The 57,671-nt window shown below is 58.7% G+C and carries 40 protein-coding genes, 8 pseudogenes and 1 riboswitch (1 of these 49 running past the window's edge); of the genes and pseudogenes, 28 read left to right on the top strand and 20 right to left on the bottom strand.

Translation table 11 applies throughout. The features are described from left to right. The 5 genes from NKH83_RS24880 to NKH83_RS24860 all read left to right on the top strand — a co-directional run. On the top strand, window positions 1–130 hold the end of the coding sequence (locus NKH83_RS24880; RefSeq protein WP_352509343.1) for a DUF4238 domain-containing protein. 314 nt of this gene lie to the left of the window's left edge; the window shows 130 of its 444 coding nt (coding positions 315–444); the start codon falls outside the window, past its left edge; its stop codon occupies window positions 128–130. After that, window positions 127–483, top strand: a complete 357-nt coding sequence (locus NKH83_RS24875) for a DUF4238 domain-containing protein (protein WP_352458538.1) — start codon at window positions 127–129, stop codon at window positions 481–483. Before NKH83_RS24880 ends, NKH83_RS24875 begins: the two co-directional genes overlap by 4 nt. A 59-nt stretch (window positions 484–542) precedes the next feature. Further along, window positions 543–1,049 (top strand): hypothetical protein, encoded by a 507-nt coding sequence (locus tag NKH83_RS24870; protein WP_352807968.1) that lies wholly within the window; start codon window positions 543–545, stop codon window positions 1,047–1,049. Between the two features lie 19 nt (window positions 1,050–1,068). Beyond that, a complete protein-coding gene (locus tag NKH83_RS24865; protein ID WP_352458536.1) occupies window positions 1,069–1,362 on the top strand; it encodes a hypothetical protein in 294 nt (97 codons plus the stop codon). A 222-nt stretch (window positions 1,363–1,584) separates the two neighbouring features. Then, complete coding sequence (locus NKH83_RS24860; protein ID WP_352509345.1) at window positions 1,585–2,580, top strand: hypothetical protein; 996 nt, start codon at window positions 1,585–1,587, stop codon at window positions 2,578–2,580. 58 nt (window positions 2,581–2,638) lie between these two features. Here NKH83_RS24860 and NKH83_RS24855 read toward each other — a convergent pair whose 3' ends face one another. Both NKH83_RS24855 and NKH83_RS24850 read right to left on the bottom strand, forming a co-directional pair. Next, a complete protein-coding gene (locus tag NKH83_RS24855; RefSeq protein ID WP_352807967.1) occupies window positions 2,639–3,511 on the bottom strand; it encodes a nucleotidyl transferase AbiEii/AbiGii toxin family protein in 873 nt (290 codons plus the stop codon). Between the two features lie 8 nt (window positions 3,512–3,519). Beyond that, window positions 3,520–4,413, bottom strand: a complete 894-nt coding sequence (locus NKH83_RS24850; RefSeq protein ID WP_352458833.1) for a type IV toxin-antitoxin system AbiEi family antitoxin domain-containing protein — start codon at window positions 4,411–4,413, stop codon at window positions 3,520–3,522. 284 nt (window positions 4,414–4,697) lie between these two features. Here NKH83_RS24850 and eruA point away from each other — a divergent pair, with 284 nt between their 5' ends. After that, window positions 4,698–8,801 (top strand): NACHT domain-containing antiphage protein EruA, encoded by a 4,104-nt coding sequence (eruA, locus tag NKH83_RS24845; protein WP_352807966.1) that lies wholly within the window; start codon window positions 4,698–4,700, stop codon window positions 8,799–8,801. A gap of 16 nt (window positions 8,802–8,817) precedes the next feature. Here the strand turns inward: eruA and NKH83_RS24840 are convergent, their stop codons facing one another. After that, window positions 8,818–13,443 carry a hypothetical protein gene (locus tag NKH83_RS24840; protein WP_352807965.1) on the bottom strand — a complete coding sequence of 1,542 codons (4,626 nt, stop codon included), beginning with the start codon at window positions 13,441–13,443 and terminating at the stop codon, window positions 8,818–8,820. A gap of 203 nt (window positions 13,444–13,646) precedes the next feature. Beyond that, window positions 13,647–13,963, bottom strand: a pseudogene (locus NKH83_RS24835) (IS110 family transposase); the annotation flags it as partial. A 246-nt stretch (window positions 13,964–14,209) separates the two neighbouring features. On the opposite strand from NKH83_RS24835, the pseudogene NKH83_RS24830 reads away from it, so the two are divergent. The 5 genes and pseudogenes from NKH83_RS24830 to NKH83_RS24810 form a co-directional block, all read left to right on the top strand. Then, window positions 14,210–14,413: pseudogene (locus NKH83_RS24830) on the top strand (transposase); the annotation flags it as partial. 578 nt (window positions 14,414–14,991) lie between these two features. Beyond that, the gene (locus tag NKH83_RS24825; RefSeq protein WP_352458265.1) at window positions 14,992–15,168 is read left to right on the top strand and encodes an ArsR family transcriptional regulator; all 177 of its coding nucleotides are present in this window, start codon (window positions 14,992–14,994) and stop codon (window positions 15,166–15,168) included. A 207-nt stretch (window positions 15,169–15,375) separates the two neighbouring features. Beyond that, window positions 15,376–16,713, top strand: coding sequence for a serine hydroxymethyltransferase (gene glyA / locus NKH83_RS24820; RefSeq protein ID WP_352807964.1), 1,338 nt, complete (start codon window positions 15,376–15,378; stop codon window positions 16,711–16,713). Window positions 16,714–16,766: 53 nt separating this feature from the next. Then, a complete protein-coding gene (gene metK, locus NKH83_RS24815) occupies window positions 16,767–17,942 on the top strand; it encodes a methionine adenosyltransferase (RefSeq protein ID WP_352452623.1) in 1,176 nt (391 codons plus the stop codon). Window positions 17,943–18,051: 109 nt separating this feature from the next. After that, entirely contained in the window at window positions 18,052–19,044 is a 993-nt protein-coding gene (locus NKH83_RS24810) for an adenosine kinase (RefSeq protein ID WP_352807963.1), read from the top strand. A 32-nt stretch (window positions 19,045–19,076) separates the two neighbouring features. Here the strand turns inward: NKH83_RS24810 and NKH83_RS24805 are convergent, their stop codons facing one another. Beyond that, a complete protein-coding gene (locus NKH83_RS24805; protein ID WP_352807962.1) occupies window positions 19,077–19,754 on the bottom strand; it encodes a transposase in 678 nt (225 codons plus the stop codon). Between the two features lie 289 nt (window positions 19,755–20,043). Between NKH83_RS24805 and NKH83_RS31715 the strand changes: the two genes are divergently transcribed. The 3 genes and pseudogenes from NKH83_RS31715 (at window position 20,044) to NKH83_RS24795 (ending at window position 21,722) form a co-directional block, all read left to right on the top strand. Continuing rightward, complete coding sequence (locus tag NKH83_RS31715; protein WP_502895617.1) at window positions 20,044–20,292, top strand: MFS transporter; 249 nt, start codon at window positions 20,044–20,046, stop codon at window positions 20,290–20,292. After that, a pseudogene (locus NKH83_RS31710) lies at window positions 20,289–20,676 on the top strand (MFS transporter); the annotation flags it as partial. The gene NKH83_RS31715 and the pseudogene NKH83_RS31710, both read left to right, overlap by 4 nt. A gap of 212 nt (window positions 20,677–20,888) precedes the next feature. Then, window positions 20,889–21,722, top strand: a complete 834-nt coding sequence (locus tag NKH83_RS24795) for a helix-turn-helix transcriptional regulator (protein ID WP_352807961.1) — start codon at window positions 20,889–20,891, stop codon at window positions 21,720–21,722. 120 nt (window positions 21,723–21,842) lie between these two features. On the opposite strand, the gene NKH83_RS24790 is transcribed toward NKH83_RS24795, so the two are convergent. Then, the gene (locus NKH83_RS24790; protein ID WP_352807960.1) at window positions 21,843–22,169 is read right to left on the bottom strand and encodes a hypothetical protein; all 327 of its coding nucleotides are present in this window, start codon (window positions 22,167–22,169) and stop codon (window positions 21,843–21,845) included. Between the two features lie 674 nt (window positions 22,170–22,843). Beyond that, a riboswitch (cobalamin riboswitch) is annotated at window positions 22,844–23,044 on the top strand. A 94-nt stretch (window positions 23,045–23,138) separates the two neighbouring features. Here NKH83_RS24790 and metE point away from each other — a divergent pair. After that, complete coding sequence (gene metE / locus NKH83_RS24785) at window positions 23,139–25,484, top strand: 5-methyltetrahydropteroyltriglutamate--homocysteine S-methyltransferase (RefSeq protein WP_352807959.1); 2,346 nt, start codon at window positions 23,139–23,141, stop codon at window positions 25,482–25,484. Between the two features lie 138 nt (window positions 25,485–25,622). On the opposite strand, the gene NKH83_RS24780 is transcribed toward metE, so the two are convergent. Genes NKH83_RS24780 through NKH83_RS24770 form a run of 3 tightly spaced genes read right to left on the bottom strand, consistent with a single transcriptional unit; the run spans window position 25,623 to window position 28,024 of the window. Continuing rightward, entirely contained in the window at window positions 25,623–25,802 is a 180-nt protein-coding gene (locus tag NKH83_RS24780; RefSeq protein WP_352807958.1) for an FMN-binding negative transcriptional regulator, read from the bottom strand. Window positions 25,803–25,836: 34 nt separating this feature from the next. Continuing rightward, window positions 25,837–26,739, bottom strand: a complete 903-nt coding sequence (locus tag NKH83_RS24775) for a dihydrodipicolinate synthase family protein (RefSeq protein ID WP_352807957.1) — start codon at window positions 26,737–26,739, stop codon at window positions 25,837–25,839. 52 nt (window positions 26,740–26,791) lie between these two features. Further along, window positions 26,792–28,024, bottom strand: a complete 1,233-nt coding sequence (locus tag NKH83_RS24770) for a trans-sulfuration enzyme family protein (RefSeq protein WP_352807956.1) — start codon at window positions 28,022–28,024, stop codon at window positions 26,792–26,794. Between the two features lie 82 nt (window positions 28,025–28,106). Here NKH83_RS24770 and pdxR point away from each other — a divergent pair, with 82 nt between their 5' ends. From pdxR to NKH83_RS24750, 4 genes and pseudogenes are all read left to right on the top strand, one after another. Next, window positions 28,107–29,603: a MocR-like pyridoxine biosynthesis transcription factor PdxR gene (gene pdxR / locus NKH83_RS24765; protein ID WP_502895619.1), complete on the top strand. Its 1,497-nt coding sequence runs from the start codon at window positions 28,107–28,109 to the stop codon at window positions 29,601–29,603. 159 nt (window positions 29,604–29,762) lie between these two features. Then, window positions 29,763–29,843: pseudogene (locus NKH83_RS24760) on the top strand (MOSC domain-containing protein); the annotation flags it as partial. A 117-nt stretch (window positions 29,844–29,960) separates the two neighbouring features. Further along, complete coding sequence (locus NKH83_RS24755; protein ID WP_352807954.1) at window positions 29,961–30,908, top strand: B3/B4 domain-containing protein; 948 nt, start codon at window positions 29,961–29,963, stop codon at window positions 30,906–30,908. Then, window positions 30,898–31,419, top strand: coding sequence for a helix-turn-helix domain-containing protein (locus NKH83_RS24750; protein ID WP_352807953.1), 522 nt, complete (start codon window positions 30,898–30,900; stop codon window positions 31,417–31,419). Before NKH83_RS24755 ends, NKH83_RS24750 begins: the two co-directional genes overlap by 11 nt. A gap of 280 nt (window positions 31,420–31,699) precedes the next feature. Here the strand turns inward: NKH83_RS24750 and NKH83_RS24745 are convergent, their stop codons facing one another. Beyond that, entirely contained in the window at window positions 31,700–32,755 is a 1,056-nt protein-coding gene (locus NKH83_RS24745; RefSeq protein WP_352807952.1) for a cytochrome-c peroxidase, read from the bottom strand. Between the two features lie 812 nt (window positions 32,756–33,567). Next, on the bottom strand, window positions 33,568–33,792 hold the full coding sequence (locus NKH83_RS24740) for a DUF982 domain-containing protein (protein ID WP_352807951.1): 225 nt from the start codon (window positions 33,790–33,792) through the stop codon (window positions 33,568–33,570). A gap of 638 nt (window positions 33,793–34,430) precedes the next feature. On the opposite strand from NKH83_RS24740, the gene NKH83_RS24735 reads away from it, so the two are divergent. After that, window positions 34,431–34,901: a Ros/MucR family transcriptional regulator gene (locus NKH83_RS24735; protein ID WP_352807950.1), complete on the top strand. Its 471-nt coding sequence runs from the start codon at window positions 34,431–34,433 to the stop codon at window positions 34,899–34,901. Between the two features lie 226 nt (window positions 34,902–35,127). Here NKH83_RS24735 and NKH83_RS24730 read toward each other — a convergent pair whose 3' ends face one another. Beyond that, window positions 35,128–35,340 carry a cold-shock protein gene (locus NKH83_RS24730; protein ID WP_023679670.1) on the bottom strand — a complete coding sequence of 71 codons (213 nt, stop codon included), beginning with the start codon at window positions 35,338–35,340 and terminating at the stop codon, window positions 35,128–35,130. A 1,340-nt stretch (window positions 35,341–36,680) separates the two neighbouring features. On the opposite strand from NKH83_RS24730, the gene NKH83_RS24725 reads away from it, so the two are divergent. Further along, entirely contained in the window at window positions 36,681–38,102 is a 1,422-nt protein-coding gene (locus tag NKH83_RS24725) for a M16 family metallopeptidase (RefSeq protein ID WP_352807949.1), read from the top strand. A 509-nt stretch (window positions 38,103–38,611) separates the two neighbouring features. Continuing rightward, window positions 38,612–40,070: pseudogene (locus tag NKH83_RS24720) on the top strand (NAD-dependent succinate-semialdehyde dehydrogenase). Between the two features lie 822 nt (window positions 40,071–40,892). Here NKH83_RS24720 and NKH83_RS24715 read toward each other — a convergent pair. The 5 genes from NKH83_RS24715 to NKH83_RS24695 all read right to left on the bottom strand — a co-directional run bounded on the left by NKH83_RS24715 (window position 40,893) and on the right by NKH83_RS24695 (window position 46,324). Beyond that, complete coding sequence (locus NKH83_RS24715) at window positions 40,893–42,896, bottom strand: class I tRNA ligase family protein (RefSeq protein ID WP_352807948.1); 2,004 nt, start codon at window positions 42,894–42,896, stop codon at window positions 40,893–40,895. Window positions 42,897–43,229: 333 nt separating this feature from the next. Next, entirely contained in the window at window positions 43,230–44,009 is a 780-nt protein-coding gene (locus tag NKH83_RS24710) for a phytanoyl-CoA dioxygenase family protein (RefSeq protein WP_352807947.1), read from the bottom strand. A 92-nt stretch (window positions 44,010–44,101) separates the two neighbouring features. Beyond that, entirely contained in the window at window positions 44,102–44,518 is a 417-nt protein-coding gene (locus tag NKH83_RS24705; protein ID WP_352807946.1) for an FAD-binding protein, read from the bottom strand. Next, window positions 44,515–45,885: a lysine N(6)-hydroxylase/L-ornithine N(5)-oxygenase family protein gene (locus NKH83_RS24700; protein ID WP_352807945.1), complete on the bottom strand. Its 1,371-nt coding sequence runs from the start codon at window positions 45,883–45,885 to the stop codon at window positions 44,515–44,517. Before NKH83_RS24700 ends, NKH83_RS24705 begins: the two co-directional genes overlap by 4 nt. A gap of 241 nt (window positions 45,886–46,126) precedes the next feature. Next, a complete protein-coding gene (locus NKH83_RS24695) occupies window positions 46,127–46,324 on the bottom strand; it encodes a hypothetical protein (RefSeq protein ID WP_352807944.1) in 198 nt (65 codons plus the stop codon). Window positions 46,325–46,939: 615 nt separating this feature from the next. On the opposite strand from NKH83_RS24695, the gene NKH83_RS24690 reads away from it, so the two are divergent. The 6 genes and pseudogenes from NKH83_RS24690 (at window position 46,940) to ectB (ending at window position 54,655) form a co-directional block, all read left to right on the top strand. Next, on the top strand, window positions 46,940–47,212 hold the full coding sequence (locus NKH83_RS24690; RefSeq protein WP_352807943.1) for a hypothetical protein: 273 nt from the start codon (window positions 46,940–46,942) through the stop codon (window positions 47,210–47,212). A gap of 192 nt (window positions 47,213–47,404) precedes the next feature. Continuing rightward, entirely contained in the window at window positions 47,405–49,495 is a 2,091-nt protein-coding gene (locus NKH83_RS24685; protein ID WP_352807942.1) for a prolyl oligopeptidase family serine peptidase, read from the top strand. Between the two features lie 183 nt (window positions 49,496–49,678). After that, window positions 49,679–50,374 (top strand): OmpW/AlkL family protein, encoded by a 696-nt coding sequence (locus NKH83_RS24680; protein ID WP_352807941.1) that lies wholly within the window; start codon window positions 49,679–49,681, stop codon window positions 50,372–50,374. A gap of 879 nt (window positions 50,375–51,253) precedes the next feature. Continuing rightward, window positions 51,254–51,592 (top strand): annotated as a pseudogene (locus NKH83_RS24675) (alanine dehydrogenase); the annotation flags it as partial. 122 nt (window positions 51,593–51,714) lie between these two features. Then, a pseudogene (locus NKH83_RS24670) lies at window positions 51,715–52,301 on the top strand (alanine dehydrogenase). 1,046 nt (window positions 52,302–53,347) lie between these two features. Further along, entirely contained in the window at window positions 53,348–54,655 is a 1,308-nt protein-coding gene (gene ectB, locus NKH83_RS24665) for a diaminobutyrate--2-oxoglutarate transaminase (protein ID WP_352807940.1), read from the top strand. Between the two features lie 583 nt (window positions 54,656–55,238). Here the strand turns inward: ectB and NKH83_RS24660 are convergent. From NKH83_RS24660 to NKH83_RS24650, 3 genes and pseudogenes are all read right to left on the bottom strand, one after another. Beyond that, window positions 55,239–56,006 (bottom strand): methyltransferase domain-containing protein, encoded by a 768-nt coding sequence (locus tag NKH83_RS24660; protein WP_352807939.1) that lies wholly within the window; start codon window positions 56,004–56,006, stop codon window positions 55,239–55,241. Window positions 56,007–56,122: 116 nt separating this feature from the next. Continuing rightward, a complete protein-coding gene (locus NKH83_RS24655) occupies window positions 56,123–56,872 on the bottom strand; it encodes a class I SAM-dependent DNA methyltransferase (RefSeq protein WP_352807938.1) in 750 nt (249 codons plus the stop codon). Window positions 56,873–57,476: 604 nt separating this feature from the next. Next, window positions 57,477–57,591: pseudogene (locus NKH83_RS24650) on the bottom strand (saccharopine dehydrogenase family protein); the annotation flags it as partial. Window positions 57,592–57,671: the final 80 nt, after the last annotated feature.

The raw sequence follows: 57,671 nt of genomic DNA, 5'->3' as shown, positions 1-57,671 counted from the left end.
CATGGCAGCCGGCGAACCGCCTGACAGGGTGGAAATCGGCGGACGAAAGTACGACGTGGATAAGGCATCATGGCCCGCGTATCGGGACGCAGGCGAAGATGATGTAAAGCGCATGTGGCTGGATAATTGACCCAAGCCTCATCGCTGGCCGAGTTGCTGTTAAATATGAGGTGGTCCATCATAACTTCGGAGAGACCGGTTTTCATCACATCAGACAGCCCGGTGACGGTTCTGCATCCGAGCATGCGTTTCCGCGGCCTCAAGGATGCGGAGACGAGCGTCATATTTCCGCTCAGTCCGACTCGCGTTCTGCATCTGGACAATCGGAACTCTGAGCCCGACTGCCAGTATTATGCGGTACCTGGAAAGGGTGAGGTTCAGAACATTCTCAACTGGCGTAACGTCGTCGAGCATATGTTCACACACCGTCACCCGGATGAAGTCAGCGCCGAAATGTTCGCCGTAGACGAAAAGGCTGCTTGAGGCCGCTGCTACGCAATCCTGAAGAGTGCTTTCGCACCTACCCACCACGCGCGTATGTTATGATCTATATTTCGGGAAGCACCGTGGGAGATCACCCTCAAACCCGCATCACAATCATAGACTTGGCGCAAGGCGTATATAGTCACACCCATCACGCGGGAGTCGCCGATCGGGCGATGCGCCGGTATCACCCGTACTCATTCGATTTTGACTCGACTCCAATGCTCCTCGATGAGCCCGGCGAGACGTGGGACAATGAAGCAAAGACGCTGCATGCTGAGAACCGCGAGAAGACAATATCGCGCATAAAGGACGAATACGGCACGTGGAATCAGGACGCAATCGTTCAAAACATTGTCGATCCCGGCGCAAAGCCAATGTCCCTGGTTGCGTACCATAATCGCTTCTATCATCAGGCTCGCCAGGCGTTCGTTGTAGGTGCCTACTATCCGGCTCTCGTTGCGGCTTGCGCGTTGGGTGTGCGCATCCTCGATCACTTGGTTCTGGACTTGCGGGGCAGTTTCAAGAGCTCGCCTCACTACAAAAACGTATATCTCGTTCGATGACTGGCCATTTGCCGTCAACGTGCTTTCCGAGTGGGGTGTTTTTGCGGATGGTGTCGGCGATTATTTCCTGGAGTTAGCTAAGCTGCGAAACCGGTCAATCCATTTCAACGCGGATACCTATGCGGCGCCGCGCGAAGACGCTCTTTCGTCACTGCAATTATTTAGCGCGATCATTTCCAAGCAGTTCGGCTATTTTGGCCGGCAACCGTGGTTCATTGCCGATACACCTGGAGCTCAGTTCGTCAAGAAATCCTTTGGGACTGTACCCTTTGTGCAAACGTACATCCTGGCGCGCATGGCGATGGGAGCCTGAGCGACGAGGAATTTGCCAAGGCATACCGGGAGCGAGATCGTGCGCGCGTGGTAACGAGGGAAATGATTGAGCGAGAGTTAAATCTGGCCACTAGATGAACGTTCTTGAAGGTCACCGGCCACTCTTGCGACAAGCCTCGACACCGAACGGACCGACCATCGGGCCGATCAGCCTTGGCAAACAGAGCTAGCTTGAACATCGGGCGTTCGCTACATAGCGCTCATGATCGAGCCCTCAGAGTTTGCCAGCTGCTTCATCGAAACTTTCGACAAGAGTGCCCTAAAGATATTCCGTAGTTGGCTTGCCAAGAAGCCAGCTACTACCAAGTGGATCATTGCAGGGGACTTCGCGCTACGCGACAAGAGCCGCCCAGGCGACTGCTTCGCCTTCAGCATCATCCCGTACGATTTGTTTCCCGCAGACTTTGCCGAAGAGGTTCGGCAGAACCTCCCGAGAGACTTAAAGGACAGCAAGACACTTGGCGCCAATGCAGCGGCTTGGCTGCGGGACTCGCGCCATTTTCACATCCTGATACCGATGAGGCAGGATCGGGCCTTCTATAGTAATGGGGACATGAAGCCGAGAGACGTCATCCAAGAGAGCTTGGCGCTGACAGTGGCGGCGCTCATCTCGGCGGAACGAGGCGACGAACAGATCCGGAGATTCAAGGCTGCGATCCAAAAAACGAAGGCCAATTCATTCAATGTGGGGCTCTTCACCGATCTCACTCTGCTAGCCCTGTACCTTGCCATCATCTCGTTGATATTGTGTCGCGACCGCAAACCGGAAATGATTAGTTGGTTCTGCGACCGTGACAGCATGATCAATTACTGCGATAGCCTCGTTTGGGACTACGCAATCAATAACTTTGTTGGGTTGGCTGGACTTCTGGACATAGATGCATCGGGCATCATACCTGGAGTCGCTATTCCGGATAGCAGCACCGGCAAGGAAGTAATGTGGTTCGACCATTATATCCGGGCAGCAGACTGGCTAGCAGGAGCCATCGCAGCTTGGGACCGAGAGGCCAATTCCCTTCCCGGCGAGCAGGACAAGTATGTCCGAGTAATCGAAGACGTGGTGACCGAAAGTGATAACACCGTTATCCTTCCGGTCTATCTGGCAAAAGACGGAACACTGACAATCACGCGTCTCGAACTGACACGGGAATCTGCGGGAGATGACACACCAGATGGAGCAGTCCCCTCCACGTCTTGAAGACATCCTGATGTCGTGTCGGTGAGACGGGATCGACCTGATTCTTGCGCGGCGTCGCTTATTTGCGTTTCTGGCCGAACACCCGCTCCAAGTTCTCATACACCCCGCGATGCCGTTCTTCTGGCATGCGATCCAGATTGTGCAGCTTCCAGCGAACGGCGGGCAGCTTGTCCGCCCCTTCAATGCCGAGCAGATCCCATTGCGGGCGACGGGCTTTGAAGGAGAGCAGGAATTTTCGCTGATCGTCGGTCAATGCCTGATTTAGCCCGGTGATCAGCCGCTCGCGAACGTCGAGCAATTCATCGAGGCTCACCTCGATCTGCGACATGCGCAGAAATTCTCCTTCGTAGATGCCGGCAATGTCCTTGCGGGTTGGTTGTAGGAGTTCAGCCATCGTTCGGTTGTGACTGATGAGGTAGACGAGAAAAGTCTTCACCAAATCTTCGGTCAGCCCTTCATTCTCGAGCAGCAATTTGATATCGAAGAGATCACGCGGATGTTGGCGGTCAAGCGCCGCGCAGATTTTTCCGGCATATAGATCGGGGATCGAAAGAAGCTGCATCTCGACGTAACCGAATTGCTCTTCGACTGCGGGCGACACCTCCCGTAGCTCCTCGGGGAATACTGAGCCGCGCAGCACAGGGGAGAGTTCGATCTTGATCCGATCGCCGCCTTGGGTCACGAAAAGACGCAAGGCATCCCGCTGATCTTCGTACGATCTGATGATCTCCGTATCGGGCATCGCCTTTGAGATCGCATCAGCAATGCGCGAGAGCGCTTTAGCAATCTTCTTAAGCGCTTCGTCACGCTGGTCCATGGGCAGATAGACGAGATCGATGTCGACGGAGAGCCGCGGCAGATCGCGAACAAAGAGATTGATGGCGGTGCCGCCTTTGAGGGCGAAACACGTCTCCGCCGCGACCAGCGGCAAGACACGCGTCAGGAGTCGGACTTGTCTGTAATAAGGGCTGGTTGTGTCCACATCTCCTCCGGAACCGTTATGCGGTATTTTGGATCGAGTCTGCCGCCTCTGACCAGCATTCTGTTACCGCTACCAAGGCCAAGCTCATCAAGCGCTTCGGGTTTGGGAAGCTTCTTCAGCCAGGCGTAGGAATGACGCTCGGCCATCCAGTAGAACAGCCTGCGCAATTTGACGCTCGTGCACTTGCGCAAGAGTTGCTCCATGCGCCTTGGTGAGAGCGTGGTCATGCCCTGGAGAAGCTGGTCGGCGTGCTCGAAGGATATGGCGCCCGGCACGTCCATCAGGACTTCAAGGTAAGCCCGCTCGGGCGATGACATGGTGAACGGCCAAGCGCCTGTCCGCTGACCCGGTATGCTGCTATCCACGAGCGTTCGCTCGTTTGTGTCGTACTCGCGGTTGACGAGGCCGGAACCGCCTAGCGAGGAGAGACGATTGTGGCGAACGAACTGGACTGAAGGCAGCGCACTCCCTAGCCAGGCCGGCAAAACGTCTTTGCCGTAAAGATGGACCGCGCGTTGCCTCGACAATGGCAGGTAGTGCGCAAATCCTTGCAATTCGAGCGCTGTCAATCCGCCGACACTTAGATCCGTGCGGAAGATGGTCTGCAGTGCGGTGACGATGCCCTGCCAGGTAAGGTGTGTACTGGGGCGTATATAGACACCGGACGCGACCAGCGTGAGCTGCCTGCTTTTGACCAGATTATCGAGCGCGTGGCGATCGAAGTCCGGATTCTGCTCGGACAGCCAACGCTTCGTCACCGGTAGCCCCTCAGGCACCAGGTTTCGCAGCAATTGTCTTCGGTCGGTGTTCGTTGGCATAGGTTTAAAAAACACTTTCGATGCGGCGATCATCGCCGTATTTTGCGACTCTCATAAACTATCACTTTTAAAGTGAATTTACAATCTTTCAAAAATGCGGCGATGATCGCCGCAAATTTAAATATTTGCAAACAAGCACTCTACTCAATACGCGAGGCTCAGCGGGTTCTTTCGTGTTCGTCCGATAGGCGCCGCGCGTCAGCACGATGGAGTTGACGGGAACTACTGAACGAATCCAGGCACACGCCAGTCACGTGCGTTCCACCAATCTTAAATTGCAGCTTGGGTGAGACATTGGCGGCGCTTATGCTGCATGAATGGACCAAAATTATATTCCACGATCGCTCTATCACGGGGACAGGATCATTTCAGAGGCGGCTTTGCTCGCCGAAGAGGCACTCATTGTTGTGCTAGCAGAACCAGGTGCTGGCAAGAGCGATCTTCTGACGAGCATGGCCGCCCATTTAGGTGGTGAATTCTGCACAGCAACCAGCTTCCGTCACCGCTCGGTGATAGCCGAGGTTCCGTCATTGGTCATCGATGCTCTCGATGAAGTGGCCCGTATAGACCAATCTGCAATTGATCAGATCATCGTCAAGGCAAAGGAGTCGCAGGCGGGTATCGTCGTGCTGGCCTGTCGCTCCAGTGAATGGGACCCGGCACGAACCCGGCTTTTGCAACAGTGCTTCGGCTCTGAGCCGGCCGTGGTACGGCTTTTGCCGTTTTCCGAAGCGGAACAGAAGCTGCTTTTTGAAGCCTATCTTCCGGGAGAGGATTTCACAGCGTTCCTCAATGAAGCTGCTCGCTTCGAGCTCGTGCCGCTTTTAGGTAATCCACAATTTCTCAAGCTCTTCTCTGACGCCTATGTGCAGAGCGGTCGGAAGTTCGTGACAAAAAGCAGGATTTTCGTTGACGCGGTCGAGAGGCTGACCTCGGAGCGAAGCGCATCGCCAAAACAGCGCGGACGGCCGCCCTCTGATGCAATTATCCGCGTCGGAGAAGAGCTCTTTGCAAAACTGCTGTTATCGGGATCAACAGGCTTATCTTCTGTAGAGCAGCCAGGCGATATGGATTTCCCGTATCTGCGGGCGGTCAGCACCGCTGACCTGTCATTGTTGCAATCCACGCTCGACACGCGGCTCTTCAAACCATCAGCCACACCCGCGAGGCACGAGCCGGTGCATCGCATCGTTTCAGAATATTGTGCCGCACGCTATCTTGCGACACGCATTGACGATGCTACCGATCCGCTTTCCCTTGGCCGGTGTCTCGCGGTAATCGCGCCCAACAGCGTAGTGCGCGACGAGCTTCGGGGCATGCTCGGATGGATGGCGGCTGTAGGAAGTCCCCATATCCAACGGGCTTGTATCGACGTCGACCCTTATGCGGTGCTGGCCAACGGCGACCCGTCGCAACTTACGTCGTCATCCAAGCATCTTCTCATGACACGACTGCGCGAGCTCTCAAAAATCGATCCGTATTTCCGCCGCAGCGACTCCTGGCGGCGATTTAGCGTGGCTGGCCTCTTCAGCGTCGATATGGTCGATGACCTGAAAGAGCAGCTGACTGGCGACAAAGTCGCGCCCGAGTTGCGCGATCTTCTTCTCGAACTTCTTCAAGCATCCGACGCTATCCCGCACCTCGAAGAAGAGCTTTGCTGCATCATGCTCGACGCTGACAACCAGTTGTCGTCTCGTATGCGTGCGCAGCACCTTCTCACGGAATTGCCGGACCGCGACCGCGGGCCGGATGTCACAACCCTGATTGCGATGGGCGATACAGCCTCGTTGCGTATCGCGACTGATATCACCGAATTGGGTATGAAGGTGATCGGAAGGGAGCAGGTACTCGCCTTGCTCCAAAGAATTGCAGCAACAGGGAAGGTCAGGAAACGACGCGATCAAGCGGCGCCGGAGCTTCGTTTTTACGTGAGGCAGTTTATCAGCACGTTCGACCTGCCCGGCACAGAATGGCTTCTCGACGAGCTTACCCGTGGCCTCACCTGCACATGCGGTGCAACACGCGAACATCGATGCAATTGTCGTATCGAGGTCAGCAAGATCGCCGGCTCACTGCTTGACCAATATTTCAAGCTGTCGACCAAAACACATGCGCCAGACAAAATTTGGGGATGGACGAAATCTCTGACGTTTGATCGCACCAAATCGTCAGATCAGAGCATCGCAGTGCAGGCACTGACCGAGAACGACGAATTACGGCAGGCGATACATCGGCTCGCTTTCGCAGGTTGTGCCGACGACAAGGACGTATGGGACGTTCGGATGCGCCTCTCGATGAGCCAGCGTCATTCGGGGTTGCAGATGAACCTACGTGATTATCGTGCCCTGCTCGACCATGCCTTTGAAACGGGCAATGCCGCATTGTGGGGCGGATTTTATTCCATGCATAACATTTATTCGGAAAAGAAAGGTCCAGACGATTTCCGGGCCTTGATGCGCAGGCAAGGACGCGAACGATCAGAGCTGCTCAGAATCTGGTCCAAGCGTGAGCGTGAAACCCGTTCATTGATAGACAAGGATCGGTATCGCTGGCCGAGATCAAACCGTAGATGGCAACGCAAGGAAGATCAAACCAAACTAGCGAGGCTAGCCTTTTTTCGAGAAAATTTGGCAAGAATCGAGGCCGGTGCGCACTGGGGTGCACTCCGACTGATTGCCGACTACTACCTTCTCCAACCCGAAAAGATGGGTGAGATATTCGATGACGTTCGCAGCGCTGCCAGAGCGCTTCTGAACAGCTTCCCCTTGCTCGACGAGCATGTTCCGACTCTATCAGCTCTTTCTCAACAACGGAAGGCGGTCACGCGGGTGCTGCACGCCGCATGTCTCGCATATTTTCGCGGGTCAGGAACTCTTGAGCGGATCGATCGTAAAGTCCTTGCCGCCGTGAAGACTGATTTGGGGGGGTATGGTGGATATGGGGAAGGAGAAGGCAAGGCTTTGCAAGCCGAGATCGATCGACTGCTGTTTGGGGATCTTTCGGATGTCGAAGCCTATGCGCGAGAATTTATCGAACCCCAGCTAACTCAACCGGGCGACCCACCTACCGATGTCGGCTGGCTTCGTCACAAACAGGCATTCAAACCTCTTCAAAAAACACTGGCGTTGGAATGGCTGGAGCGGTTTCCGGAAATGCCCAAGGGGGCCAGAGATACGCTCTTTGACATCTGTGCGGAGCATGCTGATCGCTCAAGACTACGGCACTTAATCGAACAACAATGTGCGGCGTGGACCGGGCGTGAAGCTACGACCGACGACGAAAAGTCCGACCAAAAATTCTGGTTTCTGCGGGCACTATTCTTCCTAGAAGATCCGCCGGGAGCTGTTTGGGAAGCGCTAAAGGCTGATCCGCAGACGATAACCCGTTTGGAGCATCGAGCGGGCCGGTTTTATCGGGATGACGCGGTGGGGTGGCCTGTGCTCTCGGCCAAGAAGGTATTTGCAATCTTAGACGCATACGTCGATGTATGGCCGAAGGTCTTTCTACCCAGCTCGTGGGGTACGGGCGACCCGCCCGGCGAAACGGCCTATCGCTTTCTGAGCGATGTGGTTCACCTAATAGGACGCGATTCTCCTGATCAGAGCCTCCCGGTCCTGGACAAGCTTTTGTCCGATGATCGCTTTGCTGATTTCCACAGGGATGCCCGCAGCATGAAAGCTGCGGCGCACCGGAAACAGGCGCTACAGGATTTTCGAACGCCCTCTGCAAAGGACATCGTCAATTTTCTCGACCATAGCAAGATCGCCACCGTGGAGGATTTGCGTGCATTGTTGGTTGAAGAACTGGTGGAATACCAGCGATGGGTTCAGGGCGCCGAGACCGACCCGCTCAACATGTTCTATCCGGGCGGCGAGCACCTCGATGAAAATAGTTCGCGCGATCGGATCGTTGACCGGCTACAGGTGAAAATGTCGGCCTTGAACCTCTCGGTCACAATCGAACATCACATGGCGCATGCGAACCGATGCGACATCACAGCATCAGTGATTATTGACGGTCGACGGCGGCTGCTCGTCATCGAGGTCAAAGGGCAGTGGCATTCAAAGCTCTTTTCAGCCGCCTCGGCGCAGCTTCACGACCGCTATAGCGTGCACCCTGATGCGGCGGATCAAGGCATCTATCTCGTTCTATGGTTCGGGGCAGGTGAGAAAATCGCGGGGCGTAAAGACTTATCCATAACGACGACGGCACAGCTAAAGGACGCTATTATTGAACAGATGCCGGTCGATCTACGCCGGGTCATCGACGTGGTCATACTGGATCTTTCGCGAAGACCTTGCGGCTCGGGGGATGCAACGGGGGTGCGCAGCGACCCCCTTGCCAAGAAGGTGCGGAAAAAGCGCGGTACACCCGCACACATTTTGCGAAACGCGCGAACGGAGTTCGTTTGGTTCATCTGAACCGCGTTCGGATGCTTCAATTCAGCTTCATATTGCGAGGCCAGAGGCCGTCGACAAGCTTTTGGTCGAGGAATTTCTCCCCCATATCCTTTTCGCGTTTCTCTATCGCTCGCTTAAGTTCAGAGCGCTGTCGCTCGAATATGATCTGAGAATGATGGTTCAGTTTACATCCATCAAGCATCCGCCAGACGCGACGGTCAGCACTGCTCTTGAGGAGTTCGAAATCCGCTGACGCGTATATGCCATTGTCGGCTGACCTGAACTGCTCCAGCCAATGAACAATTGAGCGGCGGCGCTCCCTCCATCCTTCGGCATAGCGCCAGACATTTCCGAGCCAAGACGCCTGTATGTCCAGGCGCTCTAGGTCTTCGACACGCGGCGACGAAAGGCCCAGATAGCCCCGAACAATCATAGCCCGCCCCCGTCTCCAGATGGAGGGTGATTGGGCTTCAGAAATAGTCCAACCGATCAATCGCTGCTGGAGGTCTGGAGTCTCTGCGTGCAAGGTGCAATCGAGTAGCTCGCGGTCGTTTTCACAGAAGTCGAACGCTTCAATCTGAAGTGCCCACCCCTTGGGGCTCGTGCACGCGAAAGGCATGGTGAGAAGCCAGTCCGAGCCGAGGTTCGTTCGATATACAGTATGATGTCTCGTAGACAGGAGGTTACGCCATATCGAGGCAAAACGAATTGGGTCGCATTTGAGTCCAACGGAGACCATCGGATATAGGAGACCAGGCTCATGGACAGCGAGTTGATTCAGATTGTCAGCAGACTGAATCGAGAGGAAATCCGCAATAGCCTCAAAGGCGGTCGGCTCTGCGGTCCAGAGCGTTTCAAGGCCAGCGCTCGGAATGGTCCAGTCGGGACGCCGCCTGCCGCTTGCAAGGGTCGATTGATCCGAACGCTGAACAGCCTCAATTGCTTGGTCAATGATTTCTTGGCGCGCATCGGCATCGAACCCCAATCGAAATCGTTCGGCCAGCGTGAGAGCCGATTTATTGAGACCGTGCTGAAGCGTGACACTTCGAGTTTCCAGTTGAGTGTCATCGGTTGCAAAATTGGAAATGGACGTCGCCGGCAATGGTCGCTTCTCTGCGTCCAAGACTGACCGCAGTTTGGCGATCAAAATGGCACTGATCACCGCTGGCCCATCCTTTGTATTCTCGGCGGCGCGCACAAGATGGCGAGGATGAAGACGCCGAACCACCTCATTGAGGGAAAGCGACGCCTTTGCGAGAACCAAACTTCCCCAGAAGGCTTCATCATCGTCTCGGGCATTCCCGACAGTCCAATCCAAGGCGATCAACTCGGCAGCCGCCGCAGGCGCATCGGATTTAGCCAAAATCTCCAGTTCGGGCGCTCGGCAATGCGGAGATGATTGTCTCAGGCGCTCCAGCAATGCAGTGCGCAGGGCATTGGTCAAATCCACACCCGTGGCAGCCACCAAAAAGAGCGCACTTCGCAATCGATTTCGTTCGAGGCCGCCATGAATAGCTTTCGCCAATGCATCGAGCCCAGTGGCACTCGGAATGCTGAACGTCAGCGCCAAATCACGATAGATAACTTGCGACGGTTCCAAGCTCAGGAGCAGGCTAATCTGCTCGTCGCCGTCCTTTGCCAACAAAAATTGGGCCGCCATCCGCAGATTCGCGCTATCCGGATCGTCTCCAGGTATCGACATAAGCGGCACAAGGTCGGCTGCATCAAGTACCGACATTTCCATGATGATAACAAACATGGCTCTTTCCGGCGACACTTGGCCGGCCGCGACGTGACCCGAAAGTCGGCGCGTAATGGCTGCTCTATCATCGCGCGCTGCCCGGGCCAAAACGGGCATCCAATGCTCTAATGCAAGGGATTCGGAAGTGTGGCCCCTTGATTGATAGATTGCCGTAACGTCGAGATTTCTTGCAAAATCCGTGGCCTCGCGAACAAGGCTTTCCGGTAGTCTCATCTTAGGATGGAGTAGCCAGTCCCGCGCATATGACAAGCGAACATGAGGTTTTTCGGTTTGGTCGGCGACCTTCTGAGTGGCTTCCTCGACGGTTGCAGGTCTTTCCCATACTGAAATTGTTTTGATTAACTCTTGTCGTTCGTCTCTAAGCCCAGATTTGTCAAAGGCGTCTGCAACGACGGTCATGGCCTGAGGCGTCCCAATTGCCCATCCAAGTGAACCTGCGGCATGCGCCATCAGAATGTCATTGCCCAAGGTGAAAGATTGCGCTTGTGACAACGCTTGATCGACTAGGGCGATCTCGGAGGGTTCGGCACCGCGCAGCAGCGCTGCGATATATTTATCGTCATGGTCTCCGTACCGAACAGACCCGGCTATGGACCAAACCCTTATCAAAGGCATCAGGTCATCACGACTGTGAAAAGCAAGAACGCTAACGGCGTAGCCAAAGGCGTGCGATCCATCAGGCTCTTCGCCATCTGCTATGGTGAGAGTTTCATCGGCCTCCTTGAACGGTTTATTCAAAACCAAGCGATCGCCGAGGCGTTTGCGCAGTCGCTCAAGTCGCTTTTCACGCAAAGCAGACCGGTCGTCTGTTTGCCCCAAGAATGGCCACTCCATTAGACCGATCAAGCCGGCCCAATGACGAGCACGTTCAATCAGTGCTACCCTCAATTCGCTCGCACCAGTGAGGGGTCTAATAATATAAGCAAGGCGTTCGGACGCCTCTGCGTCGCCTGCGAACCAGACGTATTCGGCGACATCCACAAGAGCTGTGTTTATGCGCCGTGAAATAGCAAGAATGTCGTCTTCGTGTTCGTCGGAAAGGTTTGGCCTATCGAGCCAAAGGGCGAATATCGCGGCTTGGGCTGCTCTCCTACCGTCCGCTAATGCGGCGGCCCAACTGGCAACTCGAAGCACTTCACAATCGAATGAGGCCCCGCCCCACGGCTCTATCCAGCTTCGAACTTCACTGACAATCTGTCCAATCGTCCAATCCGCAGGAAGTTCTAGCGCTCGGCGCCAGAGATCCCAGCCAAGTGCAAATGCCGCGAATGACAATGTTAGACGGGTATCTTCCCCGGACCGTTCGGCAAGCCCGCCGTCAACCAGTTCCGTAAGTGTTTGCAAGACGCGCTCTGGATTGTCCGCAAAAGGGTTTGCGTTCCGGACGGCGTGATGTAGGTCAGCCGTCGCTATTCGCGAAGGATTCGGCGATGCCTTATCGATTGCCTTTGCAACTTGCCGGAGTGCTTCCTTGAAATCGGGTTCCGCAAGGATGTCACGGTTTCGTGCCAGGCGGTCTTTCCAGTCCTCCCAATACAAGCGAGCTGGCGTGAACTCGCCCACTTTTTCAAGCTCTTCACGGTATCGGAGTGCTAGGTCGAAAAGTCGCGGACGGCGTAGCAATTCCGTCATTTCATCGGATAAAGAGGATCGGGGAATTTTGTGGTTCTTAAGACCTCGGTCGAGTTCCGCGTCTGCGAAGAGGCCTATACGGATAACCTGCGGTTTCTGGCTCAGTCCAACAAACTCATTGAAATCGTGCTCGAACGCATAGGGACGACACGTAGCAAGAACACGAACGCGCTGGCGATAGGGTTCGTCTTGCAGTCGCGTCAGCAACTCGGTCCAATCGCTCTTTCGTCGTTCGTTGAGACCGTCAAGAAAAAGTGTCACGATAGGGGCTTGGATATCGTCATAACTGAGCAACATCTCGGCTTTCTTGACCCATTCCGCAGGGGAGCGACCCAACATCATGCTGAGCGCGCAACTCATGAGTGTTATGGGGTCTTTCGAAACGGAAACCGCTTTGGTAACCGGAAGCAAGAGGGTCTCAGAGGCATTCTCCAAAAGCCAATGAAGAGCGGAGAGAGTCTTGCCAACTCCTTCGTCGCCGACAAAAAAGCAGGGATTTCCCTTTGTCGCCGCGGCTTTAATGCTTGCGCTGTTAGCATCGACCACATCACGGCGAACGAATTCGGCCCACGGGTCACCCAACCGTCCAGGGGCGGGTCTAGCCCTGAGGCGACGGACCAGTTTCTGCGGTTCCGACATCGTCTCTCGCCACCAGGCATCGACTGCCGCACGCAACGTCGCAAGCGTGAAATCGGGTCCCGAGAGTTTTTGGCGAAGCTCAAGAGCCCGCCCAGAGAAATTTGGCTCCCGTCTAAGGCGGTCGATTGCGGCTTGGGCTTCTGCCGGAAGCCGTAGGGCAGCGGCCTTTGGCGCCATAGCAATCAATTGGACAAGGTCTGAGCCGCCCGTGGGCGGAGCGTCGAGCGTGAGAAGGCCGATTGCTTTTTCTTCCGCCTCGCGGCGGAGTGCTCGTTCAAGTTGCTCTGGGACAGGCCGACTAGCAGCGAGCACCCAAAGATCAGGTTTCGGCTCACGATGGGTCGCTTCAACGAAGCCACCGAGTACATTGCGCTGATTTAAAGAAGTAGTGTCTCGATAGAGCTTGGCTTCGAAAACCGTTTCAAACGGGCCTCGTGCACTTCCGTCACCCCCGTACTGGCTTCCGCTTCGCGAACAAAAGAAGCGTCTCCCACAGATTTCTGACAGCGCCTCGCCTACAAGATTCTCGAATTCGCTGTCTACTATGCTTTGCATATGCCGAAGCAGAACTTCTTCATCGAGCGGCCTTTTCGTTGCCCCGCGTTTCTTCCGGCTAGCCATTTTCTTCATCTTTCCCGCCAATCACTGCGGCTGAGGTCAGGGACAACCGGGCAGGTCGCAGGGGCGGCCAGCTACTAACGCGAGCTCTCAGCTCATCGAATACATCGGCCTGCCCGCACTTGGCGTGCTACCGGTGCCCCTGTTCCGGATGGTCGCACCATACGCCGAAAATCGCTCATCTCCAGCGGGGATCGGATGGCACCGTCATGATCATACCCGCTGGCATGGAGCTGCGCCAAACGCCGGCATCGATCTTGTCGGTCTTGATCCTGGCATGGGCGATCGCCTTCACCTGCATCGGGTTGGCGACAATCACCCGGCCGACATAGGGCGACAGAACCCGCACCACCGCCATGGCGTTGCCCGTGGCCTCGACGACAACCTCATCCGTCCGTCGCAAATTGCGGCCGAACCCTTCCAGTCCCGAGCGGGTCATGTCGAGCCGTTCGTGATGGCGCAGCCGGCCGTCTTCCCAAACCACCACCTCCGCAAAGGTGCGGTGGATGTCCATTCCAATCACACGTCTCATCGGCTCCCTCTCCTCAACAATCGGGAGCCAGCGGGCGACGCGACACCTACGGATCCGCGCTCTCGGCGCAACCGGGCAGGTCGCAGGGGCGGCCAGCTACTAACGCGAGCTCGCAGCTCATCGAATACATCGGCCTGCCTGCACTTGGCGTGCTCCCGGTGCCCCTGTCCCGGATGGTCGCACCATACGCCGAAAATCGCTCATCTCCAGCGGGGATCGGATGGCACCGTCATGATCATACCGGTTACCAACATGCTGGAGCGGCTGAACCAGGAGATCAAGCGGCGCACCCTGGTCGTTCGCATCTTCCCCAACCCGCGGAGCTGTCTGCGGCTGGTTCGGGCATTGGCGGTGGAGATCCACGAGAACTGGCTCGAGGCGACCCGCTACCTCAACATGGATCATCTGCGCGAGCACAAGAAGGAGAGCCTGAGGGCCTTGGCCGCCTGAGCACCGTCATGTGTCCGCCGCTCCGCTAAACACGGGGGCTGCGCGGCGGACACGCCGACGTCACCGCAATGCCACGCCATTTTGCAGAACTTGACGCACACAACTGACTACGAACTACTTGGCCAGGAAGAAGATCGGTTTGAAAGGGAATCTTCCTTTGTCATCTTTGCATCACGGCGATCAGTGTGCTCGAGATTGACCGCTGCAAGCCGGGAGCAAGAGCGGCTGGGCAAACGTTGCAACAGATCCTTCAAGGAAATTCATAGACTCTTAGCAACTCCGGTTCGCTGTGAATGGTAGGCTTATTGCAACGTCTGAGGTCAGTGGGGTCCAAACCGTGCGCCGCTTATTCTTCGACCCGCTGAAGCTAAAGCCAATCGCAAGAAGAGCGCCCATCTTGTTTGTTCGACACAGCCATATCGGCTCAAAACAGTATCTTCACGGCCACCAAGATTGTCCGGTCGCTGGACAACGAACCATATAATTTGGTTCGAAAGCTGCAACATCTGTGGAGAACGCGAAATGACAAATTCAGTAGGACGAGTGCCCCGGCTTTCCATGTGGCTTGGTCCTGACCCATGATGACACTGGTCAGTCGCCTACGCACGGCAGCGCATTTTGATCGCCTTCGAATCCTGGGCCTTTGCGCGCATGCGGACCTAACTGTCTGCGAGCTAGCGGAGATTCTGGGCGTGCGTCGCGAGCGGGTTGTGCGACACGTCCGGCTGCTCGCCAGAGCCGACTTTCTTTACTGAACGAACAACGTCCGTGGTGCTCGTACCATCTCAAAGCACGAGGTAAGGACGGCGGGCTGGTTCAATTGTTGGTTGATCTCCTGCCCCACGGCGATGGCTATCACAAACGAGACCTTCAACGGCTCGAAGCGAAACAAGACGCGCCGTCGAAGGGGATCGCATGCTTGACCGTGAAATAGATCAGTCCAATTGGAGCGCGAAACCACCATGGACAACTCCGCCGACGGCGCCATCGCGCCGCCCGACACTTACGGACGGTCTCGCTTGGCGGCGGTTGATTGCCGCGTTCACGAACTGCTTCTAAGACAGGAGCGGCAGGAACGGACGACGCTCAAACTGATCGCATCTGAGAACTTTGCCTCCTCGGCCGTGCTGGAAGCGACCGGTTCGATTTTCACGAACAAGTACGCCGAGGGGTACGCCGCTGCGCGCTACTACGCGGGAAACGAGATCGTCGATGAGCTTGAAACCCTCGCCATTGAGCGCTTGAAAACATTATTTGGCAGCGAACACGCCAACGTCCAGCCTTATTCCGGCTCGCCGGCCAATCAGGCCGTCTACCGCGCGCTTTTGAGCCCCGGTGACAAGGTCATGGGCTTGCCCCTTCCGGAAGGGGGCCATCTGAGTCATGGTTGGGCCATCAACTTTTCCGGGACTGACTATCAACGCTTCCCTTATGGGCTGCACGAAAAGACGCAGCAAATTGACTATGACCGCGTGGGCGAGACAGCCAAGCGGGAACGGCCGCGGCTCATTTGGGTCCGCGGGACTGCTTATCCGCGTGTCTTTGACTACGCGGCAATTGCAGAAATCGCCCTGGAAGCGAACTCCTATCTCGTAGCCGACATTGCGCACATCAGCGGCCTGATTGCCGCGGGAGCGCACCCGAATCCCGTGCGCCATTGCGACGTGGTCAGCAGCACCTCCCACAAATCGATCCGCGGTCCCCGCGGTGGTTTCATTTTGTCCAGGAACGAAGATCGCTATCAGGCCCTGTATCATACAAAGAGCAAATACAATCTCGCCAGACGAATAGACCGGGCCGTCTTTCCTCACCTCCAAGGCGGGCCCCACATGAATGCCATCGCTGCGCTAGCAGTTGCCTTGCACGAAGCCGCGAACCCGTCCTTCCGAAGCTACGGCCAACAGACCGTCAAGAATGCCAAGGCTCTTGCACAGGCACTGATCGAGCGAGGTTATGACCTGGTTACCGGGGGGACGGACAATCACATGCTGATCCTTGATCTGCGCGATCGACCACTGTCGGGCAAGGCCTATGCCGAGCGGCTAGCAAAGGCAGGCATCATCACAAACTTTAATATGGTGCCTGGCGACCCGCGGGATCCGGCGGTCACAAGCGGAATTCGCCTGGGGTCGCCAGCAGTGACGTCCATGGGCATGCGCGATGTGGAAATGGTGCAAATTGCTGGCTTCATTGACTGCGTCCTCCGGCGGCCCGATGACGAAGATCTCCATGCCTGTGTGCGAAGAGACGTTGCCGATTTGTGCGCTGCGTTCGAGGTCCCGGGCATCACCAACAGGTAGTGGGCTAAGCAAGATGCCCCATACAAACTCCAACACCCGAAACGAGGCATTTCATGGCTAGGCAGTTCGTGTTCTCTTCCGAATCGGTTGGCGCGGGACACCCGGATAAGTTGGCCGACAACATCTCGGATGCCATCCTCGATGCCATCCTCCGCACCGATCCCAAGGCGCGCGTCGCCTGTGAAGCGTTGGTAAAATCAGGGATAGTCGTTCTGGCTGGCGAGATTACCAGCGATGCGCGGGTGGATTATAGCCAAGTTGCGCGCGATACGATTCTCGATATTGGATACGACGATGAGGCCGTCGGCTTTGACGGCCGGCGTTGCTCCGTCGTTCATGCACTCACCGAGCAATCGCCCGACATTAGCCAGGGCGTTGACGAGGGACGAGGGCAGGACCTCCAGCAGGGAGCGGGAGATCAGGGCCTCATGTTCGGCTACGCATGCCGCGAAACCGATACCCTGATGCCTTTGCCGATCCAGCTCGCGCATCGCTTGACGAAACGACAGGCAGATGTCCGGAAAGCACGACAGCTTGGCTGGTTGCGTCCTGATATGAAATCCCAAGTCTCAGTGCGCTATGAGGGGTTGCGCCCGGTCGCCCTTGATACCATCGTCGTATCGACCCAACATGACGAGCAGGTCTCGCAAGAGACGGTCCGCGAGGGCGTCATTGAGGAAATCATAAAGCCTGTCCTGCCGACCCACCTGGAGACGGAAGGCATCAGAATTCTGGTCAACCCGACGGGGAGGTTCGTAGTCGGCGGGCCGCGCGGCGACTGCGGTCTCACTGGACGCAAGATCATCGTCGATTCGTATGGTGGGATGGGTCGTCACGGCGGCGGCGCTTTTTCGGGCAAGGACCCGTCCAAGGTTGACCGCTCAGCTGCCTATGCGGCCCGGTATGTCGCAAAGAATATCGTCGCTAGCGGACTTGCGGACGTCTGCGAGGTGCAGCTTGCTTACGCAATCGGCGTGGCCAGTCCGGTTTCTGTCATGGTCAACACGTTCGGGACAGCGAGGGTTGAGGAAAGAAGGATCGAGCGCCTCATTCTTGAGTTGTTCGATCTCAGACCGAAGGGCATTATCAAGATGCTTGATCTCTTACGCCCTATATACCGCAAGACCGCGACCTATGGCCATTTCGGCCGTGAAGAGCCTGACTTCACCTGGGAGAAGACAGACAGGGCCGACGAATTGCGTCGCGAGGCAGGACTTGCCGCCCCGTGAGGGCTGGCGCCGAACGGATTGGCAAGCGGAAAGCCCATTCCCACTGGCCAGACCCGCCCGCGCCCGGCGTGGCAGAAAGCCGGTGGGTTTTTGGCGGAGACATGAATTGATGCCGGATTATGACGTGCTTTGTATCGGGAATGCCATCGTCGACATCATCGCCCAGTGCGACGAGGCGTTCCTGGAGACGAACGGCATCATCAAGGGCGCAATGAACCTGATCGACACGAGGCGCGCCGAACTGCTCTACAGCCGCATGGGCCCGGCCATCGAAGCCTCGGGCGGCAGCGCCGGCAACACGGCGGCGGGCGTCGCCTCCTTCGGCGGCTGCGCCGCCTTCTTCGGCAAGGTCTCGAACGACGCGCTCGGCGAAATCTACGCCCACGACATCCATGCCCAAGGCGTCGCCTTCGACACCCGGCCGCTCAACGGCGAGCCGCCGACGGCGCGCTCGATGATCTTCGTCACGCCCGACGGCGAGCGCTCGATGAATACCTATCTCGGCGCCTGCATCGAACTCGGCCCGGAGGACGTCGAGGCCGACAAGGCCTCTGGCGCGGCGGTCACCTATTTCGAGGGCTATCTGTGGGACCCGCCGCGCGCCAAGGAGGCGATCCGGCAGACGGCGAAGCTCGCCCATGCCGCCGGGCGCGAAGTGTCGATGACATTGTCGGATTCGTTCTGCGTCGACCGCCACCGCGACGAATTCCTCGATCTGATGCGCTCCGGCACCGTCGACATCGTCTTTGCCAACAGCGACGAGATCAAGTCGCTCTACCAGACCGCGGCCTTCGACGAGGCGCTGGCGCAGATCCGCAGGGATTGCAAGATCGCCGCCGTCACCCGCTCGGAAAGGGGCTCGGTGATCGTGCGCGGCGACGAGACCGTCACCATCGAGGCGACCAAGATCCGGGAGCTGGTCGACACCACCGGCGCCGGCGACCTCTACGCTGCCGGCTTCCTCTACGGCTACACGCAAGGCCGCAGCCTCAAGGATTGCGGCGATTTCGGCTCGCTGGCGGCCGGACTGGTCATCCAGCAGATCGGCCCAAGGCCAAGGCAGAATTTGCGTCGCGAGGCGGAGCAGGCGGTATTGCTGTAGGTGGGGAGCCAAGAACCAGCTGCCCACCCTTCTTAATCCAGCCCGAGCCTTTTCTTCAGTTCCGCATTCTCCTTGCGGAGACGATCGGCAAGCAGGCTCTTTAGCCGCTTGTTTTCTTCCTCGAGCGCGACGAGATCCTTCAGCCCGTCACTGTCCGCCGCCGGCGCCGCCGCCTTCTTCCAAAGATAATATGTCTGTTCCGAGATGCCGGCTTGCTTCACCGCGCTCTTGAGAGTAGCGCCGCCGCCGATCGAGGTCTCGATCTGCGCCAGCTTCTGGGCACGATCCTTCGCGGAGTAGCTCTTTCGGCCTGTTCGCGCTGACGGCGGTGCTTCAGTGGTCGCGGATATCGGCTTGGCGCCCTCCTTGCGGGCAGGCGCGCTCGCCTCAGCTTCTGGCTTCCTCGACCGCCGCGCTCTCGTCTTCGGTTTTGGCGTTTCCGCTTTGTCTGCCGGTTCGCTATGAACTACTGCTGACTCGGTTTCCAGGGGATTGGCCATGAAATGCTCCACTCGAGGTTTGTGCAAAGGTTCAGCATCAAGGGCCACTACAGTAGAGTCAACAAGCTGACGATTTAACGGCTCGACTTCGTTTATTGTTTCGGCCATCGCCGCGGCGATGTCGAAATTGCCCCAGATGGAACGTGCGGATTTTTCATAATTGCGCTTTTGTTTGACTTCCACGGTGAATGGTCGCGTCTGCCGCCTCATAGTTCCTTCCTGAATAGGAGAATGAAGTCGCCGCTCGAATTTTTGGCGCTTCCTGCTTAGCGCGGAGCATTATCGTATAGCCGCTCAACGGGCAAGTGATGCCGGTCTTCGATGGCTGACCCATCTGGGGAGATTTGAGCGGCTTCGCGCGTCCTGCGCATGCCTGTAAGGCCGCCAAGTTTTCTGGGTTAGCTGGCGCGCACTGTGGCAGCTTGGCCTGTACGGCGAGGCCATGGTTGAGTGAGGCGAAACAAATCCAGCCCCGCGGTCAATCCCGAAGCTTCCCACAATGGCGAAGAGAACATCTTCACTCGTTCGTTTTGAGCACAAGACCTTCCGTTCGCTATGGTCGGCTGCACTCATTTCGAACCTTGGCACCCTAGTGAAAGGTGCGGCGGCAGCTTGGCTGATGACGAGCATCGCCACCTCCCATGGAATGGTGGCGCTCCTCCAGTCATCGACCACCCTCCCCTACATGATCTTCTCCCTCGCGGCGGGAGCGCTCGCGGACAACTTTGACCGTCGCACGTTGGGCTGAGCTGTCTGCTCCTCATGCCAGCCGGTGCGGCCTGGATTCAATCATTCTCGCTGTTTAACGTCACAGTGCAGCTTTCGGCGCCGCGGTGGGTGGTTGGACGCGCCCTGTCTCTCTATCAGACGGGCACATACGGCGGCATGGCGGCGGGAAGCTGGCTTTGGGGCGAACTGGCGGATATCCAAGGTGTTTCGGGAGCCTTGCTCGTCCGCCAGCATGGTTCTTGTGATTGGGGGACTGATGGGCATCCTTCTGCGTCAGCCGGATTTTGAAACGCTCAATCTGGATCCGACCAACAAGTTCAGCGAACCGACGCTGCAACTTGACCTGCGGCCACGAAGCGGTCCGATCATGGTGATGGTCGACTATCGTGTCGATCAGAGAGATCCAGACTCGCCCACAATAATTATCTGAATTTCAGCAGTAATTTTTGATCGCCCATTCGTGCTGTGTACCAGCCCTGTGTCTTGCGCAAGTGGTCACGAACGGCTGTCGGAGCCTCGAAGACGCCCTAAAAACACATGCTGCGATTTTTGAACACGCTTGACGTGTTAGATTAATTCATCCACAATGCGTGTATTGCACACGCGAGGTGAGTTATGAACATGAAAGAACTTAGGGTTCGACTGGGCATGACTCAAAAAGATTTGGCAGAGCAGATGGCAACGACGCAACAGACTGTGGCCCGTTGGGAAACAGGCAAAACGCAGTTGAACGTCGAGCAGATCAAGGACCTTTGTCTCACGTTGAAATGCACAGTCGAGGAGCTGCTGGGCTGGAAGATTGATGTCGAGGAGTGGCGCACGAGCCCGTTTGCAATTGCCGATGCCGAAACGCGATACGGCACGCTCAGAATCAAGACGACTGTTGGCAGCCGCCAATATCCTATCGATGAAAAGGCGCGTGAATCGATTTTACATCAGTTGAAGGAACTTCATAATCTTCGTAGAAATAACACAAGCAGGCCATGGCTGTATTGTTGGAGCCTTGACAACAAAATACTTTTGATCAATCCGCAATATGTCCGCACCATTGAGCTTATCGGTGACGATGTAGAGGAGATGCCAGAGTATTATCATCCAGAAATCTATCGGGCTTTGGATGACTGGGATAAGGGTGAGGTTTCAGGAAAGCTGAAGAAAGAATGCGATGCCATCATCGCAGAGATGGGTGATCAGGAAGCCGTGCGCATGGCCTCCTATGTTCGCGTCACGTATGACGACGGAGAAGATGAGTGGAACTTCTTGGATGAAGAAACCACCACGACTTTCTTCGGATTGGAAGCTGCGACCTTTGACGTTCCCCAGTGTAGTTTCGCCGAAGTGGAGGAAGAAGGTTACTACCGAGCGCGATACGCCAACCTTGATCGCGTCGCGGTGATGGAGGTTCCAAGCGACCGTTATCACAGATTGACCGCGCCCGAGGAAGCTTAGAATCATCCACGAAGGCAACATGTTACATCTCGTCCTTGCGTGCTGCGTTTTCAGTGCGAGATGAAGTGAAGCGTAGGTAGTGGCAGGTAAGAGTGCTCGACCAGAAGCTCAACTGCCTCCTCAATATCGCTGCCGATGTGCCGCAGGACACGTCCACGGGAGCGTGGATAGGCGTGAAGTTCCTGCACTCCACGATCCGCTCTCCCATCGTCGGTATGTGCCCGACGCCATCTTGTGGACGAGCTTGGCCGCCTGCACCCGGTTGTATTCCGGCTTGCGGTCCGCCTGGGGGTCCGCCGCGATGGCTATCTCCATGTCAATCGGCGCCGAACTTTGACTGCCCGCTGCTTTTGATGATTTGGCGAGGTCCCGCGCATAATCACTCTTGGTCTTCTCCTTGAGGCCCTGTGTCGCGAACTTGTGGTCCAGCAGGGCAAACAGGTCCAAGTCCCCCTCCGCCCGTGGCGCTGGCTTGCCCTCACCGCCCTCGGCTTCCAATTGGGGAACCGCTTCTGCGCGCTGCACCGTGGCGATTGTCCGCCCAAGACGCATCACAAGATCGAACGCCAAACCGTGCGCGTGCACGACGATTTGCCGCTCAGGCCTCATTTGGACAGGACTTGAGCTGGCCCGGTGGTTTGAGCCGGGTTACCTTGAGCCGGTGGGCTGCGAACAAGCAGTTCGAGACATTGGCCTCGATCACTTCGCAACAGGCCGCTGCGCCGGGCCTCGGGGTGCTCCCCTCGAAATCGTTGTGTCGTATCACCGAGGGCATCACGGCCAACAGTTTCCACATGGGCAACAGCCTCGCCATTGAGCCGGATGTGGTCGCGAGCAGATCACCAACGAAGCGGTCGGAAGCTCGGAGCCGAAGTTCGACGCCGAGGTGGCGTTCGCATGATGCGGGAAGCAGCACCACGGCGCTTCCCGGTAGTTTGCCGCCGGCAGCCGACGAACTCCTATCCTCCTGGACCGCTGTGCGTTATTGCTTTGATTTACCGGCCGCTCAAGGCTTCCATAGTTTCGCTTTCAAGGCGACCTTTGGCAACATGCCAACGGAAATTTAACATAACGACATAAACATTTCTTTATGCGGCGTTGACAAAGAAGCGAACTGCGGTAATTGTCTCCCGTGTCGTGGTTCTCCGTACGGCGCTGCCGCAGCGGAGCTAAGAGGGAAGCCGGTGCGATGCCGGCGCTGCCCCCGCAACTGTTAGCGGCGAGCCAACCCCACTCATGTCACTGAGGCGAATAGCCTTGGGAAGACGGGTAGAGGCTATGACCCCGCGAGCCAGGAGACCTGCCACGGCGAATTACGTCCACGGGCGGGGTGTCTCGATGGCCGCTGCAGCCTGGCGTTCGTGCCGGCCTGCTAGCGCCTTCCTTGTCACCGACGCCCCAACCATCGGGGTATGCATGACTGTCTCTCAGCAAATTCCTGTAGCAACGCTCGGCGTGCCCCGCTTCGGTCGTCGGCGAGAACTGAAATTCGCGCTTGAAAGCTACTGGTCCGGAAAATCGTCCGCTGCCGACCTTCTCACGACGGCGAAGGCGCTCCGTGCCGCTAGCTGGGAGGAGCAACGCGATCGCGGCGTGTCGAAAATCCCGTCGAACGACTTCTCGCTTTACGACCATGTGCTCGACACCGCAGCCATGGTCGGCGCCCTTCCGTCCCGTTACGGCTGGAATGGCGGCGAGGTCCCACTCGACATCTACTTCGCTCTGGCGCGCGGCAACCAAGGTCAGACGGAGGATTGTGGGCACGGTGGTCACCAGCATGCGGCTCATCGGCCTGGCGTAACCGCGATGGAAATGACCAAGTGGTTTGACACCAACTATCACTACATTGTGCCGGAACTAGACGATGATCAGACGTTCGCTCTTTCGTCGACGAAGCCGGTTGATTACTTCCTCGAGGCTAAAGCCCTCGGCATTCACACACGCCCAGTCATCCTTGGACCGGTCACCTTCCTCAAGCTGGCTAAATCGCCTGCCGAAGGCTTCGATCCCATCGCGCTCCTACCACGGCTTCTGCCCGTCTACGAGCAACTCCTGCGGAGCTTGAAGCTGTCGGGTGCCGATTGGGTGCAGATCGATGAGCCAGCGCTTGTCCTCGATCTGAACCCGAACGAACGAGCTGCGTTCGAATTCGCCTATGGCCAGCTGTCAAAAGCCGCGCCCGAGTTGAAAATCATGCTGGCTACCTATTTCGGGCCGCTGGGAGACAATCTCGAAACCGCGGTTTCTCTGCCCCTGGCCGGGCTGCATATTGATCTCGTGCGCGCTCCCGAGCAACTGGAAACCGTGGGTCGGCTCGCACCGAAGGATCTGGTGCTCTCGCTTGGCTTGATCGATGGCCGCAACGTCTGGCGTGCGAACCTGCCCGCCATTCTCGACCGCATCAAACCGATCGTCGCCGGCTGGCCCTTGGACCGCGTCGAGATCGCGCCTTCTTGCTCGATGCTGCACGTGCCGATCGACCTGCGCATGGAGACCGAACTCGACGCGGACATCAGGTCGTGGCTCGCCTTCGCGGCCCAGAAGACCGACGAGTTGGTGTTGCTGGCCCGGGCCCTGACTCAAGGCAGGGATGCGGTGGCAGGCGCGTTGAAAGCGTCTGCCGAGGCTGCCGCCACTCGCGTGACATCCACGAAGATCCATGACCCGCTTGTTGAGGGACGGATCGCCAGCATTGACGACAGCATGAAGCGACGAGAGAGCGCTTTTGCCGAGCGCTCCAGAGTCCAGGCCGGCACGCTCGGGCTGCCGCCGTTCCCGACGACGACCATCGGGTCCTTCCCGCAGACGCCGCAGGTACGCAGGGCGCGGGCCGCTCATGCGAAGGGCCAACTGAGCTATGTCGACTACGAGACCTTCCTGAAGAAGGAGATCGAGGCTGCAATTCGCTGGCAGGAAGAGATCGGGCTGGACGTGCTGGTGCACGGTGAGTTCGAACGAAACGACATGGTACAGCATTTCGGCGAGCAGCTGTCCGGCTTCGCCTTCACCCAGCATGCCTGGGTGCAGAGCTATGGGTCGCGTTACGTGCGCCCCCCCATCATCTTCGGCGACGTATCGAGGCCCAATCCGATGACGCTGCGCTGGTGGCAGTTCGCCCAGTCGCTTACGGAAAACCCTGTGAAGGGAATGCTCACAGGCCCAGTGACCATTCTCAACTGGTCATTTGTTCGCGACGACGTACCCCGCTCCGAAGCATGCCGCCAGATCGCGCTCGCCATCCGCGACGAAGTGACGGATCTCGAATGGTCCGGCGCAAGGATGATCCAGATCGATGAGGCCGCGTTTCGCGAAGGATTGCCACTGCGCCAGTCTGATTGGAACGACTATCTCGACTGGGCTGTCGAATGCTTCCGGATCGCTTCAACGGGTGTAAAGGACGCGACTCAAATCCATACCCACATGTGCTATTCGGAGTTCAACGAGATCATCGACGCGATCGCTGAAATGGATGCGGATGTCATTTCGATTGAGACGTCGCGCTCGAAAATGGAACTGCTGGACGCCTTCACGAGCTCCAAATATCCGAATGAAATCGGGCCCGGAGTCTACGACATTCACTCACCACGGGTCCCGGAAGTCGGCGAGATTTCGGATCTCGTCATGCTTGCCCGCGAGCGACTGTCCGATGCCCAACTGTGGGTAAACCCGGACTGTGGCCTCAAAACACGCAAATGGGAGGAGGTCCGCCCTGCCCTCATGAACATGGTTGCTGCAGCACGCGCGCTCCGGGAGAAAGTGTAGGCCGGAAGGTTTCCTGGTTGCTCACCATGTGGTGAGTTAGCGGCTGCCGCATGTGGGCCGTGAATGTGCCAAAACGCGATCACATCCTTTGAAATAAGTCACTCGAGCGAGAAAGGGCACTTTCCTCCGGCACGTGTACTAATCGCGCGAGGAATAAAGGGAACCGTTTTCTCCCTGTGACGTGTCGAGTTCGAAGGGGATGTGATTGGCGTCGAGACCGCTCCGGCCATGGGTTATCAGCATGCCAAGTGCGCTGTTCTCGATCAGTTCGTAAAGGACTTCTCGGCTCGGTTCATCGAAATGCGCGGGTACATACATGACAAGTTCATTCACTGGCCGCCGGGTTCGCTGTTCACCGGCCGGCATCCGATGGCAAGCGTTCCAACGCGGCGGCGATCTGGCGCTTCGCTGCTGAGGGCAGAGGCAGGATGGGACGCGGGGGGTCGGCACGGCAAATGTCGAGCAATTCGGCAAGTGCATAGACGACGCGAAGGCTCGAGAACTCCTTGAAGAGGCTCCAGAGCGGCGCAAGCGTGGCATCGATCCGTCGCGCTTCGGCCGCATCGCCCTGTTGCGCCGCCGTGACGATCTTCACGCAGACCTCGGGCAGGATGCCGGCGAGGACGCTGTACCATGTGTCGGCGCCGGCGATTATGGCCTCTGCAGCGTTCCAGTCGCCGCTGTAGCCGATCGAGAACCCTTCCGGCACAGTGCGCCTCTGGTCGGCCAGATGGCTCTTGATCGCATCGCCCTTGTTTGTCGGATTCTTGATAGCGACAATCCCACCCACCTTTGCCAGGCGGCTGACGAGTGCTGGGGTGAAATGGAAATGCGTCGTTCCTGGATTGTCGTAGACGACGATCGGCAGGCCGCTCTCGCACGCCACCGTCGAGAAATGTTCGAACACCTCGTCCTCAGTGAGCGGGGTGTAGGAGGCGGCCGCAAGCAGCCCCGCGGCAACTCCAAGGGCCTTGGCGTCCTGCGCGAACCTCACTGCTTCATCGGTGCGCAACGCGCCCACACCCACCACGACCGGCGTTCGCCCGGCGATTTCGTCCAAGGTCTCGGCGAGCGTCCGTCGCCGTTCCTCGCGCGACAGATACATGTATGTGCCGGTGCTGCCGAGAAGACCGATGGAATCGACCTGAGCGGCGCCAAGCCGAGCAATCAGCTTGCGCAGAGCAACGGTATCGACGCGGCCGTCACGATCGGTCGGCGTAATGGGAAACGCGGAAAGACCGCTCAGGAATGCCATGGCAAGGTTCCAGGTTTGTGCGTGAGCGCAGGACTGGCCGGACGACAGGTCATCACAAGGCGTCCAGAGCCCGCCGCAGGTCTGCGATTAGATCATCGGCGTCTTCAAGACCCACCGAGAGACGCATGAGGTCCTCGCCGACTCCATCGGCCAGATGCGCATCCTTGCGGATCGGCTGACGTGCACGGGTCAGGCTTGCCGGATGATAGATGAGGCTGTCGGCATCGCCGAGGCTGACAGCCCGGGTGATCAGGTTGAGCCGGTCCATCATCCGGCGCGCGCCCTCGAATCCAGCGTGGAGGCCAAAGGCCAACATGCCCGACCCGTGGGACATCTGCTTTCGCGCCGTCACCTGGTCAGGGTGCGAGTCGAGGAAGGGATAACTCACCCATGCCACGGCCGGGTGCGCCTCGAGTCCCTGAGCCACCGCAAGGGCTGTGGCGCTGTGGCGTTCCATGCGTAGCGTGAGCGTCTTCAGACCGCGGAGGATCAGGAAGGCTGACATGGGCGAGAGCGCTGCGCCGGTGATGTAGCGCAGGCCCGTCTCGTGTAGCGTGCGGAGCGTTTGCGCGTCGCCGAGAATCGCCCCGCCAAGGGCATCGCCATGCCCATTGATGTATTTGGTCAGGGAGTGGAGCACGAGGTCGGCCCCATGTTCGAGCGGCCGCTGGAGCGCGGGCGAGGCGAAGGTGCTGTCGACTGCAACCTTTACGCCGCGCGCGTGGGCGCGCTCGGCAATGGCAGCGATGTCAAGGATGCGGCTCAGCGGATTCACCGGCGTCTCGAAGAAAACAAGCCGGGTCCGCTCGGTAGTCGCGGCATCGAGATTGTGAGGATCGGACAGGTCGACCGCGACGACCTTGATGCCGAAGCGAGGGACCGCCTGTTCGACCATGGCAAGCGTGTTCGCATAAAGCGTCCTGTGGACGATGAGTTCGTCCCCTTGGGACAGGAGCGACAGGATCAGCGTCCCGAAAGCCGCCATCCCCGAGGCAACGACCAGACCTGCCTCGGCTGCTTCCAGATTGGCGAGCCGTTGCTCGAGGATATCCGTCGTCGGATTGTATTCGCGCGCATAGAGCCTTCCGCCAAGCGCGGCGGCGGCCTCGTTCGCTGCCACGCTTTCGAATCCATAGGTCGAGGTCAAGAAGACTGGCGGCTGAACGGCATTGGAAAAGCCGGCCGGATCGTAGCCATGATGGATCGCCCGAGTGGCGAATCCGGGACCGGTGTCGTTGAGCGACCGCGTGAGAGCATCGGTTTCGGATTGATAGGAACGGGTCATTCGGCCTCTAGATCTTTCTTGGGTTTCCGAAAGATTGACGGCAAACTGGCCAATGTGAAATATCCAGTTAGCGATGAATGAAATGGTCCAGTCTTCAAGTGCCGGTTCTGCAGGTCGCTCGCACGCGATGGGTGCACGCCAAATCTACGAGGCTCTTCGCGAGCAAATCCTCGGCGGCGTCTATGAAACCGGTAGTCAGCTGCCGTCCTCCCGCGGCCTGGCAAATGACCTTGGGGTTTCGCGAACGACGGTGACGGTCGCCTATGACCAACTGACCGCGGAAGGCTTTATCGAAGTCCGTCAAGGCGCACGACCTCGCGTTGCATCCTCGCTGATCGGTCCTGAGACGAGCCGCACTGTCGCGAAACGAGTCGGCCCGGTTCATCTGTCCGCCTATGGCGAACGACTGCGCGTTACGCCGCCCTGGCCGGATTATCTGCCGACTGGGCTGAAGGTCGATTTCCGCTATGGCGACCTGGCGACGTCAGACTTCCCCGCATTGGTCTGGAAACGTGCGATGAGCAAGGCGATGGGGCAGCGCCCGTTGCGTCTTGCCTATGACGATCCTCGCGGCTCGCGCCGGCTGCGCCAGGCGCTCCAGGGCTATCTCTGGCGCGCCCGAACCCTGAGCTGCGACCTCGAGCAGATCATCATCGTCAACGGTTCGCAGCAGGGCCTAGATCTGTGCGCTCGCCTGCTTCTCGATCCCGCCGACCGCTTCGTCATCGAGGACCCGTGCTATAGGATGGCGCGTCAGGTCTTTGCCAGTACGGGTGCCTCGCCCGTCCCGGTCACCGTCGACGAGGACGGTATGAAGACGGAGTTGCTGGCGGGGATTGGTGCACGACTGGCCTATGTCACGCCATCGCATCAGTTTCCGCTGGGCGGCGTCATGCCGATCACGCGCCGCCACCAGCTTCTGGAATGGGCGCGGCACAACAATGCCTACGTGATCGAGGACGACTACGACAGCGAATATCGCTACGACATCAATCCGGTCCCTCCGCTGCACAGTCTCGAGGACCACGGGGCTGTCATCTACCTCGGCACGATCTCCAAAACGCTCTCGCCGATGCTGCGTATCGGCTACCTCGTCGTCCCGCCGGAATTGCAGGAGGTCTTCGCAACCGCCAAACAATTCGCGGACCGGCATTCGCCGGTGGCTGAACAGGAGGCTCTGGCCTCTTTGATCGAGAGTGGCGGCTACGAAAGCCATGTGCGGCGCGTGCGCAGGCTGAACGGCGAGCGTCGGGGGACGTTGCTGGGCGCCTTGCGGCGCAGCTTCGGAGATCGCATCGCTGTCCAGGGAGCAGAGGCCGGTCTGCACGTCGTCGTTTGGTTCGACGAACTGCCGCGATCGCGGGAAACGACCCTGGTCGAAGCCGCCCGAGGCGCGGGCCTGGGGCTACACCTGATCTCGCCCCTTTACGAGCGGCAGTCGGACGAAGGCCACATCGATCGCATGGGGCTTGTCATGGGCTATGCCGCCTTGAGCATTCGGCAGATCGAGAAGGGCGTTGAGATCCTGCGAGCGGTTGTCAAGCAGGTGCAAGATGCGTTGCCGGGACACGGTGGCTAAAACGGCGGGGACGTGGCGTGCTGGCGAGGAAACCGACCCTTGGGCTGAACCGCATTTCGTTTGCAAAGCCAACTGGACTGGGAAAACGCCATGCAACTGGCGCTGTTGATCAGGCCAGTTTGGCGGCAGATTTTCGTGCGAGACGAATTTCCGAGAGCGATGCATAACTGGCAAGGAAAGCTGCTTCACATCCATATCGCGCCCGCTGCCTTTTATGAAATGGAGGATCTGGCGGAGGCGTAGCTTGTTGCCGGCCGAGGCGGGCTCGAGCACCCGCAAGAGATAATCGACGATCTCTACCAGGCCTTGTCCACGGCCGAATGATGGAATTATCCAGCGCATGGTGCGGCATGCACCATGCCGATGCCAGAAGATCTGGACGCTCGACAAGCACCTTTCTTCAAACATTTCCCGAACCACCCGCGCAGCGCAAAGCCTCCCCATGAGAAAAGAGCATCCCATGTCTTTCACCCCATTGATTGCCCCGAGATCAAGGCCCGCTACCGGGATTTTCATCTGATCAGCATTGTGGTGCGGAACGCTGGAATCGACGTGCCGGATGCACAGGCGTTGAACGACACGATTGCGGCGGCGGAACAGGCGGCGCTTCGCGATGACGCCCAAAGGGACGCGCGTCTTGCGGCGTGGGCCGTTGCCTACGAGGCTTTCGGCACAAAGGCCAATCGAACGCCGTGCTCGGCCGCCGCGCTTCTCAAGCGGGTGCGGAAAGATGGCTCTCTCCCGCGGATTTCCCCACTGGTTGATGCCTACAATGCCGTCAGCGTGTTGTATGGCGTTCCGATTGGCGGGGAAGATCTCGATTCCGGTGTCACGTGCCGCCGCTGGAACTGGCGGCAGGGGCGGCGCACCATGGTCACGGTCGATACCCGCGCCATGTGGCTCGTGCTGGAAGCCCTCGGCCCAATGTCAGCTATACAGATGACGGGCACCGGAGAGCATTTGATGGGACTTATCCCAGCGTTGTGCCCGGGGTGCGCGAATCGAAACCGCGCGGATCGACGAGTCCACTACATCTCGTGTCCCTTAGGGTATGGCCCCACCTTTCGGAGAAACACCCCACTCAGCCCTGTCCGGATCTGGCGCTCCTTGCTCGCTCCGCTGGCCTACACAGTTGATTGCGAACGACCCAGAACGGCTCTCGAAAACGAGCGTCGAACGAATCAGATCACCGCTTGTTCTCCCTTAGCGTTGTTTGGCGTACTTTTATCGCGATGCTTCCAGTGGGGATGGTCCAAATTGCGCAAGCTCGGTCGAGTGATCGCGGAGAAGCTTAATGTCGACTAAATCGAAATTCATGGAGCGGTACGGACAACGGGTGCGAACCCGGGACGTCGTCCCGGTGTCGTCAGGCTCTCCCGTCCGACTGAGCCTCAGTTTTCTTCACGGCGCGAATACTCCTGAGGCCGCCCGGATTCTCGTTAAGAGACAGCTGCCGCTCAGGACGGCCCACGCGATACTCACGGAGATGGTCAATCACGGCAAGGCGTTCGTGACGGTTCCTTGCGTCGACGACCTATTGGCACTGAAGAATGAACTGTCGTCCGCAGGCGTGATCGCGAAGGTTCATGCGCCGCGGCCGATAAGTGTTCGCGAAGTCCGGGATCGCACGAAGCTCTCTCAGGAGGCATTCTCCGTGAGGTATGGCCTCGATCTGGCAACGCTTCGAAACTGGGAGCAAGGTCGCTCGAAACCGGATGCAGCGGCGAATACTCTCCTTTGGACCATCGCCCGGAACCCGGAAGCAGTCGAAGAATCTCTGGACATGGAGGACGTAGTGGCTGGCCCATCGCCCTAAGGGGGGCCGGTCACTCCGGCGCGCGGCTATTCGGCCGCCAGGTCGATGGCCGTCCGCCGCGCGGTATCCCAGCGCGCGAGCCTCAAGCGTCCAATGCCTTCCTTGGCATGTCGCACGCCAGATCCTAATATGGTTCCACCGCAACGAGATGGTGACGGAAGCAGTGTCTGCACTTTGGAAACGAGCCAGGCATTTGCGTCCTCATGGACGTCGCGATCGTCTCGTGGCTGTAAAAGTCGCAATCATTGTCGGTTGCGACGTTCCGCAGCCAGCTGGCCGTTTATTTTCCTAAAATCTGCATTATAGGCCGGGGTGTTGTCGCCGTTTCGGCGGGTAAGATGGGATAGGCGACCTCGGGTGCCTTTCCGGTCAGCGAGTTGAGGAAGGCAACAAGCAGGTCGACTTCTTCGTCCGCCAGTACCACGCCAAGCTGGGTGGTTCCCATGATGGCAACGGCCTGTTTCAGATCCCAAACCTTGCCCGAATGAAAGTATGGCGCGGTGAGTGCAACGTTGCGCAGCGGCGCCACGCGGAAAACATAGGAATCGTCGGCTGCATTGGTGACCGCAAATCGGCCTTTGTCTTTTTCCGGCAGGACCTCGGCGCTGGGCTGTTCCACGAGGCCGAATGGGTAATAGGCTTCCCCACCAACGTTGATGCCGGCATGGCAGGACGAGCAGCCTTTGTCCATGAAAAGCGCCAGGCCCTGTTTCTGTTCGGAAGTCATGGCGGCGTCATCGCCATTGAGGAAGCCGTCGAAGGGGGCCGGCGTGACCAGTGTCGCCTCGAAGGCTTCGATTGCCTTGGCGACGTTGTCGAAGGTGACGCGATCGGCTTCAGCCGGAAAAGCTGCATCGAACCACTCGAGATATTGCGGCATCGACTTGAGCGTGGCGATGACTTGACCCGGTGTATTGGCCATTTCGACGCCGGCTTGGACCGGTCCCTTCGCCTGAGCCTTCAGGTCTTCGGCTCGACCGTCCCAGAACTGGGCGATGTTGAAGACAGCGTTCAGTACAGTCGGCGCGTTGCGCGGTCCCTTCTGCCAACCATGGCCGATCGAGGTTTCGTGATTGTCGTCGCCGCCGGTGGCCAGGTTGTGGCACGAGTTGCACGACAAGACGCCTGACGCCGAGACGCGTGGATCGAAGAACAGTGCCTTGCCGAGAGCGATCTTTTCCGGGGTGATCGGGTTGTTGGCGACTGCCGGCGTGGTGGATGGCAAAGCCCTGAAGGTGGCCAGTGCCGTTTCTCTGAGGTCTGTGGGGATCGAATCCGCAGCAAAAGCGGTGGCTGCCAGCAAAGGGACAGCCATCGTACTGAATAGGATTTTCATAAATGATCTCCCTGCGTCGTCCACGCAGCCACTCTGGGATACGCAGCCCATGAACGCCCTGCGCTAGATCAGCTGCGGGAGAGGACCGGGGTCTGACACCTGCTTTCGCGGCAGAGCTGGGACCCTCTTGGAAGTGATCGCTCTTCTCGATTGGACTTCAGGGAGGAGGAGGAGGATCCTTGCTCGGCAACCTTCGGCGCCGGAGCCGTGCTCCGGTTCTCTGCGCCTTCTACCAAGAAGAATCGGGTCCGCCGCCGTGTCAGATTCCGGTTGGGGGCCGGTTATCTGTTCCGCTGCAGGTCCTGCTCGATTTCCGGGCCTTCGCCAGATCGACGTTGGCCCAAACGATCCGCGATCGCGTCTTGTAGCACCCTTTGCGGGACAATCTTATTTTCGACTGTGGAGGGCCGTTTGGGGTGAGCGAAATTAAGCGAATTTCAAAGGGCGCCCAAGTAGCTGTTTTGATTAGCTTGTGATGCCTATAGCCTCCATCGAGCGAATATTGGCAGACGATGGAGCACAATTTTGGCTTCGTTATCATCTTGCTTCAATGGGACAACTGCTTTGCAATAACTACACGGCAATTTACCATCATGAATTTGAGAGAACCAAGTCCCATGCAGTGATTTTCACATCGGAAGCGTTGCAGTCCTGTCGCGAGAAGTTGATTTAAAAATACAACAAGATGATTAACATCGGCATGGCGCGCAAAATATTGTTTGTTCGCTATAGTGCTCTCCAGATGCCGGCGAAATCTCGATACAATAACCTCGTCGGCGTACCCGCTCCAGCCTCACATACGGCTGCGACGCCTATACTTGCGCTTTTCCACTGCCCGACATGCAGGCAGCGAGCCATTGCATCGCGGAGGTTGCATCTTCCAATATGGCGACCTGTCCCCCAAAGCGGAAAAAAGTCTTGCGCGCTGCGCTCGCAGGTATTCGTCCGTTGTATGCATCAAAGCACGCCCTGAGGGCGGCTTCGTAGATCCGGTCTCTGCGATCTTCTGGCCCTTCGTTGAGGAAAATCAATAGCATCCGCAGGACTGGCAATCTCTTGCACGATGTGCGCTGGACGTCTTACGAAAAGTGGGCTGCTGAAAGTCCCTGAGCTCATTCGTTCCTCCCGACCTGCTGAACCGCTAGTTTGCGTAAGCTGCCTCCTCTACACCCGCCCACCATTGCGGAATGTGTTGTCACAGCGATAGCGGTTCAATAGCAAAGCAGCGGCGTGATGTCCTCGGTTTACCAGCGGTCCAATCCCTAACATCCTGCTGCGAGAGCGGCTCACCGGATGAATCTACATCGTTTCGACCAATTGCGAATCAACGCTTGATACTTCCTCCACGCGCCACCAGGAAGCGGCCACTGCTCTGCCACCGATTTCACAGCCAAAGAGAGGATGGCGAAACAGGAATAGCCCGCTTCGTTTCGAGATTACTGGTCATTTTGGCGCAAAGCTTACGGCCGAGACGCGCCTGAAAATGCGCAAGCACCGCGGCAGGTCGCCAACAACGGAACGCATCAACGGTCATGACGGCGCGATACTGCGCTATAGATCTCGCTGCTGGACGAGCATCGCAATAATCCTGTCGAGACCTTGGTTGCTTTCAGCGGAGACCGCCACTATGAAGCGACGCTTCGCCGACTGTGTTTCACGCCGCCTGGAGAGTTTCATGACAGAAGAAGCCGAAAAAAACATCGACACCCTCATCGAGCTCACCGCCGATGTCGTCTCAGCCTATGTCTCCAACAATCCGATCCCGGTGGGGGATCTCCCTGCCCTCATCGGCCAAGTGCACGCGGCTCTGAAAGGGACGGCCGGAGGTGTCTCTGCAGAAGAGCCGGTTGCCCTTACGCCTGCAGTCCCGATCAGGAAGTCGGTCACACCGGACTACATCATCTCCCTTGAGGACGGGAAGAAATTCAAATCGCTAAAGCGCCATCTGTCGACCCACTATGGGCTGACGCCGGATGGATATCGGGCCAAATGGGGCCTGCCGGCGGATTATCCCATGGTCGCGCCGAACTACGCCGCGGCGCGCTCGTCATTGGCCAAGACGATGGGGCTCGGCCGCAAACCGAAAGCGCCGGAAGCGCCGGAGCCGGCCGCGACGAAGCGAACCCGCAAGAAGATCGCAGCTTGATTTCGGCAATCGAGATTCGTTCTGGAGCGTTGCAGCCATCGGCTTAATCTGCGCGTCATATAAAAAGGCGGGGCCAACCCCGCCTTCCTTTCAAAAAACTTTGTTTCATGAGGAATTCGCGACGCCTGCAGCAATCTGCTGCCCTCAGTTTTGCTCGCTCCTATCGAGCGGCCGTGAGGACCTCCGGACCTACGCGCCCACTCTTGCCAGGACGCAGGAGAAAATTTCAACCAGCTTTGCTGAGGCTGCCAGCGGAGGATTTGCCGGTGCGGCGATCCTGCTCGATCTCATAGTTGATCTTCTGGCCGTCAGCGAGGGTCGAGAGGCCCGCGCGTTCGACAGCGGAAATGTGGACGAAAACATCCGGACCGCCATTGTCGGGCTGGATAAATCCAAACCCCTTGGTGCTGTTGAACCACTTTACCGTTCCAGTCGGCATATACGTGTTCCTCCTTAACAATTGCAACGTGGGCAGGCCATCAGGCCTGCCCAACTCATAGCCGAGACTTGGGCGCAGCAAAAAGCGAAAAATTGTTAAACCCCGATCAGCTGGCGCACTCCATTTTGGCCGAAGTCGCCAGCAAGCACTGTCCTACACTATCGCTCGAGCATGGCCGGAAGCGCCCGATCCTTCCAACGCTCCTCAGCGCCACGTCTACGGCTGGTGCTTGGAGGCACGGGACGTAAGGCCGACCGCTGCTCGTGCCGCCAGGTCAAAGGCCGGGTAGTTCACGGAGCTACCTTCGTGCATAACGGCTTGGCAAGCGCTTGAAGGAGTTTCGAATTGGATTGTTTCAAGAGGGTCGAGGGGTTAATCGATGTCACCAGGTGGAAGCGATCGATAACGCGCGCGTTTTGCTGGACCAGTTCAAGGGCAAGTCAGAAACAATCGCCCAAGCGATCGACGACTTTCAGATGAATTCGATCGCGACCGCCAAATTCTCCTGTTTGGTACCCAGCGACGACGGCAAGCGCGGACAGCTTCCGTGCTGCTGTCCTCCAGCGACAAACGTGCCTGCATGCCCCCATCCACGGCGAGCTCGACGGGTTGTTTCTTACGTTTGACCAAGGTCCCGCGCAAACACTCCCCTTTCCCGCAGCAACTCATCAGGCTCAACGGCCTCGCGGCAGGCGCATTACGCCAGAAGCGCGCAACCGCATCGTTTTTTCCCGCCCGACTCCTACGATCTTCGTTTTCCAGCGCCTCGCGGATATCGCCCAACTCGCCGATCTTTGATCAGATCCGTCTTCGCGCGCGAGCAGGCTCCGCGCTCGAGTTGGCTGGGCTGCTCACGCCTCTGCCCTTCAGCATCGACCCGGTCTGGCTGTCGAAGACAGGGTTCCGCTGGGGTGACCAACATCTCCATTCTCACCGTCAGTGCAGCGGCCATTCGAAGCGCATCCTATACCCCTCCCCGGCAGCGCGCCCAATCGTCTTCCGAACGAAGAAGATATTCTCAGCCGCGCGCGCGTCGCGTTCGGCCCTGTCCGATATCCGACAATGTCGGATGCGCAACATGGCAGAGCCCGATTTGTCCACTGCCTCGAACGGTTTTCTGATCTGGCACGGTGCATGCTTGGTCATCCGCAAGGCGTCGCGGACCAAGGAGAATCCGTCCCATGATCACCTCACCAAGAAATACCGCCGCAGGTCTCCTGGGTCCATCCAAAGATGAGGCTCGAGTAAGGCTTGGCCCCATGAAGAGCTTATTCATCTGGCTCGGCGCTGCCCGCCGATCCTCCCACGCGGGGAGACGGGGACGCAGCGCCTTCATCAAAATGAGGAACAAATCACTTTGCCTCGAACCTTGCCTTTCGACCAGCCACCACAACCGCAGCCATCGATCGTCCACCTGGCTGCGCAAGGCGTTCATTGCCACCGCGCTGGCCCTAGTGACGACCTCTCCGGCTCTGGCCGCCAGCGACGGCGGCAAGGTGACGGATTTTCTGCTCGACAACGGCATGGAAGTGGTCGTTATCCCCGATCACCGCGCGCCGATCGTCACTCATATGGTCTGGTACAAGATCGGCAGCGCCGACGAGCCACCCGGCAAATCCGGCCTTGCCCATTTCCTCAAGCATCTGATGTTCAAGGCGACGACCAACCACGCCGCCGGCGAGTTCGACCGAGCCGTCTCGGCCATCGGCGGCTACAATAACGCCTTCACCGCCTATGACTACACCACCTTCCTCGAGACGGTGGCGCCCTCGGCGTTGGGTGAGATGATGGGCTTCGAGGCCGATCGCATGTTCAACCTCATCCTCAACGACGATGATATCAAGACCGAGCGCGACGTGATCCTGGAGGAGCGCCGTTGGCACAGAGAGACGAACCCGCATGCTCTGCTGGACGAGGAGGTCAACGCGACGTTGCGGCAAAACCAGCCTTACCGCATTCCGGTCATCGGCTGGATGCAGGAGATGGAGAAGCTGAACGGCACCGACGCATTCACCATCTACAACAAATACTACCGACCGAACAACGCCGTGCTGGTGGTGGCCGGCGACGTAGAGCCTGAGACGGTGAAGGCGCTGGCCGAGAAGACCTATGGCAAGGTTGTGCGCGGGCCGGACCTGCCCCCGCGCAACCGTCCGGTCGAGCCGGAGCAGAACACCAGGCGCACAGTGACGCTGACCGATGCGCGCGTTTCGGTGCCGAGCTTTTCCACTCAATGGGTGGTGCCGTCCTATCATACGGCAGAGCCCGGCGAGGCCGAGGCGCTCGACCTGCTGGCCGAGATCCTCGGCGGCGGTAACCGCAGCCGGCTATCTCAGGAGCTTGTCGTCAAGCAAGGCATAGCCTCGGCGGCCGGCGCCTCCTTCCAGGGCACCATGCTAGACGACACCAATTTCACCGTCTCCGGCTCGCCGCGCGGCGATGCAAAGCTCGTCGATCTCGAAGCGGCGGCCGTTGCCGAAGTCGCCCGGATCGCCAAGGATGGCGTCACCAGCGACGAGCTGGACAAGGCCAAAGACCGCTATATCCGCTCGGTGATTTTTGCGCACGACGAGCTGGACCACATCGCCAACATTTATGGCAAGACGCTCACCACCGGTGGCAATGTGAAGGACGTGATCGAGAGACCGGACCGCGTCCGCAAGGTCACCACCGACGAGGTCAAGGCGGTCGCCGCGCGTTATCTGGTGCTCGACCATTCGACGACAGGCTATCTTTTGCCGCAGCAACAGGCGGGGAATTGATCATGAGCTCCATCTCCATGCAAATGCGCCGGCCGGTCTTCCTTCGGCGCGCCTTCGCCACCCTGTTCCTCTCCATCCTCTTTCTCATCTTGCGGGCGCTCGCCGGGTAAACGGGATCTGTTTAAAGCCGCGAGGAGCGGTTTTCGCGGGCCTTGCCAGGCATCTGCCGGTTCAGGCGTCATTATTGGGGTGCGCTCCTCCTCAGGCCAGCCTCTCTTCGAGTGGATAGAGTCGCCCATTCGTGGTCCGCAGATTGTAGGCGCAGTCCACCAGCATCCACTCCGCGCGGCTGGCGAAGCCGATGTCCGTTGTTCAATCGTTCGACTAGTAGAACCGCGAGGCATCTTCTAGCGTATTCAGGTATTCTCCCTTTCCAGTTGGTTACCGTGGTCTACCAGCTGTCTGGCCGAGGCCCTATAAGGAACCCGGACGTCGCGGAGTACACACCGCACCTGCTATATATACCTGCTGCGTTGAGGAGGAATCCGGTATTGCCCCTGTGCCTGCCGATGATCCGTCACCTGAGATCCCCTGACCTGTTTGGACCCATTGATCGCCTGCCGGCACTTGGCACGCGGATTAGCGAGCGGACATTCGAGGTCCTCAACCCGTCGACTGGCGAAGTGCTGGCAGATCTACCCGACATGGGTATCGAGGAGACATGCGCTGCGATCGACAAGGCCTATGTCGCGCAGCCTGGATGGGCAGGGTTGACCGCACGTGAGCGCAGCGACGTTCTATGGCGATGGCATCAGTTGATCATCGACCACGCCGACGATCTCGCCGCGATTCTCACCGCGGAGATGGGCAAGCCGCTTGCAGAAGCCAAGTCGGAGATATCGCATGCTGCGGCGTATCTGCAATGGTACGCCGAGGAGGCCAATCGCGTCTATGGCGAGACGATCTCCGCACCATCGATGGACCGCCGAATGCTGGTAATCAAGCAGCCCATCGGAGTTGTTGGCACGATAACGCCATGGAATTTCCCGGCCTCGATGGTGGCGCGCAAAATCTCGCCAGCCTTGGCGCCGGGCTGCACGATCGTCCTCAAGCCCGCTGAACAGACGCCACTCGTGGCGGGAGCAATGTTCGCCCTCGCCCATCAGGCTGGCTTTCCCGAAGGCGTCGTCAACCTGATCTATGCGTCCGAAGGTGACGCGGTCGGCCGCGAACTTTGTACCAATCCCAAGGTCCGCAAGATCAGCTTCACCGGGTCGACTGAGATCGGGCGCCTTCTCATGCGCCAGTGCTCGGACCAGATCAAAAAAGTCAGCCTTGAGCTCGGCGGCAATGCACCTTTCATCGTCTTCGATGATGCCGATATCGATGCCGCGGTTGACGGTGCGATCCAGGCGAAGTTCCGCAATGCCGGCCAGACCTGCGTTTCGGCGAACCGCCTTTACGTCCAGTCGGGCGTTCACGCCGAGTTCGTCGAGAAATTCGTGCAACGGGCTCGCCAACTTCAAGTTGGTGACGGTTTCGCTCCCGGAGTGGACATCGGACCGCTCATCGACAAGCACGCTTTGGCCAAGATCGAATCCCATATTGCCGATGCCGTCGCCAAAGGCGGCGCAATTCGATGCGGGGGCAAACGCGTCGGCACGAATGGCACGTTTTTCCAACCGACAGTCCTGACCGGTGTCTCCAGCGAGATGACCGTCGCGCAAGAAGAGACATTCGGGCCGCTGGCACCGATTTATTCGCTTCAAAGATGCGGATCAGGTCGTGCGTGAGGCTAACGACACGATCTACGGCCTCGCGGCCTACTTTTATGCCTCCAACCTGAAGCGTGTCTGGCGTGTGGCCGAGGCCTTGGAATATGGAATGGTCGGGGTAAATACCGGCCGGATGTCTTCAGAAGCGGCGCCGTTCGGTGGGATAAAACAGTCCGGCATCGGGCGGGAGGGATCCCGCCATGGCCTCGAGGACTACCTAGAAATGAAATATCTCTGCATGGGCGGCATCTGAATTTTCGGCTTGCAGGGTTCACAGACCGGGTAACCTAGCGAGCGATCTCCAAATATGTGAATTGTAGGATCGCCTCCTCGATTGGGAACTGGGCGGCTCCGTACCCGAGCAAACACGCAATCCTGAAGGAGCACCCTGGCTGGACTTATCTCTCGACGACACAAGCGTCTGCATTGTCGGCGAGCGTGCATGTGACGGAGGATACGCTTGCGAGGGATTTGGCGGCCCTCGCCGACTATCTTCAGGCGACGGGCTGTGTTTGCGCGGGTCTGGTTGGAAGGTTGTGCACCATCGCGATCGTGAACGCTGGTTGTGCGCAATATCCGGTTTCTGAGGCAGAATTTTGAACCTGCTACCTTCCGATTGTCAGTAGCTCAGTGGTCCTCGGCCGACTGCCGCGCCAGTACAGGCTCGTACAGAATCGAAGATACCATCAGGCAGGCATTCGCATTCGACATTTCCGGTGATCGGGGCACGATCCAGGGCGCGCCAGGTTGACCAAGCGCCTCGAACCGCATGACAGTCTTGACCGGCTGGAGGACGGAAATCCCGCGATGCCGAAGAGGTTGGTCAGCGCAGTCGAGCCCACACGGCATTTGCGGCACGAAACAGTAAGGGCTGGGAAGCGATCGGCCGAGCGGTCCTCGAAGGCGCGGGCCAGGGTGTCAACGATGCGTTGGTTCAGGTCCGCCAATCTGGTCTCTACCGTCTGATAGCGGCTTCGGCCGCCAGTGACAGCGAGTAAGGATATTTGGCATCATCGACTTTGATTGCCGCGCAGATCTGGTCGAGATGGGATAGCTCACTGGTGCACCTTTGGGCTCATAGTGCTTCCTCCTCATCGAGATGAGGATTGCCGGATTTGGCGTAGAACACCAACACGGGTCCGAGATCAAAGCGCGTCCCGGGCGCAAGGCGCTGGACGGACCGGGGCCATGTTTCGGTTGAGACGCCATCGATGCCTCGCGCCAGCGTTCTGGCGAATCGGGGCATCAGCGGAGCGAGTGTCGGTGCCAGGATCGCAGCGGCCGTCGTCTGAAGGGCTAGCGAAGTCCGATTGCGGGCGGGATAGAAACGCCGCGCCGCCGCATAGTCTCGCGCCCGACGGTAGATCACGCAATCGCGCACGAAATCGCAGACCTGAGCGGCCGCGCGCCGGACCGAGAAGCCTTCGTCCGAATAGGCGCGCTCCATCGCCGCGCGATAGATCTCTATCCGAGCAAAGAAGGCGCGGTCGACCGGGCTCCAGTCGCCTGCATCGGGTACACGGCCGGCAAAATCCTGCTTGATTTCCTGGTTCAACGCATCAAGCCAGTTCAGCCAAATCCCTTGGAACACCTCGTTCTCGGTGCGGCGCAGCGCGTCCAGCGTGAAATCCGTCCGCTCACCTTCCGGGCGTGTCAGGCCCAAATGGAGGCGCACGACGTCGACTGTCTTTGGGCTCAGAACCTCCTTGCCCCAGACCGCATGGCGGCAGCTGGTTGAGAACTTTTTGCCGTCGAGCAGGTAGAACTCGTTGACGTGATAGTGGATGCGTGGCGTCCAGTGGGAGAAGACCTCGGCGTAAAGAGCGGGGTAAAGTAGCGCGTGGTAGAACGAATTGTCGAAGCCGAAGAAATGGACAATCTGCCAGTCGTTGCCGGGCATCTCCGCCTTCCAGTCGCGACCCAGCAAGCGGCCGAGCGCCTGGATGTTGTAAAGAAAACCGAAGGCCATTTCCGGCCAGACCCAGATCACTTGCCCCGGGAACCCTTCGGCTGGCAGGCCCCAGTCCGAGGGGTGGGTAATGGGCACTGAAAAGTTGCCGCGTCGGCGTAGGCGCGCGAAGAGATCCAAGATCCGTAGCGGGACGCCCGACGCCCTTAGATGCCGGTCGATATTGTCGTAGCATCGGTCCAAGGCAAGTTCCGGGCGGCGGACGGAGCCGACCAGCGGCGCCTCGGCAGACTGCCGTGACCGGGCTGCACCCAAGTCGTGGCAAAGGTTTGGGCCGCCGCATTCCTCGCAGATGTTGCCACCAGCGGAGCCGCCGCAATCGGGGCAGAGGCCGCTAACATCCGGTTCGTAAAGGTAATGGCCTGTCACGGCATCGAAAAGCGCAGGGCTCTGGCGCAGATCTACCGCCGTGCTGCTCAGAAGACTACGGAAACACGCGGCTTGAAATTCGCAATAAGCGGCATCACCCATCGTGTGTAGGAAGCTGTGGATCTCGCAGTCAAAAAGTGCAAGCGTGGCGCGAATCTCGTCCGCGTAGTGGCGCGCTACCTCTGCGGGCGTCGATTGATCGGCGTCGGCACGAGTGGCGACGTAACTCTGGTAATCGTCGCTTCCTGTCAGGTGGTAGGCCTCGACCCCTTTCATGCGCAGGAAACGCGTATAGACATCAGCGCCAAAATAAGGGCCAGAAAGATGCCCTAAATGCAGATCGCCATTAGGCGTTGGCGGCGTGGAGAAGACGAAGATCGGCCCGCGTGGAGCCGCGGTCTTTGCAGCGGCATCAAGGGCGGCCTCGCCGTCTCGCCAGTAGACATCGACGAAATCTAGGTCTTCGTTTCCGTCGTTGCGCAGCACATGCGCTTCAAAAGGGTGGAACAGAACGACATCGCCCGCCTCGACCGAGATTTCCCCACGGTCGGTAGTGACCTTGCCCGCGCCAGACAGGACCACGAAGGCCTCGATTTCGTCGTGCCGATGGGGCTCGGATGTAACGCCCGGTGCCACCCTACCGAACGAAAACCCCGTGCCGGCGCTTCCCGTTCCAAGCGTGGCCATGTCGATACCGAACGCGCGCGACAGCCCGGTTCGAGAAAACTTGTGTTTGCGCATGACGAACCTAAGCTGTTGAAGCAGTGGTATCTTCGGCTGCCAACGCAACAGCCTCTTGTGCAAGTTGCGCAGAGGGGCGGTACGCCAACCCGTTGGCGGCCCCGGCCAGAATAATGCGGCTCTGGGCCGCCAGGCGGCGACGAGGGGGCGCCAGTCGGGCTGTAGGCGTCATACAAGACCGCCCTGCGACCACCTCCACAATCCACGTGCCAAAGCGTCGTAACGGGCTGCGGTCGATGCTCCGCGAGCCCGCAAATCAGAACGCCATACTCTCCGCGCATTTTTGAGCGGTCGATCAGTTTGGTGCGCATGCCTCCGCCTGGCTGCGTGAGCTCAATCGCGATAGAAAATGCCATTTGGGGGCTTGAGTTTGTCGAGATCGGCCACTTTGCCCTCGGGCGGGTTAAGGGCGCGCTTAAGCACGTTATATTCAGCGCGGGTCGGTCCACCGGTTGAAGCACGCTGGAACACCAAGTAGAGTGTCCGCCGCGAACGATTGCTTTTGTTCGGTCGTGAGTAGTGCGGTGCGTAATCGTCGAAGATGAAGATGTCGCCAGCCTTCCATACTGCGGGTTCCCAGGAGAACATTTCGGCGACTTGAGGATCGATCACCCCACCGGCATCCATGGGAAACACCCCCTTCTTGTGGTTGCCGGGGCTGAAGAAAAGCCCGCCGTTTTCCGGGTCGGAGTCGTCGATGCCTATGGCAACCACCGCATGGACCATCCGGTCGGGGAGTTTGTGTGGAATGTGATAAATGTCCTGATGCGGGAGATAGCCGCCGCTGTCGGGGTAGTGGAAAATCAGCAACTCCTTGAGCCTGCGCGAATCTTCGCCAAGCAAATCCTCGACCGCTGACTTTATGCGCTGATCTTCTAAGAGCAAACGACGCAATGGATCATGGAAGTCGAGAAAATTCTCGATCTTGGAGATGATCTTTCGATTGTCCGTAGTCTTCTCGAACCACATGAGCCATTTATCATCGCTTACATCCCAGCGTGACATATCTTCGACAAAAGTAGAGATATCTTCCTGAGCCGCAGGAGCGAAGAACCTTTCGAGCCTGACGTATCCGTCTTTCTGCCACCTTTCTCTTTGTGCATCAGTCAACATGCGAAAAGCCTCCTGTTGGAAAGACTGGTTGGTCGGACATCCCGATTAGGGCAGTCGGGCGCTGGTCAAGTTGCGGGTCCACGGATACGGACTCACGTCATGGGGGGGGCGATGCTAAGTGCGTTCCGCTCCGGCGGATATTGTCCGCAGAAGCTCGGCGCGAGACTGCCTATGTCAGGCTCAGCCGGGTCCAGGGGTTCCGTAAACTGGGCCGGATCAATCGCTTCACCCGGTCCAGCCACGACACGCATCGCTAAAGGCCGGCACCATCCGCTGACCGCCGACCCAGCCATGGCCGCCAAGACCACGGCGCTCTTTCGAGTGAGCGACCTGGTACGGTCTTGACGACCGCAGGGGAAATGCACGCCCCCAGAATAATGCGATGCGCCGCTTGGTCCAAGGGCTTGTTCGGTCACGATGATTTCGGAGAAGCCTCCGGCCTTCGCCGCAGCGGAGGCGCACATCATTCCTAGGATGCCACCGCCGATGATCAAAAGTCTACGAGTCATATCCCGCTGCCCATTTCTTCGGCTGCGGGGGCGGGCCAGCTCTCGATCGAGGTATGGCTGATGAAGCCAGGATGCTCGGGGTTCGCGCATGGCGCGCGCCCAAGAAGGCTATCGAGGATGCGGCGCGCGCGCCAGGCCAGCAGGCTTAGGTTCGGATCGGCCAGGCCGCGCTGCCCGAGGCTCGCGTTTTGTACGAAGATGCGTCTGTCACGCGGTCCGTCCCAGCTCACCGAAAAATCCTCGCGAATAGCTAATTCATTGTCGATCTGCTCCAGCCGGTGCGCGATGGGTTCCAAGAAGTCTGGCACCGCGTTCTCGTAACCGGTGGCCAGGATGACGATGTCAGCCGCGACTTCTTCGACCTCGACCATGCCGTGCTGCAGGGTCAGCCTGTGACCCGCGCCGGCGTTGATGCAGTGCGAGACGGTGCAGCCCGGCCGCAGTGTGATGTCGGATCGGTTTGGCTCGAAAAACGCGTGGCGGTACAGCGCCTGATAGATCGCGCGCAACGTGCTTTCCGAAATGCCGTCCGAGGCAAGCACGAAACGCCGCAGGAGCAGCTTACGCTGCGACTCGCTCATCGCCGCGAAACGATCCGAAAAGCAGGGCATGAACAACTCGTTTGTGAACGGGCTGTTGTCCAGAGGCAGATAGTTTTCGCGCTGCGAGACCCAAGTGATCGAGGCAGGCCGCCGTTCTTTCGGCAGGCCGACAAGATGCAACATCACCTCGGCTCCCGACTGGCCTCCGCCGACCACGCAGACATGCTTTCTCCGCACCTCAGGGTGGATGTGCAGTACAACAGATGAGTGGAACAGGTTGCGTCCAATCCAGCCCTGAAACTGAGGCGGGATTTGCGCCTGCTTGCCAATGCCAACCACGACGTTTCTGGCGCCGAGAACCGCGTTATCGGTCCGCACCCGAAACGCGCCGTCAAAGCGGATTTCGTGCACGGTCTCGCCGCCACGGACAAGTGGGTTCCTGTGGAAGGCCCAGTTCAGGTACTGCTCAAACTCAGCTCTGAACACAGCGTCGAACTGTGCGTTCAGGAAGTGGTACAGACGCCCGTTCTCGTACAGGAAGTTTACGAAAGTGTAGGCTGATCGCGGATTCACCAGCGTGACCAGATCCTTGAAGTGGCTCACCTGGAGCTCTGAGGAATCGAAAGCGATGCCTGGATGCCAACGGAAATCGACTTGCCGATCCAGGAACAGCGCCCCTTGCCCAATTTGCTCGTGTATCTGACACGCAAGACTCAAATTAGACGGCCCAGCACCGACTCCAACGCAAGATAACTCCACTTGCTTTGCTCCTATAGATTTTTCCGACTCGGCGGCTTGTTCGCGGCGAATATCGGCCATAGCCATTGGGCCCCCTCGCGGGGCGTTTTCGAACCCCGGTGCCGACCGGAATTGCGAGAATTGTCCTGCGCGTTCGGGTTGTCGAATGTAGAGCCGAGCATTCCAGCGCGGTGACAATCGACGGGTCATACCGGCTACGTGGGGCAACGACGTATGTCCTTTCCGCCCGTCTGGATGCCCGCGTCGCCATCACGCGAGACGCTTTCCAAGCCCATTCAGGTGTTTGAAGCCGGCGCAATCGCCCGCCTCAACCATGGCGCGCCCGTCTTTTGGCGGCAGGCGAGAGCGCGGTTTTCACTGCGGCGACGGCATTTTCGGTGCGCATGATCATGGAGGAGGTCTCGCTGATGCGTTCGCAGAACCCCATGCATGGGCCGTGCCAGAGAAGGAAAAGTTTATTTAACAATGGCTTGGCGGATTTGCGATCCTGTCGGAAATCCGACATTGAGGGACGCCTCACGGCGGCGCTCGATTTGCACGTCGATGTCGCCTTTTTCCGAATAGCTAATCGGGCACTTTCTGCACCAGAATACTTCTCTTATGGAGACCAGCACGACGTCTTCATGAACGAACAGTGCAGAACCTTGTGTCTCTGTCGGACAGATCGCGATATACCTTGTTCATCGAGGTCGGCAGTTGCAAGAGTTGCCAGATCCTTTGCCCTGTCGTGCCGTTGCACTGGCTCTATCCCGACATTCTCGGAGGCCGCGATCATGAAGAGTGACGCAATCTCATGTCCGCCGCGAGGCCTCTCTCATGGGGAAGCAATTCTCTACGTTGGCGTCGGATCGATGCTCTTGATGAGATGGTTGCGGATCGGCGCATGCCCAGACCTGAGCGCATCAATGATTGCGCGATCTGGGACCCTCACCAACTGGATTGTCGAATCTCTGTAAAGATAGCCGGAAGAGAATTGCGTTATGACCACTCTGCCGGTCCAAAGCAGGACGCCATTCGGTCCCTGCGACTCAATCCAGGCGGAGGGATGAGGCCGCAAAGCAGTCTTTTGCGCGCCCACCGGTCGGCCAGGAATGGGAGCCGTCGTAAACGCAGTTATTTGATGATCGCCGCCGCGGAGTCCTCAGGCTGTGCCGCGCCCGACACTGGCGACGTAGTGGTCGTCGATCGCCCCGTCGCCGATGTCGATCCGAAGCTCGGCCAGTTCGCGGTGAGCTTCACTGCTATTCCGCAGTGCCCACCGAGCTCGCACAGGAGGTTCTATCAGGCGGTCACGGCTGCACTCTATCAGGCGGTCACGGCTGCACTCGTTGTCGGGTCTTCGACAAAGTCGGACATGAGACACACCGCAATCACAGCCATGTCATTGTTGTGAAATGATTTTCTCGTTTGGCACGACACGTGCCAGGCTATCCGCAAACGCGCTGCGGCAAGGACTGAGGAGAAATCATGCCATGATCAAGCTCGCCGAACATGCGGTCGCAGCCGCGAAAACTGAGCTTTCCCGGGCCGACGGAAGACTTTGCGCCTGTTTTCCAGGCGACATCACTCTTCGGGTTAGCCGGACATGACCGCATTCGATTTCCGCCCAACGCTGAATGCTCCCGACGATGATCCCTATCTTTGGCTCGAAGATGTAGAAGGCGAACGGGCACTTGACTGGGCCGCCAGCCAGTCGGCCAGAACCCTGGGGCACTTCGGTGTAACGCAGTTCGATCGCGACCGTGACACCCTGACAGCGATCTTCTACCGTCCTGACAAGATTCCCTTGATCACCCGCCGCGGCCCGTACCTCTACAATTTCTGGCAAGATGCCGGAAATCCGCGCGGACTGTGGCGCCGAACCAGCCTTGCCGCCTACATGAAGGCGGATCCTCAGTGGGAGCTCCTGCTCGATGTGGACGCCCTCGCCGCTAGCGACGGAGAGGACTGGGTCTGGGGGGGCGCGTCGATCGAGCCAGAGAGACGGGAAAGAGCCGTTCTACGCCTCTCGCGCGGCGGCAGCGAGGCGGTCGTGCATCGCGAATTCGATCTGGAGTCTCTTAGCTTCGTCGCCGACGGTTTCAACCTCGCGGAGACCAAGGGCGGGGTAAATTGGCTCGATCCTGACACGCTTCTGCTTTCCAGTGCGCTTGGTGATGGCATGGCCACCCGCTGCGGCTACGCGCGCACCGTGCGGCTGTGGAAACGTGGCGCGGATCCGCTCACCGCGTCGGTAATCTTCGAGACCGGTCCCGAATCCCTCGGCGTGTCCTGCCATCTGGACCGCACCGCCGAGAGCGAGCGCCTTTGGTTCATCGAGCAGGCGACCTTCTTTGAGAAGATCGGCCGAATCGGCGACAGGAGCGGGCCGAAGATGCGGATCGACCTTCCTCAGGACGCCTCGTGGAGCGGCTTCGGCGACTGGCTGGCGGTAAGGCCGGGCAAGCCGTGGACAGTGGGAGGGACGACCCATGCCGCGGACGCGCTGATCGGTATCTCGCTTTCCTCCTTCATCGCCGGCGAGCGCAGTTTTGCCACCCTCTTTGAACCAGGCGACAGGCGCTCCCTGCAGTCATTCTTCTGGAATAACGGGAAGCTCATTATCTCCTACCTCGTCTACCTCGTTCCGCGTTTCGACATGTTCACCCCCGACCGCCAGGAATGGACGCGCAGAGTGCTGGACACCGTGCCCGCCGGAGGGACTGTTCACCTTCGGTCGCTCGATGCGGAACATCACGAGACCAACGGAGAGGTCCTCGTTTCGGCTCAGGACCCGATCAAGCCGCGGAAGCTTCTCCTATTAGACCTCAATGCCGCGGCGCCTCTCGGCGCTCCAGTAATCCTGAAGCGCAACCCGGAGAATTTCGACGCATCCGGGCTGGTGGTCACGCGCCACGAGGCAGTCTCGACCGGTGGGGAGATGATCCCCTACACGCAGGTCGGTCCGGCGAACGGGAACGGGGATGCCCCGGTCCACCTCACCGCCTGCGGCGGGCACGGCAAATCGCTCCTACCCCACTACAACTCCTCGCTCGGCAAGCTGTGGCTCGAATGCGGCGGCACCTGCGTGGTGGCGAACATCCGGGGCGGCGGAGAGTTCGGCACCCCTCGTCACGAAGTCGGGCGCAGGGAGGGCAAGCGTCTCGCCCATGACGATTTCGCCGCCGTTGCCGCCGACCTCGTGCGAAGGGGCATTACGCTGCCGAGGCGGATTGCCGCCGAGGGCGGCTCAAATGGCGGCCTTCTGATCGCCATTATGCTTATCCGCTATCCTGAGAGTTTCGGCGCGCTGTTCTGCACAATCCCGCTTATCGATATGCGCCGCTACACCAAGCTTTTGGCGGGCGCGAGCTGGATTGACGAATATGGTGATCCCGACAAGCCGGAGGGATGGATTTTCCTAAAGGAAATCTCCGCCTATCACGCCGCGACGCCGGGACAGCTCGATCCGCCGATCCTGCTTGCCACCACGAAGCGTGACGACCGCGTCCACACGGGCCACGCGGGTAAGATGGCCGCAAAGCTGCAGGCTCTTGGCTATCCCGCCTACTTCTACGAGCCCGGCGCGGGCGGGCACGGCTACGGCAAAAAAAATCGGGAGCGGGCCGCATTCATTGCCCTGGGCACCAATTTCCTTCGCAGTGCGATCGGCTGGCAAGCCGATGGCGTTCGATAGGTGAGCGGGACCCAGACAAAGAGCAACGTTTCAATCAGTGGGTACAGATGATTGCGAGCACGGCGCCAATAATGTGTGCGCGGTCCCACTCAAACTGCGCTGAGCGCTCCGCCAATCCCACGCAATTCGAGCAGATTTTTCGTAATTCAGTCCACATTTTCTGAAGAGCAAGGAGAGAATATCATGGCGAGAAACCAAATGCGCGCGGCGCGGGGAGTAACAGCGGCCGTTGTCCTCATCGTGATGGGACAGCAGGCCGTCGCGGCGGACCTTGCGCGAGCCGCGAGCGTCCCGCAGGCAGGAACCCCGGTCACGCAAGAGCCAAGTCCTTGGCAACTCCGCCTGCGTGGGTTGGGGGTCATTACCGAGGATTCGGGCTACGTCAATGCAGTGTCAGGCTCAGGTCTTTCCTATTCGGACACCGTGATCCCGGAACTCGATATCTCCTATTTCTTCACGGACAACATCGCCGCCGAGCTCATACTCGGCACCACCTATGCCAACATCGGCAGCCAAGGGACGATCGGCGGGCTGGGCAAGATCGGCAAGGTTTGGCTGCTGCCGCCTACGCTCACATTGCAATATCATTTTACCAATTTCGGCGCTTTCAAGCCCTATGTTGGCGCCGGCGTAAACTACACGATATTCTACAACCAGGATGTCGGCAGCGCCGATGCTCTCAAGGTTAAGGACACGTTCGGCACCGCGCTGCAGGTCGGGTTCGACTACATGGTGGATCAGCACTGGGGCGTCAACTTCGACGTAAAGAAGCTTTTCCTCAAGCCAGACTTCGACGTCACGGTGGACGGCGCGAAGCTGACGGGGAAGGCTTCGCTCGATCCCTGGTTGATAGGCGCAGGTGTCACCTACCGTTTCTGATCACGAAAGGCGAAGGCGGCTTGCTGATAGCCGGTCTGAAATGAAGGGCGCCTCGTGCGCCCTTTTTACGGTCGTCCCTGCACGGGCGACACTTGAAGAAGCCGTTGTCGAGGGGCGGCCGCCCTCCTCCAGCGGACAAAGAAGGGACCCTGGTCAATGCGGCCTCGACTAACGCCTGAAATGGACGTGCTTAGATGCGCTTCGGATCAGGATGGCTTTTGGGTATTGTTGATGTCTTTGTCCGGCATCAGTCTCCCGGACGTCATGTCTGAACTATGCGCCTGCGTAAGGCGAGCACGGAGCTCCTCGACGCCGACAAGATGCCTTGCCAGCATCCTGCGATAGCTGCTGTTCTTTTGCTGTAGGAGCGGTGGCTGGCGCCCCGGAAGCATTCCTCCGCGGGCCAAGGCCGGCCTTTGCCTTGCCCCATGGCTTGACTCACGGCACGATGCCGCGCTCCAGCTCGGCAATGATGTGGTCGGTGATCTCCTGCTGGCATCGCGCCCCTTTCCCCGGAAGCGGGGTAGGCGGCGAGTCGCGACCGGAAAGGCCTTTGGCACCGCAGCATACCCGGGCCTACGACTGCTCCGTTGCAGCCGCAGGCGACCAGATCATCCGGAACCATGGGGTTCGAGCCGGCCCGGATCCGGCGCGCATTGTTAGATGTCCGCCTATCCTCTGCAAAGCCTCAGGAATGGCGATGTCAATCCTGTCGAGCGGCATTTTTCGTGATCCTGCGAAAATCTGGCTGTTTTACGCAGCGATTGTCGAAACACGCCCGCTGACGCAGGCGCATTCGCAAACACCTGCGCACCGATTCGTGGTTCACTCCACCAATACAGGGAACGAGCCCAAAAGGGCCGGATCAGGAAAAGAAAAATGCGCGTCGTCTGCCCCAAGGAAATCAAGAACCACGAATATCGCGTCGGCCTCACACCCGGCTTGGTCCGCGAATATGTCGCCCATGGTCACGAAGTGCTGGTCGAGACCGGCGCCGGAGCCGGCATCGGGGCCGATGACAACGCCTATCGCGCCGCCGGCGCCACGATTGCCAAGACGGCCGCCGACGTGATCGCCAAGTCGGACATGATCGTGAAGGGTCAACGAGCCGCAGCCCACCGAATGGGCGCAGCTTCGCGAAGGCCAGATCCTGTACACTTATCTTCATCTTGCTCCGGATCCGGAGCAAACCAAGGGGGCCTGCTCGCTTCCGGCGTGACCGCAATCGCCTACGAGATCGTGACCGACGATCGTGGCGGCCTGCCGCTGCTGAAGTCGCCGGACGCCTGTCGATCCAGGCCGGCGCCACGGCGCTGCAGAAGGCCAATGGCGGCCGTGGCGTGCTGCTGGGCGGCGTGCCCGGCGTGCTGCCCGGCAAAGTCACCGTGCTTAGCGGTGGCGTCGTCGGCCTGCACGCGGCCAGGATGGCGGTGGGGCTTGGCGCCGCCGTCGCCATCATCGACCGCTCGATCCCGCGCCTGCGCCAGCTCGACGACCTCTTTGCCGGCCGCGTGCACACCCGGTACTCGACCGTCGAAGCACTCGAGGAAGAATGCTTCTCGGCCGACATCGACGTCGGCGCCGTCCCGGGCGCGGCAGCGCCCAACTGGTGACGCGCGAAATGCTCTCGGGCATGAAGAAGGGCTCCGTGCTGGTCGACGTCGCCATCGACCAGGGCGGTTGCTTCGAGACGTCGCATGCGACGACTCATGCCGGGCCCACCTATGAGCTCGATGGCGTCATCCACTATTGCGTCGCCAACATGCCAGGTGCTGTGCCGGTCACCTCGGCCCATGCCCTCAACAACGCGACGCTGCACTACGGCGGCCTGAAGGCCCTGGTCGACGACCATCACCTGTGCAACGGCCTCAATGTCCACAAGGGCAAGATCACCAACCGGGCTGTTGCCGAGGCGCTCGGCTACTAACTGGTCGAGCCTACGGTCGTTCTCGCCGCCTGATTCCAGTTACAATCGTTTCCTCCCGTCTCGCCCGCCGGTTCGTTCCGGCGGGCTTTTTTTGCCGACGATCCGCCAGAGGCGTCCTCCCCTCCCCTGTCCGTCAATGTCCGCGGTGAAGCTCGTCGGCGCGGCCCGCTGGTCGACGATGAAGCTGAACGCCTGACGGAGGCGGCGGACCTGCTCCGTCCTCAGTTGCAGATGATCCGCTAGCAGTCCCGTTGTTAAATCCCGTCGCCGTTCCTGAGAAAACGTCGGGCAACCGACACTTACTGTCGTGTCTGTCGAATCCGCGACACTTTGTTTTCGGCGTGGGTGCCTGCTGCGCTCTGGGTCAAGTCATTGTGCAAAACTCAGAAAAATATTTCTAAGGGTCCCTCGGCGCAATTGGCATGACTTTTGAGGAGTCCTCTTCGTGAAACACGACACGCACTAGTGTTCGCCTGGGAGCATTCGGATGGTCTCGGTGCCACTCAACGTCCAGTTGTCGCGAATGACATTCCGAAGACCGGCGGAGATTAATGCAGCCGATGTATGGGAACTAATTGCGAGGTGTCCGGAACTAGACCGCAACTTGCTGTATTCGAGCTGTTGCTTGCAGTGATTTCGCCGCCACCTGCGTGCTTGCTGAGGGAGATGGTGAGGTGGTTGGCTGGTTGTCGGCCTACCCGCGGCCGAGCGACGGCTCCATGGTCTGCATTTGGAATTGCTGTGCAACCTAAGCTACGCAACATGCGCTTGGGCAAGGAACTCATCCTCTCAGCCCTGAACGAGCCGGCTTGCGAGGGCGTGACGCACATCAAAGGCACGGTGACGCTCCCGAAAGGGCATCTAAATTTCTTCGCAGTTGTGGCTCGGGACTTGGGTGCACCAATCCGGCAAGCTCTGGTTCGACCGCGAGACCAAGGGAGAGCGTGAGAGCGAGTACACGATAGCCATCGGTCCATCGAACGCTCCATCAGCCCTGCAGGCATTCCCGCCGATATGCCTAGCCATACCCAAATAAGGAGGCAACGATGACTCACCAAAGTGCACCGGATCGCGAGGAGGAATTCGCGATCTTCAACCATCTCGAGTCTGAGGTGCGCAGCTACGCTCGCAGCTTTCCAGTCGTTTTCGCGAGGGCACGGGAGGCGCAGCTGTTTGCGCGAGATGGAACAGCCTATCTCGACTTTCTCATGGGCTGCTCAAGTTTAAACTATGGGCACAATCCTCCCGAGCTGAAATCCGCGCTCGCAGATTATATTGCGGGCGACGGCATCACCCATGGCCTCGATCTGTATAACGAAGCCAAGGAGTCTTTTCTGCGAGAATTTCACGAGACGATCCTTAGTCCGCGACAACTGGACTACGTCGTACAGTTTCCCGGTCCCACCGGCGCCAACGCGGTCGAGGCTGCCCTCAAGTTAGCGCGCAAGATCACTGGTCGGTCCAACATCGTAGCCTTCACCAACGGCTTTCATGGCGTGAGTCTTGGCGCACTCTCTTGCACCGGCAACCGATACCACCGGGCTGCCGCCGGCCAGCTGCTCGGCGGCGTCACGCGGCTACCCTATGACGGCTATCTTGGGTCCACTGTAGACACCGCCAATTACCTTGATCGTCTGCTCTGCGATCCCTCCAGCGGCGTGGACGCTCCGGCGGCGGTGATTGTCGAGACAGTTCAGGGCGAAGGCGGCCTGAATGTCGCCGGCACGGAGTGGCTGCGCAAGGTGGCGGCCATTGCGCGCAAACACGGAGCTCTGCTGATCGTAGATGACATTCAGGCGGGTGTTGGCCGGACCGATGCGTTCTTCAGCTTCGAGGCGGCCGGACTCCGCCCGGACATCGTCACGATGGCGAAATCGATATCGGGCTATGGCCTGCCTATGGCCCTCGTCCTAATTGACCGACAACTCGACAAGTGGGAGCCGGGAGAACACAACGGTACGTTCCGCGGCAATTGCCATGCTTTCGTGACCGCCCGGGCAGCCCTGGAGCACTTCTGGCGCACAGACAGCTTGGCGGCGTCCGTCGTGGAGAAAGGCAATCTGCTGAAAAGCCGCCTTGAGCAGATCGCGCAGAAATACGACCCAAGCCGCGTGTCAGCCAAGGGTCGTGGCATGATGCGGGGCATCGATCTGAAGTTTGGCGAAGTTGCCAGTCAAGTCATCAGCACCGCCTTTCAGAATGGCCTCGTTGTCGAGACCGCTGGTCCCAAAGACGAGGTCGTGAAGTGTCTGCCACCTCTTGTCATCGGGGAGGATCAGCTTAGCCAAGGCCTCGACATCCTCGAGGACGCCATCGAAAGCGTGATCGGCAGCACCGTGAACACGGCAGCGTAAGAGGTGAATCATGATCGTAAGGGATTTCAATAAGGAGAATCTGACAGCCCGGCGGGTTCAGACGACGAGTTGGGAAAGAGTGCAGTTGGGGGGCGCGAGGTGCATGATGCGACCGGCGTCCTCAAGTCGCCCTAGGAAGCTCAATCTACGTCGGCAGCGAGATACGGGTCCTTCGCCTCCGCCGTCGGTCACCATTCTAGCCGCCTTACACTGACCCTTCACGAGCACAGCCGCAACCAGAAAGGTATGACGGCCCGCCGAATTTCGATGGATCTCCCGTGGCTGGCTGTCCGGTGGGCTTCGCATTCTACGACATTGCGATACGAGAAGCTCGCGACAATTGGCCCTGATTTTCAGTGTATTATCCGTAACAACCGCTGGAGTGCAAAAATGTCGCCCTGACGACAGTTCCGGTTTGACTCTCCTCATGTGAGGCCCATCCCGTCTCCGTGCTGCCCTCATCAACGAAAGACAACCTGTGACAAAGGACATGGGGCGAAAAAGGTCATCCATCATTCTTGACCACATTCGCGCCAAGCAATTGTTCCCTCTCGCCTTAAGCCTTGACAGGGAACGTGAGAGCCTAGGACAGGCGGCGGCCCGTGAGATGGCAAGGGATGAGGTCCCCGGAATCGAGCGCTGCCTGGCGGCCCTTGGCACTGGCGAAGCGGCCCTCGGCTATCTCCGTGCCGACGATCGTCGCAAGCTTCTGGCGTAACGGACCTTTGAGTAGCGCTACCTCCTTGCGGTTGGCCTGCTGCAGTTCATGGCGGAGATCGGTGACCTTCGATTCGGCGAAACCTGCGTCGATGAGCGCCTGGCGGGCGGCCGCAAGCGTCGTGAAGGCGAATCCCGGTTGCGATTTCGAGAGCCATGCGTGAACTACGCCGCTCTCGGCGGCGCCCTCGGACCAGAGCCAATCCGCGGCAATGAACCAGCCGCCGGGCTTCAGCACGCGCAGGACCTCTACATAGAGCGCCGGTTTGTCGGCGATGTGCACCATAGCGTCCTTGGAGAAGACGAGGTCGAAGCTGGCATCCTCAAACGGGAGCTTCCCCGGCATGACCAGCTGGAAAGTGACGCGCCCGGCGAGCCCCTTCCTCGCCGCTAGGTCGCGAGCCGATCTGATCAGTTGCGGCTCGACATCGATGCCGATGACGGCCGCCGCGCCGTGCGTGGCCGCCAGCAGCACGTCGATGCCGCCTAGGCCGGAACCGATGTCGAGCACGCGGTGGCCGGAAAGGTCGATACCCTCCAACATCTGCGCGACCTTCTCCGGCCCGCCCGGCGAAAGCATGCCTTCGCCCCAGATGAGTTCCACGGCATCAGTTACATCCTTGGGATACTTCATTGGTGTCTCTCCAGTGACGGTAAGGATTAGGTGATTTGTCACCCGGCTGCTTTACCCTCAGCCGTAAAGGCGCAAAGCTGCAAGTCGGAGGCACCCAGCCGCGCCCAAATCAGGCTCTAAAGGCGGGCACGGCGGTAAACCGAGATATGACGTTTGGACCCTTCGGTGAACTCACCTCTAGTCCAATCTCCCCACCGTTCCGCTAGTTTCAATCCTACGCATTCGGCCATGGTATCGAGCTCCTGATGATACACGTAGCGAACGCGATAGGGCAAACGTCTGATCGATGTACCGGAAAACCAGAGGAGGGATGAGACCAAGTTCTGGTTTAGTGGATCGTGGATATCCGCAGTGACAAATGTATTCTCGTGATCGACGAGCGTAGTAGTAGTTTTCTGGCCGCCGACGAAACCATCCATGACCGGCACAGGCAATTCTAGCACCAGAGTGCCCTCGTCATGTAACGCCTCCGCGGCAGATCGGAGACAACTTATTTGCGCTTCACGGGTGACGAGCACCATCAATGTGTTATAAGCGCAAAACACTAGATTGTAGCGTTGGTCCGTTCTGAAATTGGCCATGTCCCCCTTCCAAGCCTTGATTAGATCGGTACGCTTCCCTAGAAGTTTCAACATGCTATCCGAATTGTCGATACCTTCGACCCTGACGCCCCGCTCGCTCAATGGCACTGCCACGCGCCCGTCGCCAATACCAAGTTCAAGAGCACTCCCTCCGCTGCAATATCGCTCAAGAAACGCGGCAGTCTCGTCTGCTTCAGCGACTCTGCCGCGGATGCTGTTGAATTTTTCATAGATTGGAGCCCAATTTGAAGCCCAATTGTCGTTATAGGCGAAGTCATCAGACATTTTAGATTCTCCGGTTTGGGTTTGCTCTGCTTTTATGCGTACTAGTCGAAATCTGGTTGCGCTCCACATCCCGGAATTCGACTGTTTCCAGCCAAGCCGCATGGTTAATTCTGTTAGATGGAATTTTTGGCAATTCGTCGCCGGCCAAAGCCATCGACCAGCCTGAAAAGGTTTCACGAAAAACGCGTAGCCGTAGAACTGAGCGCAGATCTGGTGACCGCCGCAGTCTCGCCGGCGCAGGAGATTTTTGAAGCGAAATCATCGTGAACGACTCCATATGGGCGAATGTCAACGTTCAATAAGCAAGAGCCATGCCAAACTAAAAGCCGCTTTAATTCAATATGTTGCCTTTTCGTTGTCCGATCCGGTCTGTTTGCTGAGACGCAATTTCGTAACCGTTCCGACAACGAACAAGCGAATTGCGTCGCGAAAGCGACGGCCGGGACACAGTGACCGTGGTCGTCGACCGGCTCAACGGCAAGACGCGGTAGGCGCATCTGTTCGGGGCCGTTTTGCGGGCGTCCAGCCTAGCTATGCGGAAGAAGCGCTGGAGCGAGAAGCTTCCGGACTTGCGGGCTGTCACGTCAATGCGATCGAGGCATTCGTTGCTGGGAAACTGCGGTAGTGCGGTGACGCGTAGCCGCACGCTGTCAAGGCTGTCGAACTTGCCCGCAAGGTGGCTCGGAAATGAAACGGGGCGCCACACCACATTGTGGTAAGCGGGTAGCTGATGCCGTTCAGCGATGGTAGTTCCAAGGCATGAGCGCCTCGATAGCGCTGTTTGGCCAGCCATTGGCGA

This window comes from Mesorhizobium sp. M0909 (assembly GCF_040319515.1).
Taxonomy (GTDB): Bacteria; Pseudomonadota; Alphaproteobacteria; order Rhizobiales; family Rhizobiaceae; genus Mesorhizobium.
The sequence above is the reverse complement of the archived record's forward strand: the minus strand, read 5'-3'. Positions and strand labels throughout refer to the sequence as shown.

Bases quoted from the DNA above. Each gene is read 5' to 3' on its own strand.
- NKH83_RS24870 (WP_352807968.1), top strand. From the start codon at position 543: ATGATCTATATTTCGGGAAGCACCGTGGGAGATCACCCTCAAACCCGC.
- NKH83_RS24860 (WP_352509345.1), top strand. From the start codon at position 1,585: ATGATCGAGCCCTCAGAGTTTGCCAGCTGCTTCATCGAAACTTTCGAC.
- NKH83_RS24850 (WP_352458833.1), bottom strand. From the start codon at position 4,413: ATGATCGCCGCATCGAAAGTGTTTTTTAAACCTATGCCAACGAACACC.
- eruA (WP_352807966.1), top strand. From the start codon at position 4,698: ATGGACCAAAATTATATTCCACGATCGCTCTATCACGGGGACAGGATC.
- NKH83_RS24840 (WP_352807965.1), bottom strand. From the start codon at position 13,443: ATGAAGAAAATGGCTAGCCGGAAGAAACGCGGGGCAACGAAAAGGCCG.
- NKH83_RS24825 (WP_352458265.1), top strand. From the start codon at position 14,992: ATGATGACACTGGTCAGTCGCCTACGCACGGCAGCGCATTTTGATCGC.
- glyA (WP_352807964.1), top strand. From the start codon at position 15,376: ATGGACAACTCCGCCGACGGCGCCATCGCGCCGCCCGACACTTACGGA.
- metK (WP_352452623.1), top strand. From the start codon at position 16,767: ATGGCTAGGCAGTTCGTGTTCTCTTCCGAATCGGTTGGCGCGGGACAC.
- NKH83_RS24810 (WP_352807963.1), top strand. From the start codon at position 18,052: ATGCCGGATTATGACGTGCTTTGTATCGGGAATGCCATCGTCGACATC.
- NKH83_RS24805 (WP_352807962.1), bottom strand. From the start codon at position 19,754: ATGAGGCGGCAGACGCGACCATTCACCGTGGAAGTCAAACAAAAGCGC.
- NKH83_RS31715 (WP_502895617.1), top strand. From the start codon at position 20,044: ATGGCGAAGAGAACATCTTCACTCGTTCGTTTTGAGCACAAGACCTTC.
- NKH83_RS24795 (WP_352807961.1), top strand. From the start codon at position 20,889: ATGAACATGAAAGAACTTAGGGTTCGACTGGGCATGACTCAAAAAGAT.
- metE (WP_352807959.1), top strand. From the start codon at position 23,139: ATGACTGTCTCTCAGCAAATTCCTGTAGCAACGCTCGGCGTGCCCCGC.
- NKH83_RS24780 (WP_352807958.1), bottom strand. From the start codon at position 25,802: ATGTATGTACCCGCGCATTTCGATGAACCGAGCCGAGAAGTCCTTTAC.
- NKH83_RS24775 (WP_352807957.1), bottom strand. From the start codon at position 26,739: ATGGCATTCCTGAGCGGTCTTTCCGCGTTTCCCATTACGCCGACCGAT.
- NKH83_RS24770 (WP_352807956.1), bottom strand. From the start codon at position 28,024: ATGACCCGTTCCTATCAATCCGAAACCGATGCTCTCACGCGGTCGCTC.
- pdxR (WP_502895619.1), top strand. From the start codon at position 28,107: ATGGTCCAGTCTTCAAGTGCCGGTTCTGCAGGTCGCTCGCACGCGATG.
- NKH83_RS24755 (WP_352807954.1), top strand. From the start codon at position 29,961: ATGCCGATGCCAGAAGATCTGGACGCTCGACAAGCACCTTTCTTCAAA.
- NKH83_RS24750 (WP_352807953.1), top strand. From the start codon at position 30,898: ATGTCGACTAAATCGAAATTCATGGAGCGGTACGGACAACGGGTGCGA.
- NKH83_RS24745 (WP_352807952.1), bottom strand. From the start codon at position 32,755: ATGAAAATCCTATTCAGTACGATGGCTGTCCCTTTGCTGGCAGCCACC.
- NKH83_RS24740 (WP_352807951.1), bottom strand. From the start codon at position 33,792: ATGCTATTGATTTTCCTCAACGAAGGGCCAGAAGATCGCAGAGACCGG.
- NKH83_RS24735 (WP_352807950.1), top strand. From the start codon at position 34,431: ATGACAGAAGAAGCCGAAAAAAACATCGACACCCTCATCGAGCTCACC.
- NKH83_RS24730 (WP_023679670.1), bottom strand. From the start codon at position 35,340: ATGCCGACTGGAACGGTAAAGTGGTTCAACAGCACCAAGGGGTTTGGA.
- NKH83_RS24725 (WP_352807949.1), top strand. From the start codon at position 36,681: ATGAGGAACAAATCACTTTGCCTCGAACCTTGCCTTTCGACCAGCCAC.
- NKH83_RS24715 (WP_352807948.1), bottom strand. From the start codon at position 42,896: ATGCGCAAACACAAGTTTTCTCGAACCGGGCTGTCGCGCGCGTTCGGT.
- NKH83_RS24710 (WP_352807947.1), bottom strand. From the start codon at position 44,009: ATGTTGACTGATGCACAAAGAGAAAGGTGGCAGAAAGACGGATACGTC.
- NKH83_RS24705 (WP_352807946.1), bottom strand. From the start codon at position 44,518: ATGACTCGTAGACTTTTGATCATCGGCGGTGGCATCCTAGGAATGATG.
- NKH83_RS24700 (WP_352807945.1), bottom strand. From the start codon at position 45,885: ATGGCTATGGCCGATATTCGCCGCGAACAAGCCGCCGAGTCGGAAAAA.
- NKH83_RS24695 (WP_352807944.1), bottom strand. From the start codon at position 46,324: ATGTCGGATTTCCGACAGGATCGCAAATCCGCCAAGCCATTGTTAAAT.
- NKH83_RS24690 (WP_352807943.1), top strand. From the start codon at position 46,940: ATGATCGCCGCCGCGGAGTCCTCAGGCTGTGCCGCGCCCGACACTGGC.
- NKH83_RS24685 (WP_352807942.1), top strand. From the start codon at position 47,405: ATGACCGCATTCGATTTCCGCCCAACGCTGAATGCTCCCGACGATGAT.
- NKH83_RS24680 (WP_352807941.1), top strand. From the start codon at position 49,679: ATGGCGAGAAACCAAATGCGCGCGGCGCGGGGAGTAACAGCGGCCGTT.
- ectB (WP_352807940.1), top strand. From the start codon at position 53,348: ATGACTCACCAAAGTGCACCGGATCGCGAGGAGGAATTCGCGATCTTC.
- NKH83_RS24660 (WP_352807939.1), bottom strand. From the start codon at position 56,006: ATGAAGTATCCCAAGGATGTAACTGATGCCGTGGAACTCATCTGGGGC.
- NKH83_RS24655 (WP_352807938.1), bottom strand. From the start codon at position 56,872: ATGTCTGATGACTTCGCCTATAACGACAATTGGGCTTCAAATTGGGCT.